Below are 54752 nucleotides of genomic sequence, written 5' to 3' on the forward strand. Positions count from 1 at the left end.
GGGCTGAGGCGGCGGGGCGGCACGAACCGGTACCGCTCCCCGTCGAACACGGTCTCGCCGGACCCGACGTCCTCGACCCGGGCGAGCCGGAACCGCGCGGCCCCGAGCCTTAGCCTCCGCTCGGCGAGGGGGAGCACGAGCTCCGCGTCCGCCTCCGCCGCGTCCTCGAACAGGTGGAGGTGAAAGTGGAGCCGGTCCCCCTCGCGCGCGAACTCGCTCCGGTCCAGCGGCGGGGTCAGGGTGACCCCGGAGGGGAACGTGGTGCCGTCCGGGCCGCCGTAGAGGTACCGCTCGATCGCCTCCGGGTTCGCCTCCCGGAGCCGGCTCAGGAGCATCCCTCGCACGGAGAAGCCCTTGAACTCGGGCAGGGGGCCCGGTTCCACGCACTCGAGGGTGACCCGGAGGCACTTGTAGCGGAGGTTCATCCTCACCCGCGTCCCCAGGGCACCGGGGCCTCGTCCACCCGGTACCGCTGCCTCACCGTGGCCCGTTTCGGGATCTCCTCGGGCGGGATGGAGTGGCCGTGCCGGTGCAGCAGGAGGCCCGTCCAGGCGATCATGGCCCCGTTGTCGCCGGCGAGGTCCGGGGGCACCGTGTGGGCCTCGGCGCCGCGCTCCTCGGCCATGGTGTGGATCATCTCGGAGAGGCGCCGGTTGGCGGCCACGCCCCCCGTAAGCAGGATCTCGTCGGCGCCGAGCTGGGCGGCGGCGCGCTCGGTCACCTCGACGAGCATGGAGAACGCCGTCTCCTGGAGCCCGGCGCAGACGTCCTCGAGCCGGGCGCCCTCCTCGTGCGCGCGCAGGGCGGCGGTTAGGAGGCCGGAGAAGGAGACGTCGGTCCCGCGCACGGTGTACGGGAGCTCGATTGGGTCGCCCTTTCTCGCGAGCCGCTCGATCTCGGGGCCCCCGGGGTGGGGAAGTCCGACCTCGCGGGCGAAGGTGTCGAGCATGTTGCCCACGGGCAGGTCCAGGGTCTCGCCGAAAACGCGGTACCGTCCGGCCTTGAGGGCGAGGACCTGCGTGTTACCGCCGGAGACGTAGAGGGTGACGGGGTTGTCGAACTCGAGCCCCTCCCTCCGGGCGGTGAGGCGCCCGATCTCGACGTGGGCGACGCAGTGGTTCACGGGGGCCAGCGGCACCTCCAGGGCCAGGGCGAGGGTGCGGGCCGCGGTGGCCCCGACCCGGAGGCAGGGGCCCAGTCCCGGGCCCTTGGAGTAGGCGACCAGGTCGATCTCCTCGGGATCGATCCCGGCCCGGTCCAGGGCCCGCTCCAGCAGCCCGGGGAGCTCCCGGGAGTGGTGCTCCGCGGCCTCCCGGGGCAGGATGCCGGACCCGGGGGGCGGGGTGTACTGGGCCCGCTCGTTCGCGAGGATCTCGCCCTCGGAGGTCGCGACGCCCACGCCGAGCTTCTCAGCCGTAGATTCTATACCGATACAGATCTCCACCATGCCCGGAGCCGGCCCCCGGCGGGGAGTGCGCATGGGCGGTTTTAAGGCGTCCCTGTTCCGGCGCGACTGCGCGCGGGTTTTTGAGGAGCTGGGCTATCACGTCGAGCCGGTCGGGGAGGAGCACCGGCTCGACTTCATCGCGTACGACGAGGAGGGCGCGCTCGCGGTCCTGTGCGTCGGAGGGCGGGAGGACCTGGCTCGGTTCTCGCCGCTGGGTGAGTGGGAGGAGGGGCTGGCGGAGGTGGCCAGGGACGCGGAGGCGCTCGGGGTGCCGGCCCTGATCGTGCTGCCGGGCGAGCCGGATGGGGAGCTGCTCTCCGTCGTGTCGTTCTGCGAGCACTACGGGCTCGGGGTGACCGTCTCGGAGTGGGAGGCGCTGCCCCTGGAGCTCGTGGAGGATCCGACGCGGGTGCGGTGGCGGTCCGCCACCGAGCTGCTCTTCGAGGTCGAGCTGGGGACCGTGCCGGAGTGGCCGGAGGTGGAGCCGGCGGAGCGGCTGCTGACGGGTAAGCGGGAGGTGAGCGTGGGGGACGTGGTGCGGATCGTGAAGCGCGAGGTCAGCCTGGACTGGAGGGACCTGGTGCTGCGCCTGCGGTGGGAGGGGTACTCGGGTGAGGGTCTGTCCGAGGTCCTCCTCGCGGTGACCGCGAGCGAGGAGGTGGAGGTGACGGACGACGGGGAGTTCCTGCACGTGCCGGAGCGGCTGTCGGAGGTGCTGGGGGCCCTGCTGGTCTGGCTGCAGAACCGGGAGAAGGTGCCGGAGGACGAGGTGTACGAGTTCCTGTTCGCGCAGTTCGGGGTGCCGTACGACGTGACCTACATCGCGCTCAAGAAGCTGGAGGAGGAGGGGGAGATCGAGGTCCGGGAGGGGGTGGTCAAGGCCCGGGGTCAGACGTAGCGGACGCGGCCCTTCACGTCCTCCAGCCGCTCCAGTACCGTGTCGGTGGCCCCCTCACCGCGCTCCTCCCGGTACCCGCGGAGGAACGCCTCCCACGCCTCCTCCCTCACGTCCGGGTGCGTGCTTTCCAGGCAGCGCTCGAACACGCGCAGGTCGATCGCGTGGTCCTCGGGGTCGGTGGTGTCCTCGCTGAGGCCCAGGTCGATGACGTGCGGTTGTCCGTCGACGATCAGGACGTTGGACGTGGTGAGGTCGTAGTGCACGAACCCACGCTCGTGCATGCGGCCGACCAGTCGGCCCAGCTCCTCGAACAGGCGCGGGCGGAAGTCCCGTTCGGTCAGTTCGCGGAGGGTCTCGCCGGGCAGGTGTTCCATCACGATCAGGCAGCGCTCCAGGTCGACCTCGTACAGGGCGGGGGTGGGGACGCCCCATTCGGGCAGGCGCGTTAGGGCGCGGGCCTCGCGGCGCGTGCGCGCGCGTCGGAGCCGCTCGTCCAGCCGCGGGTGGCGGTAGGATTTGGGGAGGCGGATCTTGTAGACGGCGGGGAGGCCCAGCCAGTCGTGCTTAATCAGCAGGGACTCGGCGCCCAGCGCGAGGATCTCGCCCCGGTCCAGCAGGGGGCGTAGCTCGCTCGGGATGAGGTCCCGTGGGGGTTTCAACGGGCCCTCCCTGGGTGGCGTCGTTCACTTCTTTTTCTTGGACTCCGGCTGCTTCTTAAACTCGGTGTAGCCGCACTTGCCGCACGCGTACCGGTTGCCGTGGTCCGCCATGAAGACGCCGGGTCCGCACCGGGGGCAGAAGGGGTTCTTCCGCTCGACCTTCCCGTCCTTGACCTCGTACAGCCGGGCTCGGCGCGGGATGCCCACGCTCCGATCCACCCCCTAACCCTACTCCTCCTGTTCCTCCTCCTTCTCCTCGGACCCTTCCTCCTCGCCCTCCTCCTCGGACTCCTCCAGCTCCTCCAGGGTCCTTTTATGCCTCTCGATGAGGTGGTCGGGCTCGATGTCCTCCAGGTCCTCGTAGCTGCGGTAGACCTTCGCGTACCCTCGGGTCTCCCGCTTGCCGAACTCCGACTCCATCCGGTGGATCAGGACGACCTCCTTGTCCACGTCCAGCATCGCCGCGAGCTTCCTGAGGACCTCGGAGCGCCGCGGGGTGCCGCCGTCCTCGTGGCGGACCACGAAGTGGACCTCCTTCCGGAACAGGAGGGGGTTGTCTCGCTCCTCTACAATCTCGATCTCCACGCCTCGGACCCCCGGAACCTTCTGAGCAGGCGGAGCGCCCGGGATCGCGCTCGCGGGGTCACGGGGACGGCGACCATGCCCTCGCCCGGCAGCCCGTAGCAGACTATCGAGTTTTCGGGAGCGAGGGCCAGCGCCGGGAGGGCGAGCAGGTCCTCCTCGCCGACGATCCGGAGCAGGGCGGGGTCCCCGTGCAGGGCGTGGTCCAGGGCCCGTTCGAGGGCGTCCCAGGCTTGAGGGGTGATGGTGCCGGGTGGGTTGCGGGCCTCCAGGGTGATGGGGAACCGGTCGGCGCTGCGGGCGGGCACGGTCCTCATGACCTTGCCGTCCACGACCGCGACGTTGGGTCGGGCGCCCGCCCGGAGGAAGGAGCGGGTGGTCACGTCGCCCACGGTGATCAGGAGCTCGGCGCGGGATTTGAGTTTCCGGTACGTTGATTCGGAGGGGGAGGGGTAGACGGGCCCCCAGGGCCTGCGGAGCTCGGGTCGCAGCTCCCGGGGGAGAACGAGGGGTCTCACGGGCGTCACTCCTCGAGGCGTAGGGCGTACTTGCCCGGGATCTTGGCGTCCAGCTTCTTCGCGGTCTTGGAGTCGGTGTCGAGGACGATGGCGAGCCCCTTCCAGTCCTCGGTGAACTCGTCTCCGTGGCACGCGGGACAGATCTCGGTGTCCTCGTCGACCAGGTAGCCGCACCGGAGGCAGGCCTTGAGCTTGCTCATCGTCCTACTCCCACCACTCGGGCTTGCCAAGCCCGGGCTTCTTCACGGTCAGCGCGATCTTGGAGTCGCGCGGGCGCTCCTCGTTCAGGCTGACGCCGATGATCATGACCTTGATGACGTCGCCCTTCTTGAGCTCGCGCCCCGTCTCCTCGCCCACGAGCGCCTCTCGGGCGCCGTCGTAGTACATGTACTCGTCCAGGATCTGGGACACGTGGAGGAGCCCGTCCAGGGGCCCGAGCCGGACGAAGGCCCCGTACTCTTTCACCCGGGTGACCTCGCCGACGGTCACCTCGCGCTCCTCGGGGCGGAAGACGAGGGCGCGGAAGCGGACGCGGTGGTAGGCGGCGCCGTCGCCGGGGAACACGCCCTCGTCCTCGATGTCCAGGACCTCGTCCACGAGCACGACGAACCCGATGGGCTCGCCGGAGTCGTCCTCCTTGAACAGCCGGCCCTCCACGTCGTTCTCCAGGGCCTTGAGCACGGCCTCCTCCACGTCGGAGGTGAAGTGGGAGGGCGGGATGCGGACCGTGGTCTCGAGCTCGACGTACTCGTACAAGGGCGGTTCACCCGTGCTCCTCCTCGTACAGCTCCATCGCGTGGACGATGGCCTCCTTCGCCGCGTCGGCACCCTCCCAGCCCTGGACCTCGGTCTCCTTGCCCTCCAGGGTCTTGTACTCGGAGAACATGTGGGCGATCTCGTCCAGCAGGTGCTTGGGCACGTCGTCGAGGTCCTTCACGTCCCGGAAGCGCGGGTCCTCGGTCGGAACGGCGAGGACCTTGTCGTCCTGCTCGCCCTTGTCGAGCATCCGCATGAGACCGATGGGCCGGGCCTCGATCACGCATCCGGGGAAGGTGGGGTCCTGCATGATCACGAGGATGTCGAGCGGGTCGCCGTCGTCGTACAGGGTCCGCGGGATGAAGCCGTAGTCGAGCGGGTAGTGGAACGGGGAGTACAGGACGCGGTCGAGCTTGAAGTAGCCCTCCTCCTCAACGTACTCGTACTTGTTCCGGGACCCGCGCGGGATCTCGATCACCGCGTACACGACGTCCGGCGGGTTGGGGCCCGGTTCCAGGTCCTTCCACAGGTTGATCAATCATCCCTCCCCCAGGCGCTTTGACAGGATCTCGCGCCAGGAGCGTCCCAGGGCGAGGTCGGTGCGGATTCGGTCCTCCAGCTCGAGCACCTCGCGGGCGGTCTCCAGAACGTCGTCCCAGGCCTCCTCCGGAACCACCACGGCCCCGCTCTCGTCCGCAATTATAACGTCACCGGGGTTGACCTCGACCCCGCCGATGTACACCGGAACGTTGATTTCCCCGGAGCGGCGGGGCGTGCCGGCTCGGGGGACGACGCCTCGACCGAAGACGGTGTAGCCCAGCTCGCGGATGTCGTCCAGGTCCCGCACCATCCCGTCCACGATCGTGCCGGCGAGGCCCTTGCGCTTGGCGGAGAGGGAGGAGAGGCCGCCCCAGTAAGCCCGGCGCCGGTCCCGGGTGGAGACGACGAGCACGTCGCCCTCCTCGGCCTCGTCGATGGCCTCGACGACGATCCCCCAGTCCGTGCCCTCCACGCGGACGGTGACCGCGCGGCCGCAGATGGGGACGGGTCCGGCCAGGTGGCGGATGCCCGGGAGCGCGTAGCGCTTGCCCAGCGCGTCGCTCACGGCCGGGGAGGGGGGCACCCGGGTCAACCGATCAGCCCCGCTCCACCACCAGGTGGGTGCGTTGCCGCAGGGTGATCACGGGCACCCCGAGCCTCAGCACCCGCTTCTTCAGCTCCTTGTCCCGGGTGGCCACGTACACGCGCTCGTCGCCCCGGAGTCGGCGGGCCAGGTTGAGGATGGCCTCGTCCCCGTCGCGCCCCTCCACCTCGACGATCCTCGCGTCCAGGCGGGGGTGTTCCAGGAGCTGCAGGGCCACGTTGGCGGCGATCCGGTCCCGCCCGGTGGCCCGTCGGCGGATCCGCTTCACCTCCTCGACGACCTGCCGGGGCACCAGGAGGACGTAGGAGCCGAGGAGCCGGTCGAGCTCCGAGAGGAGGTTCACGCCCTCTTGATGCGGGATCATGAGGAAGTTGGCGTCGGCGATGACCCGGGGCCGCACGCCCCCTCACCCTTTGATCACGCCGTGCCCGATGAGCCGCCAGCGCTGGATCCTCCGGCTGATCGCGACCCGGTCCCCCTCCTCCGCGCAGACCGGTTGCTTGAGCTTGATCTCCACCTCGTCGTCCCGGGCGCTCGTGACCACGCCCACCGTCGTGGCGGTGCCCACGGTGAGCATCAGGACCTCGTTGGTGCGGATGGGCTCGACCTTGCGCTGCTCCTCGGTGCCCACCACACGCTCCAGGAGCTCCACGTCCAGGAGCAGCTCGTCGCGGACCGGGGGCAGCGTGTCCGGCTCCCCGGCGACCTGGCCCGACAGCCGGTCGGCCTTGGTCATCGCGGGGTCCAGCTTGGTCCCGATGCCCACCAGGCCGCCCGGCCGGGCCCGCTCCACCGGGGTCACGTTGGCGTGCAGGCTGACGACCTCGGTGTGGATGGGCTCCCACTCCTCGCGCCCGTACCGCTCCACCCGCCGGCCGGGGCGGATCTCGATCTCGTCCCCGATCTCCACCTCACCCTGCACGATGGCGCCGCCGATGACGCCGCCCTTCAGGTCCTCCGGGCGCGTGCCGGGCTTGTTCACGTCGAAGGAGCGGGCGATGTACATGCGGAAGGGTGACTTGGTGTCGTGCTCGGGCGGCTCGAAGTGCTCGTACATGGCCTCGACGAGGACGTCCAGGTTGGCCCCGTGCTGGGCGGAGATGGGGATGATCGGGGTCTCGTCGGGGTCCAGGTGCGTCTCCTCCTCCAGGAACTCCACGATCTGCTCGTAGTGCTCCCGAGCCTCCTCGGGCGTCACGAGGTCGATCTTGTTCTGGACGACGATAACGTCCCGCGTGCCGATGATCTCGAGGGCCATCAGGTGCTCGCGGGTCTGCGGCTGGGGGCAGGGCTCGTTCGCCGCGATGACCAGGATGGCCGCGTCCATGATCGCGGCGCCGGAGAGCATCGTCGCCATCAGCGTCTCGTGGCCCGGGGAGTCGACGAAGGAGACTCGCCGAAGCCACTCCGTCTCGGCGCCGCACTCGGGACACTTCTCCTCCACGGAGTACGTCCCGCACTCCGGGCACCGGGTGAGCACGGTGTCCGCGTAGCCCAGCCGGATGGAGATGCCCCGCCGCGTCTCCTCGCTGTGCGTGTCCGTCCAGACGCCGGACAGGGCCTTGGTGAGCGTCGTCTTACCGTGGTCCACGTGACCCACCATGCCGATGTTCATCTCCGCCTGCTGGAACCGCTCGTCCTCCACGTGACGGAGGTCGATGGGCACGGTGACCACCCGCGGTTACTCCTCCTCGCCACCCTCGCCCAGCAGCTCCTCGACGGGCTTCTCCCCGTACTCGACGATGACCGTGTTCACCTGCACGATGTCCTCGCTGATGGTGTTACCGCGCACGGTCTTGCGCCGCCGCTCGCCCTTGCGGCGCGGCCGGAACCCCGGGGGCCCGTCGAGCAGCACCCGGTGCCGACCCGCCCCGTGGATGTCCGGGCGCATCGGAAACCCATCCTTATCCGTGCCGCCGGTGATCCTGAGCTTGTACCCGGGCAGCCCCACGATCTCGCCGTTGATGACGTCCCCGATCCGCTTCCCGATCAGCCGCTCCGCGTCCTCACCCTCCAGCGTGACCTGGTAGGAACGACCCTTCTCCGGGTCGGCGACGACCACCTTGAACTCGGGCATCGGCCCGCACCCCCGACGCGCGACCCCGGCCGCACTTTAAGTCTTGTACCGGAGTCCCGACGAAACTTCATAACCCGGGACCGGTCGGTGCGGCCGGGGGGTTCGACCCGATGGTGGAGTGCGACTACGATCCCACCGAGGACGCCACGCCGGCGGAGGTCGTGGAGATCCTGGGACGCACGGGCATGACCGGCGAGGTCACCCAGGTGAAGGTGAGGATCCTGGAGGGACCGGACAAGGGCCGGATCATCACCCGGAACGTGAAGGGGCCGGTGCGCGAGGGAGACATCCTACTGCTCCGCGAGACCGAGCGCGAGGCCCGACCCATCGAGTAACGGGGGCCTCCCACCGTGCCGGAGCTGCGGAGGTGCGACTTCTGCGGCCGCGTCATCGAGCCCGGCACCGGCAAGATGTTCGTGAAGAACGACGGCACCATCCTGTGGTTCTGCTCCAGCAAGTGCGAGCGAAACATGCTGAAGCTGGAGCGGGACCCGAAGAAGGTGCGGTGGACCGAGCGGTACCGGGAGTTCAGGGCCGAGCAGCGGGGAGAGCTCTAACCCCACCAGTGCCGCTCCAGCACCCCGGCGGACCTTAGGGCCTCCTCCAGGTCCTCCTCCACGCCCTCCAGGAACTCCAGCACTTCTTCCATGCTCACGCTCACCGCCACCTCCGCCGCCTCCCGGGCCGCCTCGAACGTCTCGCCCAGCTCCTTCTCCCAGCGCTCCTGATACTCCTTCAGCCGCGCCGCGGACGGGTCCCCCTCGCTCGCCGCCTCCGCCGCCACCTCCCCCGCGATCCGACCGCAGATCAGGGCCGCGTTCAGACCGCCCCCGGTGAGCGGGTTCACCTGCCGGGCCGCGTCCCCCACCACGAGGATCCCATCATCGTACGTCCGCTCCAACGGCCCGCACACCGGCACCCCACCCACGTTCAACTCCACCGGCCGCGCGTCCTCCACGAGCCTCGAGAGCGGGCCGCGAAGCAGTTCGTCCAGCAGCCTCCTGGGCCTCCGTCCCCGGCAGCCCACGCCCACGTTGGCCCGACCCGCGCCCTTCGGGAACGTCCAGGCGTACCCGCCGGGGATGCGGTCCGGGTCGAACAGGATGGTGAAGGCGTCCTCGTACCGGACCCTGCCCACCACCTCGTACTGGGCGCAGGTGCAGAGCTCGTCCGGCTTCAGCGGGGGAACGAGCCCCGCGCTCCGTCCGACCCGCGACTCGATCCCGTCCGCCGCGATCACCACCTCGGCACGCACGTGCCCCTCAGAGGTTTTGACGCCCGCCACGCGCCCGTCCTCTCGGAGCACCCCTCGGGCCTCCGTCAGCAGCCGGAGCTCGGCCCCCTCCTCCACCGCGCGCGCCGCGAGCCATCGGTCGAACAGCTTCCGCTCCAGGACGTACCCGTGAACGCTCTCGACTTCGAACGTGCGCAGCCCGTCGGGCGAGGGCACGGCCAGGATCCCGCGACGAATCTCCTGGGCGATCCAGGGCCCGTCCGTGGGCACCTCGGCCTCCCGGAGGACCCGGGCGCTGATGCCCTCGGCGCACTGTTTGGGCACGCCGATCTCGGCGCGGCGTTCGAGGATCAGGACGTCGCAGCCCGCCCGCGCGGCCGCCCACGCGGCCATCGACCCGGCCGGACCCGCCCCCACCACGACCACGTCGTGCACGGTCGGTCACCGCCGGGAATCAGGTGGGACCGGGAGCTCGTCATCGGTCCCGTTCTCGGCTATTGGGCCTCTCATCACTCGGTCTGGAGGTCTCGGATGCCCTCCTTGGTGATTCGGAAGGGGGCCTCCCTCTGGGGCAGGTAGGGGGAGTCGATCACTCGGGCGATGCGGACCTCGCCCTTGGCGCGCCGCAGCATGATCCGGTGGGTGGCTTGGTGGGCGACGATCGTGCCGCCCACGGGCTCGTACTTGCGGCCCCTTCCCTTCGTGGCGGCCTCCACGTCGACGTGGACCTGGTTCGTGAACACGACCGCCACGTCGTGATCGGTCGCGATCTTCCAGAGGTCCTTCACGTGGTTGGCGAGCATGGTCTGACGCTCCTTCACGTCCTTTAGCCGGGGGAACTCGGCCCGGAAGTGGGCGGTGAGGGAGTCCACGGCGACCAGGCCCACGTCCTCGCGCTCGCAGAGCTCGTAGGCCCGTTTGGCCGCCTGGAGCTGCTCCTCCACGGACCCGACCTGCGTGACGTAGATGTTCCGGAGGGCCTCGCCCGGGTCCAGTCCGGCGGCCTGCGCCATCTGCTTGATGCGCTGGGGGGAGATCGTGCCCTCGGTGTCGATGAAAACGGCCTTGGCCTCCAGACCGCCCTCGGACTCTGGTAGCTGCACGTTAACGCAGAGCTGGAAGGCGATCTGGGTCTTGCCGGAGCCGAAGGGGCCGGCGAACTCGGTCAGCTCCCCGCAGCCGACGCCCCCGCCGAGGATCTCGTCGAGTGCGGAGGATCCGGTCGTGATCCGGTCCCGCTCGCGCTCGACCCGGTCCAGGGTGCGGAACTCCACCTCGTCCGCCTCGGCCACCGCGTCCCGCAGCTCATCCTGCAGGCTTTCCACCTCCTTCTCGGTCATGCCGGTCACCTCCGCCAGGTACTTCGGGTCCGCGTACACGAAGTCCTCGACGGTGAGGATGTCCTTCTCCTCAAGTCGCCGGATCACGTCTTCCGGCAGCAGGTCGAGCTCGTCCAGCCGGACCTCCCTACGCACGCTCCTCCCCCTCCAGCTCTCGGAGGAGTAGGGACGCCTCTCGCTTCAAATCTTCATCGTCAAGCGTCTGCCCCCGAAGCGCCACCGCATCGTAATCCTCCACCACGCCCTCGCCCCTCACCCGGACGACGACGGACACGTTGGCCCCCAGCAGCCGCTCCCGGAGCGTCTCCTCCTCGGCCTCCAGGAACTCCCTCGGGCTCTCGCAGCCCGCGAGGTCCACGGCCAGGTCGCCGAAGAAGGCCACCCGGACCGTCCCGGTCCCGTCGTCCACGACGAGGTTGAGCACGGGCCGGCGCTCGGGCTCGACGGGGCCGTGCTCCGGGCACTCTCCGTCCCGGACCGCCCGACCGCACCGGGGGCAGGCCTCGTAGTACCGGCGCCGGGCGTACACCGCGACCACGACGCCGGAGATCTCCGCCACGTCCCCTTCCTTCAGCTCCCGCACCCGGCGCTTGATCGCCGGTCGGACGGAGACCTCCGCCGGCTTCACGAGCCCGTGGGTGCGGAGCACGTTGATCACCGGGGTGCCGCCCCGGGTCGAGACCCAGCCCTCCACGACGGCGCCCTGGCCGTACTCCAGCTCCAGCGCGCGCTCCGCCGCGTCCCCCCACGCGTTCACCCGGGCCGAGCCCTCCTCGTCCGAGAGCCAGAAGTGCACGCGCTCCCCGGTGTCGGTGGGCTCGCTGACGACGATCCCGCGGACGCGCACGTACTCCCCGTGCCGGAGCTCGGACGTGGTCCGCTCGATCAGCCCCTCCGGGTCCTCGTGCTCGTCGATCACGCGCAGGCTCGTGTCCCGCTCCACCACGACCTGCGGGCTGCCGCGGAAGGCGGTCAGCCGCAGGTTCTCCCCGCGGACGACGTCCCCCTCCTCCAGCTCCCGCAGCCGCTCGACCGCCTCGTCGAAGGCCACGAGCGCGGCCGAGCGGGTCTCGTCGGCGATCACGGCCGTCGCCATCCGACCGCCGCTCTGGGTCTCGATGACCTCTGGGGCCCGAACCACCACGAACTCCGCGTCGAAGGACTTGAGCCCCTCCGAGATGGCCCGGTCCAGGGTGACGGGCTTCCGCTCCTCCTCGTTCGCCTCCATGAGATCCACACCCAGCTCGGCGGCTAGCGCGAGCGCGGCTCCCTCCTCCGAGATTCCCCACCGGTCCCGCAGCTCGCGCACCCGCTCGATCAGCTCCTCGCGAGGGCGGCCCGTGCGCCTCGCCAGCTTTTCAATCAGCTCGTCCACGTCGTACATGTCCCCACCCCCAGCTTTTTCAACGCCCGGCCGGGGCGGGCCGGGGGGTCGCGCCGTGGGCCGGGGCAGGACGATGGCGGAGAAGATCCTCTCCCGGGCGTCGGGGGAGGACGCGGAGGCCGGGGACCTGGTGATCGCCGAGGTGGACGTGGCCATGGTGCACGACATCACGGGCCCGATCACGGTGCAGCGGCTGGAGGAGATGGGGGTGGACCGGGTCTGGGACCCGTCCCGGATCGTCGTGCTGTTCGATCACCAGGTGCCGGCGGACTCGGTCGAGGCGGCGGAGAATCATAAGATGATGCGGGAGTTCGTGCGGGAGCAGGGGATCGAGCACTTCTACGACGTGCGCGAGGGCATCTGCCACCAGGTCCTGCCGGAGAAGGGTCACGTGCGCCCGGGCGACGTGATCGTGGGGGCGGACTCGCACACCTGCACGCACGGGGCGCTGGGCGCCTTCGCCACGGGGATCGGGTCCACGGACATGGCGGCCGTCTTCGCCACGGGCCGGCTCTGGTTCCGGGTGCCGGAGACGTACCGGGTGGAGCTCGTGGGGGAGCCGCCGGAGGGCGTGTACGCCAAGGACGTGGTGCTGAAGGTGACGGGCGAGGTCGGCGCGGACGGAGCGACCTACATGGCCATCGAGTACCACGGTGAGGTCGTGGAGAACATGAGCGTTTCCGATCGGATGTGCCTGTGCAACATGGCCATCGAGATGGGCGCCAAGACGGGTCTCGTGCCGCCGGACGAGCGGACGCTGCGGTACGTCCGGGAGCGCGCCGGGGACGAGGGCCGCCCGGTGCGACCGGACCCGGACGCGCGGTACGAGGCGGAGCTGCGGCTCGACGTCTCGGACCTGGACCCGCAGGTGGCCCGACCCTCGAGCCCGGACAACGTGGTCCCCGTGCACGAGGTGGAGGGGACCGCCATCGACCAGGTGTTCATCGGCTCGTGCACGAACGGCCGGCTCAACGACCTGCGCGTGGCGGCGGAGATCCTGAAGGGAGAGGAGGTGCACGACGACGTCCGGCTGATCGTGATCCCTGCGTCCCGGGAGGTGTACTCCCGGGCGCTGAAGGAGGGAATCCTCGAGGTGCTGCACGACGCGGGCGCCCTCATCTGTCCGCCCACGTGCGGCCCGTGCCTCGGCGGTCACATGGGAGTGCTGGCCGAGGGCGAGCGGTGCCTGGCCACGTCCAACCGGAACTTCCCGGGCCGGATGGGGCACCGGGAGTCGGAGGTGTACCTGGCCAGCCCGGCCACGGCCGCCGCGAGTGCCATCGAGGGGGAGATCACGGACCCGCGGCGCTACCTGTGACGGGGCCTCCCCCTTGCCCCGGATCGTACCCGTCTCCCTCCCCTACCTCGAGGAGCACCTGCGGATGCGTCCCTCCCGGGTCGTCATCCCCAGCACGCGGTACATCATGGAGGTGGTGAGGGACCTCCGGGCCCCTTGGCGCGGGGAGATCCTGGACGCGGGCGCGGGCTGCGGCTCGTTCGCGATCGCGGCGGCGGCCCTGGGCCCGTACACCGTGTACGCCGTCGAGCCGGACCCCGATCACGTGGCCGCCCTCGCGGAGAACGTCGCGGAGAACGCGGGGCTGCTGGAGGGCGACGTGCTGCCGATGGAGTGCGGGATCGAGGACTTCCGGGGCCGCGTGGACGAGGTCCTCACCGACCCGCCGTGGGGGATCAGGAGCGGGGTCTCCCGGCGGCCGAGCCTCGAGGCGGTCCGGGGGTTCCTCGAACGCTGCCTGGATTCCATTAAGGAAAGCACGGGAAGGATCGTCACCCGCTGCCCCCCGGAGTTCATCGAGGATCTCGAGGGGTTCATGCGGGAGCACGGGATGCTGCTGGACCGGGTGAAGCGGAGGCACAAGGCCGCGGTCCTCGTCTTCCGGTCCGAGGCGCACCGTGACTACCACCCGGACCGGGAGAGCGCGCTCGACGCCGCCCGGGGCGAGCCGGTGATCGTGGGTGAGGGGGGCCGGCTGGACCCGGACGCGAGGCGCTACAGCCTGATCACGGGGTACGAGAGTGGGTGGCACGTCTGGGAGGTCCCCAACACGGATCGGGTGAGGGCGTTCCTGAGGGGGTTCCTCCGCCGTGGGTAGTCTGGAGGAGATCCTGGCCGGGTTCCCGCTGAAGGAGCGATGGGTGTACCTCGACAACGCGGCCACCTCGCTGAAGCACGAGCGCGTGATCCGGGCCGTGGAGCGGGCGCTGCGCGAGTTCGGCGTGAACGTGGGCAGGAGCGCGCACCCGCCCGGTGAGGAGGCGACGCGGGCGTTCGAGCGGGCCCGGGAGACGGTGGCCTCGTTCCTGGGGGTGGATCCGAGGTGCCTGGCGTTCACGTTCAACGCGACGGCCTCGATCCACGCGGTGCTGTGCTCCCTGGACCTGGGTAAGGGGGACAAGGTCGTTACGACGGCCCTGGAGCATCACTCGAACCTCTCGCCCTGGCTGAGGTTCTCGGAGGTGCTCGGGTTCGACGTGGAGATCGTGGGTTTCGACCCGGAGACGGGGACCGTGGATCTGTCGGAGCTGGAGTCCGCGGTCGATGACCGGACGCGGGTGGTGGCGATCACGCACGAGAGCAACGCCCTGGGGTCGCTGCAGCCGGTGGAGGAGGTGCTGAGGCTGGCGGAGGAGGCGGGCGCGTACGTGCTCCTGGACGCCGCGCAGTCGATGGGCGCCCTGGACCACGACTTCTCGAGGTACCACTTCGTGGTGGCCCCGGGGCACAAGGCCCTGCTCGGACCGCACGGCACGGGCCTGCTGTACGTTCGGGAGGACGTGCTGGAGGAGCTGGAGCCCCGGCTGCTGGGTGGCGGGTCGACGGAGCGGGTGGAGGGCTCCTCGGTGGTGCCGAGCGAGCCCCCGCACGCGTTCGAGTCGGGGACGCCGAACCTCCCGGGCGTGATCGGGCTGGCGGAGGGCGTGAGGATATTGGAGGAGGTGGGGTTGAGGCGGGTGGAGCGGCGCGTGCGCCGGTTAACGGATCTGGTGCTCGAGGGGCTGCTGGATCTGGACGGCGTGGAAGTCCTGTGCCCGGAGGCGCGTCGGGCCACGATCGTGTCGTTCGTGGTGGACGGGAAGGGTCCGGACGAGGTGAGTCGGGAGCTGGGGGAGCGGGGAATCTGCGTACGATCGGGCACGCACTGCGCCACCCTGGTGTTCGAGAGGCTGGGGCTCGGGGGGTGCGTCCGGGCCTCGCTGGCGTTCTACAACGAGGGTGGGGAGGTGGAGGAGTTCCTGCGGGCGATGGAGGGGATCACTCGCCGCGGAGCCTCCTCCTGACCCGTTCCCGCCTTGAGCGCCGCTCCTCGCGGTACCTGCGCCCCGCCTCGCGGATCCGCTCGGCCAGTTTGGGGCCGACTCCCTCGACCTTCATCAGGTCCTCCTTCCTCGCCGTCAGGACCCGGTACGGGCTGCCGAACTCCTCCACGAGTCGGTCCGCGAGCTCGGGGCTGACCCCCTTGACCTCGAGGAGGTAGCGCCAGGCCGGGTTCTCCAGCGACTTGATCTCCTTGGCCAGCTCCGGTCCCACCCCGGGCACCTTGATCAGCTCGGACACCGGGGCCTCCTTGACCCGGGTCCACGTTCCGAACCGCTCCAGGAGTCGCTCGGCCTTCTCCAGGCTCATCCCGCGCACCTGCAGCATGGTCTCCGGGAAACCCTTAATCCGGGCGATCTTGCGGTCGGAGAGGCCCAGCTTTCGGAGCTCCTCCACCGGCGCCTTCCGGACCTCGGTGACGGAGCCGAACCGCCGCTTCAGCCTGTAGGCCGTATCCACGTCCAGCCCCTTGTTCACGAGGGTTCGGAGGCCCAGCAGCCGGGCGATCTTGGCGTCCCCGAGGCCGAGCCGGCGAAGCTCGTCCGGGGTGGCCTCCTCCTGGATTTTGGAAACGGATCCGTATTCTTTCAGCACCCGCTCGATCTCCTCGGGGGTCAGCCCGGCCTCGCGGAGGGTCCTGTACCCCGGGACCAGCTCGGCCACGGCGGCGTCGCCGATCCCCTCCACCTCGAGGAGCTCCGTCACCCGCCTCTCCTCGATCGCCCGGCCCACCTCCCTGGCCGAGCCGAAGTGCTCGATGAGGCGTCGGGCCCGGGCGCGGCCCACCCGCTCCTCCAGCCACTCCTTCCACTCCTCCTCCGACCGCTCCCGGCGCCGGGCCTCCCGGCGCCGCTCGACGCGCTCCCGGGCCGCGTACACGATCCGCTCCGCCAGCTTCTCCCCCAGCCCCTCCACCTTCTCGGCCAGCTCCTCCGGGTTGAGCTCGGCGAGCCGCTCCAGGTCGTAGTCGACGGCCTCCAGCACGCGCTCGGCCAGCTTGGGTCCGACCCCGTCCACGCTCAGGAGGAGCTTGAACTCGGGCCCCTTGATCTCGGCGGCGGCCTTGGGCGTGGCGCCGAGCTCGCGCAGCCTCTCGTACGGGACGTTCCGGGCGATCTCCCTCAGCGAGCCGTACTTCTCGTACAGCTCCACGGCGGTCTCCAGGTCGAAGGCCTCCAGGAGCTTCTTCGGCACGTTCTTGATCTCCGCGATCTCCTCGTCGGAGAAGCCGAGCTCGCGCAGCTCCTTCACGGGCCGTCGGCGGATCTCCGCCGCGGAACCGTACCGGCGCTTCAGCTCGTCCGCGCGCTCCAGCGAGCCGACGATCCGCTCGAGCGTTTTGAGCCCCTTCAGGTCGCGGATCTGGGCGTCGGTCAGCCCGTCCTCGCGCAGCTCCTCGACCGAGGCCTCCCGGATCTTGGAGTACCCGCCGTACTTCTTCAGGAGGTACTCGGCGCGCTCCCGGTCGATGCCCCGGATGGAGGTGAGGGAGGAGTACCCGGGGACGAGGCTCCGCAGGGCCTTCTCGCCCACGCCCTCCACCGAGGCGAGCTTCTCGATCTCGAACTCCCGGGCCAGCTGCTTGACCCGCTCCGGGCTGCCGAAGGCCCGGATGAGCCGCTCCGCGGTCTTGCGCCCGATCCCCTCCCGCTTCGCCAGCTCCGAGACCTGGATCTCCAGGACCGCCCGGTACGCCTCCTCGGAGATCACTCCCTCCTCCCGCATCCGCTCGACGTCCCGGAGGTCCGCGCCGAGGATGCCCGCGATGGACTCGAAGTGCTCGATCAGCTCGTCGGCGACCTCCGGGTCCAGCCCGTACTCGTCCAGGAGTCGGGCGAGCGTGCGGTTGACGGACTTGGCCTCCTCGAGGGTGAGGTCCGGGCAGGCGTCCTTCAGGGTGCGGTACGGGGCGGTGGCGATCGTGGAGATGGAGCCGTCGAAGGCCTTGGCGAGGCAGAGGGCGACGTCCTCCCGGAGCCCGTACTGGTCCTGGAGCTTGATCGCGCACTCCACGATCCGCTGCTCCAGGTAGCGCTCCATGAGCTCCCGCTTGTGCTCGATGATCCACCGTCGGTCGAGTCGGCGGCCCAGGTAGCGCTCGGAGAGCTCCTCCAGCCGCTCGTACATCTCCTCCAGGAGGGCGTCCCGGCGGCGGACGTGCCGCTTGGCCGCCCGCTCGTCGTAGTCGATGTTGACGACCACGCGCGCCCAGAGGCTGTAGATCCCGCTGCTCTCCGGGTCCTTCTCGCCCTCCACCTCCGCGACGGAGAGGCCCAGCCGCCGGGCGATCTCGTCGTGCGGGGTCCAGGGGTCCTCCCGCAGGATCTCGAGGATGCGCTCCTCCTTCTCGTCGATCGGGACGTCGTACCGCTCGATGAGCCGCTCGAACTCGCCGGCCATCTCGGGCGGCACCTCGTCCACGGTGAGGGGCATGAGGTCCACGCGGCCGTAGCGGACGAGGATCCGGTACAGGGCGGGCTGCAACGGGTTCCTCTTCACCGCCCGCACCTCGATCGCCGGCACCCGCTCCTCCTCCACCTCGAGCGCCTTGGCGATGGCCTTCCAGCCCCTCCGGTACACGATCGCGTACCGGGCCGGGGAGCCCCCGGTGGACAACCGCTCGACGCGCTCGTCGAAGTTCACCCCGCGGACGATCACGTTCCGGTACCGGTCCTCGGTCGGGTCGATCGAGCAGGCGTAGGAGCCGGTGAGCAGGATGAAGTTCTGGTGCACCTCGAGCAGCTCCTCGTCCCGCTTGGCCTCCGAGGATCGGTCCATCAGGTACCGGGTGGCGAGGACGCCGTCGTAGGCCTTCACGCCCTTCAGGAAGGTCTCGAGCTCCTCCTCGTACTCCCGCTCGGATCCCACGAACTCCGCGTCGTACACCAGGGCCACGCGACTCACCCTCTCTCCCAGCGTTTGGACAGTCGGTCGGCCAGCCGGAGCGGCTCGGGCCACTTACCGCCTCGGACCAACCGGAGGACCCACTCGACCGCGTCGCGGTGCGAGCAGCGGTGGCCGGGACTCACGACGAGCGGGCGGCAGCCCGACCGGGTGAGAACCAAGTGCCCGACCTTCTCGCCCCGGTGGAACAGCGGGACCGCGTCGCCCACCCGCTCGGGCTCTCCCCGCGGCCTCCCCACGAGGGGGCGGCGCGCGACGCCGACGGTGGGCCGGTCCAGGGCGACGCCGAGGTGCGAGGCCAACCCGGCCCGTCGGGGGTGGGCGATGCCGTGGCCGTTGACGAGCAGGAGGTCGTAGTCCAGCCCCTTTAGGACCTTTAGGGCCGGGGGACCCTCGCGGAACGCGAGGAACCCGGGCTCGTACGGGCGCCGCACCCGGCCCTCCGCGGTCCGGGTCTCGAGCGGCTTCAGGGTGTCCGCGTCCACCACGACCGCCGCGGCCCGGTACCGGTCACCGCGGTACGAGACGTCCACCCCGGCCACGCGCTCCGGCGGTTCCTCGAGCGGCTTCAATCGAACCAGCTCGGCGACCCGGCGCTGGATCTCGAGCATCTCCTCCCGCGTGTCGGCCTCGAACCACTCCTCTACCTTCTACCACCCCCGAGCCGTGCCCTCGGGCTCCGGATCACCCGGGTGATGCAGTCGGGGGGCACGGTTCCCTCGACCACGTACACGTGCTTTCCCGCCCGCCGGGGGACCAGACCGCGCCTGCGCAGCCGATCCGCGTCCACCACGAGGATGACCGGGTCGTCCGTGTGGCGGAGGGCGACGTGCAGGGCCTCGCGCTCGTCGTCGGTCAGGTGGACGGCCCGGCGCCCCATGGGCTTGATGCCCTCGCGGCGGATGGAGGGCAGGTTCTCCCGGGCCGTGCCGTGGTACAGGGTCTTCACCTCGTGATCCTTGGGCAGGGTGGGGCGGACGTTGAGCCGGCGGGAGTGGCCGTACCGGGCGCGGATCCGGCCCCGCTCGTCGATCTCGAACCGGCCCTTGGGGCAGGTCTCGGCCACGGCGATGATGTGCTCGCCGGTCAGCCATCGGTAGTACTCCCGGTTCTTCCAGTACCGCTTGATCCGCTCCGCGAGCTCGTGCACGTCGCAGTCGGTGAACCCCTCCTCGTCCAGCCGGACGTTCACCTCCTCTGGGAAGTGCCGCAGGATGCCGGAGAGCAGCTTGCTCAGGGCCAGGCGCCGGCGGCCGTCGAGGAACTCCTTCGTGCGGGCCCCGCAGCGATCGCACACGTCCTCCTCGGTGTACCGGCCGCAGCGGGGACACACTTTAATCGGCTTCATCGCGATCACCCCGGAGGGTTCGGTCGGCCTAACCCTCGGGGCCGTCCCCTGGGGGCCGTGCGCGTGTCCTGGATCATACGGGTGGAGGATCTGGTCAAAGAGTTCGAAGGGTTCAGGCTGGAGATCCCGGAGCTGGAGGTTCGCGACGGGGACGTGCTGGGAATCCTGGGGGAGAGCGGCGCCGGTAAGTCGGTCTTCATCCACACGCTGAAGGGGTTGGACGACTACCGGCCGGACGAGGGTCGGGTGCTGTACCGGGTGGCCCGCTGTCCGGAGTGCGGGTGGGCGGAGCGGCCCGCGATGGTCGGGGAGGAGTGCCCGAAGTGCGGCGACGGTGAGCTGGAGGAGGACGTGGTGGATCTTTGGGGGGTCCCGGACCGCGAGCGGCGGCGGTTCCGGAAGCGGATCGCGATCATGTTCCAGCGAACGTTCGCCCTGTACGAGGAGCAGACGGTGCTGGAGAACGTGATGGAGGCGCTGCTGGACGCGGGGTACTCCGAGAGTGAGGCTGCGGAGCGCGCGGTGGAGCTCATCGAGATGGTGGAGCTGGAGCACCGGGTCACGCACCTGGCGCGGGACCTGAGCGGCGGTGAGAAGCAGCGGGTCGTGCTGATCCGGCAGCTGGCCAAGCGGCCGATCGTGTTCCTGGCGGACGAGCCGACGGGCACGCTGGACCCGGAGACGGCGGAGATCGTGCACCGGGCCCTGCGGGAGGGGGTGAAGGAGGCGGGTATCACGATGGTGATCACCTCGCACTGGCCGGAGGTCATCGAGGACATCTCGGACCGGGTGCTGTGGCTGGAGAACGGTGAGGTCGTGGAGGTCGGGGAGCCGGAGGAGGTGGTGCGGAAGTACCTGGAGCGGGTGGAGGAGGTGGAGAAGGAGGAGGTGGAGGTCGGCGAGGACATCGTGCGGGCCAAGGACGTGAAGAAGTATTACTACTCGATCGAGCGGGGCGTGGTGAAGGCGGTGGACGGCGTCTCGCTCACGGTGCGGGAGGGCGAGATCTACGGGATCGTGGGCAAGAGCGGGGCGGGTAAGACCACGCTGGCGAAGATCCTGGCGGGCGTGCTGGAGCCCACGGAGGGCGAGGTGTACGTGCGGATCGGGGACGACTGGGTGGACATGACGGACAAGCGGGAGCGGGGCCGGGCGAAGCGGTACATCGGGATGCTGCACCAGCAGTACACGCTGTACCCACACCGGACCGTGCTGGAGAACCTCACGAAGGCGATCGGGATCGAGCTGCCGGACGAGCTCGCGAAGATGAAGGCCGTGCACGTGCTCAAGGCGGTGGGGTTCGACGAGGAGCGGGCGGTGGAGATCCTCGACCGGTACCCGGACCAGCTGTCCGAGGGCGAGCGGCACCGGGTGGCGCTGGCCCAGGTGCTGATCCGAGAGCCGCGGATCCTGATCCTGGACGAGCCGACGGGCACGATGGACCCGGTGACCATGCGCCGAGTGGCCAAGTCCATCCTGAACGCCCGCAAGGAGATGAACCAGACCTTCATCATCGTGTCCCACGACATGGACTTCGTGGAGATGGTGTGCGACCGGGCTTCGCTGATGAGGGACGGGAAGTTCGTGAAGACGGGGGACCCGAAGGAAATCGTGACCGAGCTGACGCCGGAGGAGCGCGAGGAGATGGTCCGAGAGGGGGAGTCTTAGGTGGGGCCCGAGGAGGGCTGGCCGGACGCGCCCCCTCACGTGTGTCGAGGGGGCCCGCCGGAGGCGCTCGCCTTCTGCTGCCCTCCCGTCAAACCCTGCCCGATCTTCCAGGCGCTACGGAAGGCGGGGCTGGACCCGGAGGAGTACGTGGAGCGCAAGAAGAAGTTCGCGGAGAAGACCCCGCTGAAGGCGGGGGAGGAGACCTGCTTCGGCAGCCTGGTCTGGTGCTGTAAGGTGACCAAGCCGTGCCCGCTTCGGGACGCGGCGATGAACCGGGCCGGGCTGACCCCGAACGAGTACATGTGGTGGAAGAAGCAGCTCGCCGAGTACCTGCTGGGGAGGAAGGATCTGGACGAAATCCTGGAGGAGGCTCGATCGGTGGACGAGGACACCGTCCAGGCCGTCGCCGAGGCGGCGGACGTTTCCGAGGAGGAGGCGCGGAGGGCGCTCGAGGAGGCGGACGGTGACCCGGTGAAGGCGGTGAAGCTGCTCAAGTCGAGGCGGGAGCGTGAGTAGATGGCCGACCGGGAGTTCCTGATCGCCCACATCTCCGACCTGCACGTGTCCCCGCTGAGGAGGAGCTGGGATCCCAGGACGTTCAGGGACGGGATCGAGCTGCTGGAGGACGTGAACCCGGACGTGATCGTCGTCACCGGAGACATCACGGACAACGGGCTGGCCCGGGAGTACGAGGAGGCCCAGTCGCTGCTGGACGAGCTGGAGCGGGTGGCGAGCCGCGTCGTCCCGGTGCCCGGGAACCACGACGCCAGAAACCTCGGTTGGATGGTCTTCGAGGACACCTTCGGGGACCGGTACCGGGTCGAGAAGGTGGCCCCGAGGCTGTACATCATCGGGGCGGACTCCTCGGAGCCGGACGTGAACTACGGGCAGCTGGGCCGGGAGCGGCAGGAGTGGCTGGAGGGCGTGCTCGACCGGATACCCAAAAGCGCCTGCATCTGCCTGGCCATGCACCACCATCTGATCCCGGTTCCCGGCTCGGGCCGGGAGCGGAACGTGCTCGTGGACGCCGGAGAGGTGCTGAACCTGTGCCTAAGGTTCGGGGTCGACGTCGTGCTCTGCGGGCACCGACACGTCCCGTTCGTGGCCAAGGTGGAGGACACGGTGGTGGCGAACGCCGGCACGTTCTCCTCCACGAAACTGCGCGGGTACAGCCGCAACAGCTTCAACGTCATCGAGTTCTCGGATGAGGCCGTCACGGTGTGGCTGCAGGAGATCGTGACCGAGCGCCGGATCGAGATGGCCAGGTACCGGCCCGTGGTGCGGGAGGGCGAGTACCGGCTGGTGAGGGAGAAGGGCCTGAAGGACCTACTCAGAGAATCGGTTTGAGCCCCCGCTTCCTTACCTCCTCCACCGCCCGCTCGTACTCGCGGAGGAGCCGGCGACCGAACCTCGTCAGCCTCGCACCCCCACCCTCGGCACCACCCCGCCTCGTCTCGACGATTTTCCGACCGAAGGCCCGTTCCAGGGACTGGAGGCTCCTTCTGGCGTACTCGTACGACCACCCCAGCCGCTCCGCCGCCCTCTTCACGGCCCCCTCCCGCTCGATGGCGAGCAGAAGGGCGTAGCGGCCCGGGCCCATCACGGGGCGCCCGTCGGTGCACAGGAACACCTTCACGCGCGCCTCCAAGCTCACCCGGACCCCAGGATCGAGCGCACCAGCTCCTCGTTCCCGCAGTGCTTGAGGAGCGCCTTGGTCAGCTTCCGGCGCCCGTACCACGACAGGACCTTGATCGCCAGCTTGATCATCGGGCTGTGCCCTACGGACCGGGCGTACTCGCTGTACAGCGTCGGCAGCCACCTGAGGTCATGGTCCGCGCACTTGACGATCACCTCCCAGTGGGCGTCCGTCAGCCGCTCCGGTGTGAAGAAGTCGTGCTCGCGCAGCCGGGAGTCCCCGATCGGGACGAAAAACAGCGGGACGATGAAGCTCTTGTAGTCGCGCAATCGATCGAGCAGCTCGGCGGTCTTCGTCACGTCGTCCTCCGTCTCGCCCGGGAGCCCCAGGATCAGCGTGCCGCACGGAACCCAGCCGTGGTCGTTCATGATGCCGAACGCCTGCTCGACCACGTCCGGCCACTCCTCCACCTTGAACGGGGCAACCTTACCGGGCATGTGCTCGGCCATCAGGCGCGGACTGCCCGTCTCGACCCCCACCTGCGCGCCCATCCACGGGACCTTCGTGCCCACGCCCAGGATGTCCGAGACCTCGCCCAGGCGCTCGTCGAACAGGCAGACCGTGGAGAGGGCCACGTGACTTACGCTGACTTTTTCCACCCCGGGGTGCTCGGCCACGGCCGAAAACAGCTCGATCACGGCCTCCACGTTGGGGTACACGCCGTCCGCCTTGTACCGCAGCACGTCCTCCGCGTGCAGCAGGATCTTCCCCTTCCCGCTCCGGACGATCGCCTCCACGTCCTTGAGGATCTTGCCCAGGGGGAAGCTCCGGAGCTTCCTCATGTCCGGGCTGCAGAACTTGCAGCCCCGACCGCAGCCGCGCGCGATCTCCACGATCCCGTTGGTGGTGGGGTTGACGAGGGTGGGAATGTCCTCCGGGTCAACGGGACGTCCCTTCACGACCTCCGGCCCGCGGTCACCCTCCTCGATCCGGCGCACGACGTCCCCGACGACGTACTCCCCCTCGCCTTTGATCAGGAAGTCGATGCCGAACTCCGGGAACCGGTCCTCCACCTGCCAGGCCCCGGGGCCTCCCATGAACACGCCGAACCCGTGCTCCCGCTTGAGCCTCCGGATGCGCCCCATCAGCTCCTCGAAGCAGATCTTCATGTAGGCGGGCTTCCCGGAGAAGGACGTGAACGTGGTCGTGGCCGGACCCATCCCCTGCGGGTCGATCTCCGAGACGCCCACCGCGATCGTGTCCTCGTCCACCGCCCGCTCGATCGCGTCCGGGTGCGCCACGAGCACGTCGTACCCTTCCCGACGCAGCTGCGCCTCGATCCGCCGCACGCCGAGCGGGGCCTCCTCCACCTCGCCCGTCTCCCTATCGTAGTCAACGCTGGGACAGAAGACCTTGAAGTACACCCAGTCCGGAATCATACCCTTGGGCACGCAGGCGCTGAAACCCATGAACATTCCACCGTGATAATTGCTGGCCAACGTGCGGTCCATCGTTAACACAACTTCAGGCAACCGGGTGAACCCCCGCGGACTCGTCTCATGCCCCGTTCCGAATACTAACTCTTACGCCTCAGCACCGCCACGGTGAAAGGGGAGAGCTCCCGGAGCCCGTCCAGGTCGCGCACCAATCGCTCGTCCCCGTACCAGAGGCGCTCCCCCGCCAGCACGTCCACCCGCACGCCCGAGCGCTTCAGCTCGTCCACGAGCTCCGAGGGTCGCACCTTCCCGAACAGGACGGCAGTGGTGTACCCCTCGCGAACGAGGTCGATCACCTTCTTAACCTCTTGGCGACTGTGCAGGTTCACGTGCCGCTCCACCTCGTGGAATCCCCGGCCGAACCGGGCCATCAGGGCCTGGAGCGAGGAGACCCCGGGCACCACCTCCACGTCCTCGAACAGGGCGGTCGCCAGCCGGCCCACGCCCATGTACATCGGGTCGCCCCGGGCCAGGACGACCGGGCCCCGCGGGGCCACCTCCTCCAGCACGTCCCGAACGGAGCCGTTCCACGTGACCAGCTCCTTCTCGGATAGGTCCAGCTCCACCTCCACCCTCAGCCCGTCCAGCTCCCGGAACATCGACTCGCTGCCCACGAGCAGGTCCGCCCGCTCGATCCGCTTCAGGGCCTCTAGGGTCAAGAACCGGCGCGGGTTGGGACCCACTCCGACGACCTCCAACCGCAACCCCGGGCGTGGGTGGGTATGCTCGGGTTAAAGGCTTCCCAACACTGCGAGGGCTGCCCCGGCGCCCGCGCCGAGGGCGAGCACCACCCCACCCTGGAGCTGACCACCGAGTGCCCGCACCGGTGCCCGCACTGCTACTGCCGGTACGCGCTGCGGAGGGGGGTCAGGATCCGGCCCGGCCTGTACGGGGAGATGGGCGGCTGCCTGACCGTGTCCCAGTACGGCGAGCCCACGGTGCTGGGGACGCGCCTGGTGGAGATCCTGCGGCGGGTCCGGGAGGCCGGGACGTTCGACCGCATCGACCTGCAGACGCGCGGGTGCCGGCCCGATCTGGCCGGGGAGCTCTCGGACCTGTGCGACCTGATCATGGTCAGCGTGGACACGCTGGACCCCGACACGTACGAGCGCCTGCACGGGGGAGAGGCGGAGCGCGCTCGGGCCTTCCTGAGCGGGGTCGAGGAGGGGCTGATCGTGCGCTCCCTGTTCCTGCCGGGGATCAACGATGACCTCCCGGAGGAGCTGGCGGGGATTGACTGCGACCCGGAGGAGGTGTTCGTGCAGCCGCTGATCCCGTTCGGGGACGCCGTGGAGCGGCTCGGCCGGCTGGGGCTCGATCCGGATCGGTTCGACCTGGTCGGGGAGCTGTTGGACTGGGTGGAGGGGTTCCGGGAGCTGGGGTTTCGGGTGACGGCCCCGGCCTGCTGGCTGGACAGCCTCGAGAGGGCGCTCCGGGAGCTGGGGGAGGAGGTGGATCCGCGGTGGCTGCGGTACGCGCCGGAGCCCGGGGTGCCCCGGCCGCGCCGGAGGTTCGTCCCGCTGGACGAGTTCCTAGCCCGACTGGAGTGACTCCAGCGCCTCGCGGGCGGCCTCCACGAACCGGTCGTTCTCCTCGGGCAGCCCCACCGAGACCCGGACGTACCGCGGCTCGTCGAGGCCCTCGAAGGTGCTGCAGTCGCGGATGATCACGCCCCGTCGGAGCAGCTCCTCCGTGAACGTGGGGGCGTCCGTTCCCGCCGGGCCCACGTCCACGAACAGGTAGTTGGCCTCGGACGGGTACGCCCTTGTCCCCGGGAGCCCGTTGATGCGCCGCCGCAGTCGCTCCCGCTCCCTCCGCACCAGGTCCACGGTTCGCCGCACGTGCTCGCGGTCCCGGAGCGCCGCGGTCGCGGCCGCTGCGCTGGGTCGGGTGAGGCTGAACACCGGCTTGACGCGTCGGAGGTGCTCGATGAGCTCCGGGTCGGCGACGGCGTACCCGACCCGGGCCCCGGCGAGCCCCAGCGCCTTCGAGCACGTGCGTAGGACGAGGACGTTGTCGTACTCGAGGGCCAGCGGCGTGTAGTCGTGGTCGGCGAACTCCACGTACGCGTGGTCGATCAGCACGACGCCGGGGCACTCCTCGATCGCGTCGCGCACGAGCCGCTCCGGGAGGGCGTTCCCGGTCGGGTTGTTGGGCGTGCACAGGAACGCGATCCTCACGTCCTCCAGGGCCTCGAACAGTCGATCCTCGTCGGGTTGGAACCCCCGCTCGGGGTCGAGGGGGACGTGTCGGACGCTACCCCCGGCCGCCCGGGTGGAGACGCCGTACTGGGAGAAGGTTGGCGCGAGGGTCAGGACGGTGTCGCCCGGGTCGACCGTGATCCGGACGAGGAGATCGATGATCTCGTCCGCGCCGTCCCCTCCCACGATCAGTCGGTCCTCGGTGACGTCGACGGGTTCCCCGGCGGGGTACGGGGGGTCCGCCAGGTACTCTCGGATGGCGTCGAAGAGCTCGGGCGGGGCGAGGGGCTCCGGGTACTCGTGCAGGCGGCGGAGCTCCCGCTCGGCCGCCTCGACGGCCCGGGGCGGGGGGCCCAGGGGGTTCTCGTTCGATCCGAGCTTGACGATCTCGTCCGGCTCGACCCCGTACTCGCGCGCCAGCTCCTCCTTGGACTTGCCCGGGGTGTAGGGTTCGAGCCTCAGCACGTGCCGTCGGATGCGCACGGGGGCTATCCCCCGGTGGGGGCAAGAGCGTAGGCGATCCAGACGGCGGTGAGCCCGGTGACGAAGATGGCGTCGAACGTGCCGGCGCCCCCGATGCTCAGCACCGGGGCGTTCCCCAGGCGGATGGCGCGTCGGAGGTGGAGCAGGTCGGCCCCGATGAGGGTGCCCAGGGTGCCGGCCACGTAGGCGACGCTGGCCGCCTGTCGGAGGTCCAGCGCCAGGGCGATGACGCCGGCGACGGTGGCGGGGACGAAGAAGGGGACGGCAATCCCCACTCCCGGGATCACGCGGGCGGTGGCGTAGGAGACGGCGGTCGTCGCGGCGGTGTCGAGGAGGTACCAGAGCCACAGGTGCGGTCGGGTGGCGATCAGGTAGCAGGAGACGGCCAGCGGGACCGCGCAGCCACCGAGGTTGATCGCGATGGTGATCTCCTCGGTCGATTTCAGCGGGACCGGGTAGGCGATACCCCAAAAGGAGTAGGTCTCGTGCTGGACCGTGACCGACCGTCGGATGCGTCGAATCGGGATGTTAACGGTGCTTCCGAGGATGGAGAGCAGTGAGAGCAGGAGGGCCGTTCGGGGCTCGAGGCCCAGGGCCCGGAAGAACCCGGGGATGCTGATGAAGTACATGAACGTCATCAGGAACGAGAGCAGCAGCCAGAGGGCCAGTAAAACCATGAATACCCGGGAGGAGGGCCGGTGGACCACCCGCCCGTTCAAGCCGCTCACCCCGTCCGGGAGGACGTGCGCGGGCCCGGGGATATTTAAGCTGAGGGTGACGGTGGCGGCGGGGGGAGCGGGTTGGAGGATTACGACCCGTCCCGGATCGAGCCGAAGTGGCAGAAGCGGTGGCTGGAGAACCGGGAGTACCGGTTCCGGGGCGGGAAGGAGCGACCGCCGTACGTGATCGACACGCCGCCCCCGTACCCCACGGGCGAGCTGCACATGGGGCACGTGCTCAACTGGACCTACATGGACGTGGTGGCCCGGTACAAGCGGATGCGCGGGTACGACGTGTTCTTCCCGCAGGGGTGGGACTGCCACGGGCTCCCGACCGAGGTCAAGGTGGAGGAGATGCACGGGATCACGAAGCGGGACGTGCCGCGGGAGGAGTTTCGTAAGCTGTGCGAGGAGCTCACGCTCGAGAACATCAAGAGGATGCGGGAGCAGCTGATTCAGCTCGGGTGCTCGATCGACTGGTGGACGGACTGCATCGACTTCGAGAACGAGGAGCTGCGCGAGCTCGGCTCCTACGTGACCATGGACCCGGACTACATCCGGCGGAGCCAGTACGGGTTCCTTGAACTGCTGGAGAAGGGCTACGCGTACCGGGAGGAACACCCGGTCAACTGGTGCCCGCGGTGCGAGACGGCCATCGCCTTCGCCGAGGTCGAGTACGTCACGCGCGAGACCTACCTCAATTACATCGAGTTCCCGGTCGCGGACGGGGATGGATCCGTCACGATCGCGACGACGCGGCCGGAGCTGCTCCCCGCCTGCGTGGCCGTGGCCGTGCACCCGGACGACGAGCGGTACCGGGACCTCGTCGGCAAGAGACTGGTCGTGCCGCTGCACGAGCGCTTCGGCGAGCGGGACGTGCCCTGGGAGGTGCCGGTCATCGCCGACGAGGAGGTGGACCCGGAGTTCGGTACGGGGATCGTGATGATCTGTACGTTCGGCGACAAGCAGGACGTGACGTGGGTCAAGCGGCACGACCTGCCGGTCGTGAAGGCCATCGACGAGCGGGGTCGGATGACGGAGGTGGCGGGCGAGTTCGCCGGGATGGAGGTGGAGCGGGCGCGCGCCGCCATCGTGGAGGCGCTGAAGGAGGAGGGGTACCTGAGGGACCGGGAGAAGATCACGCAAAACGTGGGCGTGTGCTGGCGGTGTAAGACGCCGATCGAGATTCTGGTCAAGGAGCAGTGGTTCGTGCGCGTGCGAGACCTGGCGGAGGAGGTGAAGCGAGCCGCAAGGAGGATGGCGTGGATCCCGGAGCACATGCGCAAGCGGCTCGAGGACTGGGCGGACTCGATGGACTGGGACTGGTGCATCTCCCGACAGCGGATCTTCGCGACCCCCATCCCGGTGTGGTACTGCAAGGAGTGCGGGCGGGTGATCCCGGCGGACAAGGACCAGCTGCCGGTGGACCCGACCCGGGATGACCCGCCCGTGGACGAGTGCCCGGAGTGCGGGTGCACGGAGTTCGAGCCGGAGACGGACGTGATGGACACGTGGATGGACAGCTCCATCACCCCGCTGGTGGTGCAGGGCTGGCCCGACAGGGAGCCCGAGCTGCCCGTGGACCTGCGCCCGCAGGGCCACGATATCATTCGGACGTGGTTGTACTACACGACCGTTCGCGCGCTGATCCACGCGGGCAGCGAGCCGTTCCGGGAGATCCTGATCAACGGGATGGTGTTCGGCGAGGACGGGCACAAGATGAGCAAGTCGCGGGGCAACGTGGTGGAGCCGACCGAGGTGATCGAGGAGTACGGCGCGGACGCCCTGCGGTACTGGGCCGTGTCCTCGGGCGCCCCGGGCTCGGACGTGCAGTACATGACCAAGACGATCCGCCGCGGCTACCGGTTCGCGAAGAAGGTGTGGAATATCTGCCGGCTGGTCAAGGACTACGTCGACCCGTCACTCTCCCCGGAGGACGTCGAGGACGAGCTGACGACCGCGGACCGGTGGATCCTGTCCCGGTACCACCGACTCGTGCGGAAGGTGACCGAGTGCCTGGAGGAGAGTTACCGGTTCAACGACGCGATCAAGGCGATCGAGGAGTTCGCATGGGAGGAGCTGGCGGACGACTACCTGGAGATGGCCAAGCTGCGGCTGTACCGGCCGGAGGAGCTGGGCGAGGGGTCGAAGCGGGCCGCCCAGGCCGTGCTCACGGTGATCGTGGACGGGCTGCTGCGGTTACTGGCCCCGTTCATGCCGTTCGTGACGGAGGAGCTGTACCACCGGCTGTTCGACGAGAGCGTTCACCGGCAGTCGTGGCCGGAGGCGGACGAGTCCTGGATCGACGAGCGGGCGGAGGAGTGCGGCGAGGTACTCCGGGCCATCGTGTCGGAGGTGCGGAAGGCGAAGACGGACGCCGGGCTGCGAATGGGCGCCGAGTTCGAGGGGCTCACGATCTACGTCGAGGACGGGGAGCTGGCGGACGCGCTGGAGGACTCGTTGCCGGACCTGTACAGCGCCACCCGGGCCGAGGAGATCCGGGTGGAGGTGGGCGAGCCGGAGCTGGAGAAGGTGCCGGTCAAGGTGGAGCCGCGGATGGACGTGATCGGTCCGCGCTACCGGGAGCTGACGGGCAGGATTATGGAGTACGTGGAGGAGCACGGGGAGGAGATCGCGCTGGAGCTCCGGGAGCGTGGGAGGGCGGTGATCGAGGTGGACGGGGAGAAGGTGGAGCTGGACGAGGAATGTGTGGACGTGGAGTGGGAGCTGCGGGTGAAGGGCGGGGAGGGGCGCGCCGTCGAGGTGCGGCCGGGAGTGATCCTGGAGATCAGGGGGCTTTAGAGCCCCGGAACAGGACGTCGCGCATGCTGTACACGCCGGGGGGCGCCTCAACCACGAACTTCGCCGCCACCAGCGCGCCCTTGGCGAACGCGTCCCGGGACAGGGCCCGGTGCGTGAGCTCGAGTCGCTCGTACTCCCCCAGCGCCATGACCGTGTGATCCCCGACGACCTCCCCGCCTCGGACCGCTAGGATGCCCACCTCGTCGTCTCCCCGGGGACCGACCTCTCCCTCCCGGCCGAACACTCTCCTTACCTCGCCCAGCTCCTCCTCCAGGATGTCGGCCAGCTTCAGCGCGGTCCCGCTCGGCGCGTCCACCTTGTGCCGGTGATGCACTTCGACGATCTCGAAGTCGAACCCGTTCTCCCCGAGCACCCGGGCCACCTGCCGGGTGAGTTCGAACAGCAGGTTCACGCCCAGCGACATGTTCGGCGAGATCACGGCCGAGACGCCGGCCTCCCGGACGGTCCGCTTGAGCCGCTCCAGCTCCTCCCTACTGAACCCCGTCGTGCCCACGACAAGGTCCAACCCGGCCTTCGCGGCCCGCGGAACGTTCTCCAGCGCCGCCTCCCGGGTCGTGAAGTCGATGGCCACGTCCGCCCCCTCCGCCAGGCTCGGGATGGCGGAGGGCGGCGACACCTCCACCCCGACGCTCTCGTTCCCGACGATCAGCCCGATGTCCCGTCCCAGGTGGGGAGATGAGGGTGAGGCCACCGCCCCCACCAACTCCAGCTCATCGTCCTCCAGCACCATCCGGCAGATCCGCCGGCCCATCCTACCCGTAGCGCCGATCACGATGACCCGGATCACCTGGATTCACCCTCTACGACCAGTTTGTGCCTCTTGTACTCCGGGGACAGTGTCCACTCGGCGGCCTTGTACCCCTCGGGCTTCGGTTCACGGTACCTAAAGCTTCCCTCATTCCACCTCCTTTCCATCTCCGACGTGTGCACGGCACCCACCACCACGGCCAGCCGGTCGAACTCCCGGGCGAGCTGGGCGATCCGACTCAGCATGTACTCCTCCCGGTACGAGAGGTGGAACCTCACGAACTCCTCCGAGGCCAGCAGCGGTACGTTCGCTCGCACCCGCTCCCCCAGGTGCCGGAGCTCGGGCTCCACGCGCTCGTACTCGAGGAAGAAGAGCTCCCCGGTGGGACCCATCGTTCTGTCCACCTCGCGCTCGAAATGGTGGACGCTGGGATCCTCCAGCGAGGTTGGGTTCCTCCGCCACCGCTCCGCCCGCAGCGACGCCGGCACGTCCACGGGGACGGGTACGGCCCCGGATCTCAGGCAGTACACCAGGGCCCCGTAGAGGTCCCGGTACACGCCCAGCAGCATCTTCACCGGGACGCGGACCAGCACCTCGATCCCCGCGTGGGGGAGCGGGGAGAGGGTGTAGTGCAGGGCCGTCTCCAGTCCCGCCGGGCTCGTCTCCAGGCAGACCGCCTCCGGCTCGAACCGCTCCAGGGTCCGATAGACGTAGTCCGAGACTCCGCGCTTGTGATGGTGCACCGAGATGAAAAGCACCTCCGCGTCCCGCCCGGTCTCCCCCTCCAGCCCGCCCTCGTACAGGTCCTTCAGCCCGTCCCAGAACACCCCCGGGGCCAGCCACGGGTGCAGATCGAACTCGGCGGACTCACCCATCGGGAATCCTATACGTTTCGAGGCTTCGAGCGCCGCCTCCCGCACGCGGTCCCGGAGGCCTGGGTGGGGGTCGAGCCGCTCGACGCACTCGTCCACCAGCCGGGGTAGGTCGAGCTCTCCCCGCTCGTTCACCGCGTCCCGCGCGTCCTCGGGCACCTTGCCCTCGATCAGCAGCGTGGGAAGGTGCTTGGAGCGCAGTATCAACGTCGACACGCCCCCTAAATCGGGAAGAGGTACCGGAGCGGGACGGTCACGAGCAGCGTCGCTCTACCGTCCAGCAGGTCCCGGGCGGAGCGTCCCTCCCTCATTAAAGCGCCAGGAGGCACCCAGTCCCTTAACTTGAGCACGCGCCGGTTTCCCCACTTCAACCACCCGTGAATGAGTGCGAGGCGCACCGGCACCTCGTGGAAATCCAGCCTCCTGCACAGCTCGGAGATCGTGCGGGCCCCGGTGAGCTCCCGCGCCAGGGTGTTGTACAGGGCGTCGTAGTCCGGGGGCATCGGGAACCGTCCCACCCTCCGAATACCCAGGAGGTACGTAAAGCCCCGGTAGGAGAACCGCACGCTCGTCACCCGACCACGACGCTCGACGGGCACGTGGACGCGGGAGGCGTCGACGCCCACCAGCCCGCACCTGCTCGACGCCTCCCCCGGGTCGTCGGTGACGATCACCACGGAGCGCGCGCGTGAGAGGGCCCGCCGCGCGTCGTCGGCCTCCCTCTCCTCCGCCACCACGACGGTCCTCCCGTCGAGCCTCTCGGGCTCGACCGCCCTTCCCGATTCCAGGCAGAGCTCGCGCACCTCAGGGCCCCAGCACGCCAGCCGTATGGTGGGTGGGAGGAGCTCCAGGAGCTCCGCGACGATGTCCCACGTGATTGCGAGGGGGCAGCAGTGCGAGGCCAGCAGGGACCCAATCAACCGGTCCCTCCCCTGAAGGGCTTCGGTGGGCGTCGGGAAAGGATGTTCGCCAGGCCGAGCGCGAACAGGGTGGAGCCCGCGAGAAGGAGTCCCACGAACGACCACCTAAGCAGCCCAAGCCGGTGGTGAGGCAGGATCCGGTACAGGTGCATCAGCGTGTTCAGGGGGCCGAGCAGCCCGGTGGCGGCGAGCAGCAGCATCGTCCCGACGCACACAAGGAAGCAGTCGGTGTCCCCCACCCTCAACGACATGCGGGCGTGCTTGATCAGGAAGAGTATGAGCGTTAGGGTCACGGCCATGCACGCGTATTGCTGAGCCACCCACAGGCTGACCCCATACCGGCACCCGAATTCCAGAGTCACCGTGACCTCGCTCACGGGCTCGATTCCCCTACGGGAGGAAGGGATCCTCAGGTTCCGGAACGTCCGGACTCGGTGGAATGCGGCGCTTGAAGGACGAGGAAAGCAGTCGCCGGCGCGCCTCCTTCACCTCCCGCGCGCTCACCTCCACCCCCCGCTCCCTGAGCCACGACACCGCCTCCTCCGGCGACAGTCCCTCGTCCACGAGCGCGTACAGGATCGCGTCGAGCCGGGGGTAGTCGATCCCCAACTCCTTCACGTCCGTCTGGCCGGGCCACAGCCGGGCGGACGGCTCTTTCTCCTCGACGATCCTCCTCGGAACCCCCAGGTGGTCCGCCACCAGGTACACCTGCGTCTTGTAGAGGTGCCGGATCGGGGCCAGGTCGCAGGCCCCGTCCCCGTGCAGCGTGAAGTACCCGGTGAGCCACTCCGTCCGGTTCCCAGTCCCGACGACCAGACCGCCCAGCTCGTTGGCGAAGTAGTAAAGCACGCACATCCTCACCCGGGCCTTGAGGTTGGCGTCGGCGGCCCGGTTGAACGGTCGACACGGCACGTAGGAGCCCGCACCGAACGCCTCCAGCACCCGGGTGATGTCGTGCACGTGGTACTCCACGCCGAACCGCTCCGCCGTTCGGACCGCGTCCTCCACGTCCGATTCCGGCGTGTCGCGCTCGGGGAGAATCAGCGCGACGACGCGGTCCTCGCCCAGCGCCTCCACGGTCAGCCCCAGGGCGGTCGCGGAGTCCACCCCACCGCTCAGCCCGATCACGGCGGTGTCCCGTCCCGCCTCCTCGAACACCCGTCGGATGAACCCGGTCACCCGCTCCACCTCGCGCCCCGGGTCCAGCCGGAGCTCCGGGATCGGGGGCTCGTACCGGGGCACGCCGCTTCCCCCTCAGAGCCAGTACTCTAGGATCCGCTTGAGCAGCCACCAACGGGAGTAGCCGGCCCCCTCCCGGGCCAGCCGGGCGGCCCGGGCCGCGTTGACCGCGGTATCCGGCGGTAACCTCACCCCGTAGGCCCGCTCCACCCGGTGCTGCACCTCGGCCGCCCGGTTCGGGTCGTCCTCGCCCCAGAGCACGCACACGGCCACCACGGTCGCGGCGGCCGCCCGCCTGCGGGCGTCGTTCCCGGCGGACTTCACGGCCTCCAGCACGGCCTGGGAGAACCGGGCGTCCCGGTCGGAGACCTGCACGCCCGCCCGGCGGAGCGCCTTGTGCACGCCGGCCAGCGCGGCCTCGCCCGTGGCCCGCACGGGGCTTCTCACGGTGATCGAGCACGGGGGCGCCCCGATCGAGGCCAGCGCCTCCGCGTAGGTCTCGGGGCGGCACACCGTGATCTCGGGTCCGACGTAGATCCGGTAACCTTGAACCTCCCGGTACGTCCTGGGGGGTCGGTCGTAAGGGGTCACGGCCGCGCAGCTGTAGATCTCCCCCGGGGTGTACCGGCGACCCGTGATCTCGGCGGCGATCCGGTTGGTCTCCTCCGCCGTCACCACCTCGCGCCGGGCGCCGGACACGTCCACGCCCACCGATCGGAACAGCCGGACGGCCCGGTCGGTCGCGTGCCGCCAGGTCGTCTCACCGAAGGTCACCACGGGGCGTTCCACGTATCCCCTACCGTAGTTGACCTCGTAGTACGAGCCGCCGGTCGCCGTCGCGATAACCGCGACGATCACGATCGCGAGCGTCCGTCGCAACCCGGACACCCTGGTCCGGGGTCGATGCGCGTTGAAAAAGCTGGCCGTCTACGGCAAGGGTGGGATCGGAAAGTCCACCATCGCGGCGAACGTGGCCGCGGCGCTGGCGGAGGAGGGTCTGGACGTGATGCTCGTCGGGTGCGACCCCAAGGCCGACTCCACGCTCCTGCTCACGGGTCGGTTGATCCCCACGGTGATGGGCGAGTACCGGAGGAAGGGGGAGGACCTGTCCGCGGAGGACGTGATCTTCGAGGGCGACTTCGGGGTGCGCTGCGTGGAGTCCGGGGGACCGAAGCCGGGCGTCGGGTGCGCGGGCCGGGGCGTGCTGAAGGCGCTGGAGCTGCTGGACCGGTGGGGAGCCTTCGAGGGGGTGGACGTGGTCATCTTCGACGTGCTGGGTGACGTCGTGTGCGGGGGGTTCGCGCTGCCGATCCGCCGGGGGTTCGCGGACCGCGTGTTCGTCGTCACGTCCAGCGAGCCGATGGCCCTGTACGCGGCGAACAACATCTGCGTGGGGGTGGCGGAGTACGCGCGCCGGGGCGGGGCGAGGCTGGGCGGGGTCGTGCACAACCGGCGCGTGGAGGAGTCCGATCCCGACCGCGTGCGGGAGTTCTGCGAGCGGGTTCGCGCCGAGCTGGTCTACGATCTGCCCTTCCTGCGGGAGGTGCGGGAGGCGGAGGCGCGGCGGAGGACCGTGATCCGGGCGTTCCCGGACTCCGAGGCGGCGGACCGGTTCCGGGAGCTGGCGGACCGGATGTTGCGGGCCCGGGGCACCGTGCCGGAGCCGATGGGCGAGCGCGAGGTGCTGGAGTTCCTTGGACTCTCCTAGGCGCGACCGAACACCAGGAAGCCCGTGTGGCCGCGGGCCCGACCCGGCCGGGTGCCCCTCGGCTCCACCCGCACCTCCCGCTCGATCAGCTCCACGGCCTCCAGCCACGAGCACCGGTCCTCCAGCGCCTCCCACACCCTCCTCACCTGCTCGTAGAACGGGCAGAACACGGCCACCTTCCCCCCGGGGCCGAGCCGGTCGAGGCCCACCCGAAGCACTTCCTCGGGCCGGGGTAGGTCGAGGACCAGCGCGTCGAACTCGTCCTCCTCGCTCTCCAGGAACTCCCGGGCGTCCCCGCGCCGCAGCTTGACGCTTTCCTCGTAGACGCGGCCCAGTCGTCGGAGGTTCCGGCGCGCCCGCTCCAGCCGGTCCCCGTCGATCTCCACCCCCACCACCTCGCCCTCCGGGTACACGATCCGGGCCAGGGAGGCCGTGAGGAACCCGGAGCCGACGCCCGCCTCGAACACGCGGTGCCCGGGGAGCAGGCCGAGGCGCTCCGCGATCAGCCCCGCGTCCTTGGGCTCGATCGGCCGGGTCACGCGCTCGAAGACGGTGGCCTTCAGCCGGTCCAGGTCCAAGCGTCACACCCCGAGGAGCTCCGGGATGGAGGTGGACTCCAGGATCTCCTCGGCCCGGTCCAGGTTCCTAAGGAAGGCCCGCCGCACCGCGTCGTACCCCGGGGGGCGCCACTCCCCGCCCGAGATCCACCGCAGGAAGGCGTGCCGGAACCGCCGGTTGAAGAAGATCCCGTGGAGGTACGTACCGAGCACCGGGGGGTTCGTGCGGTACGCGCCGTCGACGCCCGAGCCGTCGTTCCCGTACCCGTCGCGGACCCGGAGGAAGGCCGGATCCCGGGTTCGGGTGCGGCCCTCGTGTATCTCGAACCCCTCCACCTCGATGCCCCGCAGCCGGGGGTGCAGGACGCGCCCGCGGGCCCGCACGGTGACCTTGGTTGCGTCGGCGGGGAAGACCGTGGTCGCGTTGAGCAGGCCCAGCCCGGGCACGGACTCGCCCTCGTCCAGCTCGGCCCCCGCCTCGTCGATCAGCTTCCGGCCTAGCATCTGGTAACCGCCGCATACGCCGAGGACGACGGTGCCCTCCCGGGCGGCTCGGACGATTTCCTCGTCCATGCCGTGCCGGCGGAGCTCCTCCAGGTCGGAGACCGTGGTGCGGGTGCCGGGGAGGATGACGGCGTCCGCTCCCTCGGGTATGGAGTCGCGGGGATCCACGAACTCGACGCGGACGTCGGGTTCCATGGCCAGGGGTTCGAAGTCGGTGAAGTTGGCGATGCGAGGGAGTCGGACGACGGCCACGTGCACGGTGCCGCGGCCGGGGGAGTGGGCGTCCAGGGCCTCGGAGTCCTCCCAGGGCATCCAGAAGTCCTCGACGAATCCGAGGGTGCCCAGGTACCGGACGTTGAGCCGGCGTTCGAGCTCGCGGATCCCGGGCTTCAAGAGGGACTCGTCGCCCCGGAACTTGTTGAACAGGAAGCCCTTGATGAGCCGGCGCCAGCGCTCGGGGATGAGTTTGATCGTCCCGTAAACGGCGGCGAACGCCCCGCCCCGGCTGATGTCGGCGACGAGCACCACGTCCGCGTCCAGGAGCTCCGCCACGCGCAGGTTCGCGATGTCGGTGTCGAGGACGTTGATCTCGGCCGGCGAGCCGGCGCCCTCCGCCACGATGACCTCGTGCTCCTCGGTGAGTCGCTCCGCCGACTCCTGCACGGCCTCCCAGGGCTCGTCAAGGGCGATCCGGCGGTACTCGTCGTACGTCATGGTGCCCAGGGGGCGGCCGTGCACGATGACCTCGGAGCGGCGCTCGCCGCGGGGCTTGAGCAGCACCGGGTTGTGGTGGATCGAGGGGTCCAGCCCGGCCATGCGGGCCTGGAAGGCCTGGGCGACGGCGATCTCCCCGCCCTCTCGGGCGACGTAGGAGTTCAGTGACATGTTCTGGGACTTGAACGGGGCCGCGTCCACCCCGCGCCGGCGCAGGTAGGCGCACAGGGCGGCGGTGAGGAAGGACTTGCCGGAGTTGGAGCAGGTCCCCACGAACATGATCGCGGTCAAGGTCAGCCCCGGTTTAGCCGACCGTAACTCGGGCTAATTTCTGCCGTCGGGTCGGACGCGGAGGGGGCGGTCCCCGGTACCTATTTCTCGGCCGGGGACGGCGCCCGCCGGGGTGGTTCAGGGTTGACGGGGTTGAGGCGCGCGATCCGGTGGTTTCGGTCGCTGAGCGGGTGGAGGGCCGCGGTCGTGTACGTGGTCCTCGGCGTGGCGCTGGGGTACGGGCTCCGGTACGGGCTGGGGTTCGTCCTGGGCACGCCGGACCCGGTGGTGACGGTGATCTCGGAGAGCATGTACCCGTACTACAACGTGGGTGACGTGCTGGTGGTCGTGGGCGTGCCGTACGGCGAGATCCGCCGGGGGGACGTGGTGGTGTACCGGTTGCCGGGCCGGTCGGTGCCGATCGTGCACCGGGTGATCGCGAAGACGCCTCGGGGCGTGGTCACGAAGGGGGACAACAACCCGCTGCCGGACCCGTGGTCGCCGGTGCCGCCGAAGTACATCAGCGGGAAGGTGGTGCTGCGGATCCCGTACGTGGGGTACCCGAAGGCGCTGCTGGATCGGTACCTGTACGGGGCGGGGTAGGCTACTCCTCGACCCGCGGGGCCAGGTAGAACTTCAGCCGGCCCTCGCCGGCGGGACCGATCCGGAACTCGAGCTCCAGCGGCATGTCCTCGCCGAGCCGGATGATGACGCTCTCGGCGCCCTGGGCGGCCTGGATCATGTCCTTCAGGTAGTCCAGCGGGTAGGCCGTCTCCACGTTCTCCTCGGCGTCGAAGCTCAGCAGGGCCTCGGCGCCCTCCCTCACCTTCGGCTGCACCACGCCCCGCTCGCCCTCCGCCTTGAAGTAGAACGTCCCGTCCTCCACGCCGACCTTCACGGTGTCGCTGACCAGGTCCGCGTCCCGCACGGCGTCCTGCACGAAGTCCGGAACCACCGTGACCTCCACCGTGTAGTCCAGCTCGGGCTCGTCCGGGATGTCCTCGACCTCGATGCTCCGCAGCCGGAACTCGCGCTCGTAGCCGCCCGAGGCCAGCTTAACGATCACCTCCTCCTCGTTCTCCGCCTCCAGGGTGAACTCGTCCGTGACCCGCGCCCGCCGGACGATGCGGGTCACCTCCTCCATGTCCAGCCCGTAGATCAGCTCGTCCTCCTCCGTCGGGGCCTCGTACTCGTCGAACATCTCCCAGGGCATCTCGAGCACGGCCATGGCGATGTGCGAGGCGTCCATCGCCCGGGACAGGATCCCCTTGTCCGGAGAGACGATCAGCGGGGCCTCCTCCACGACCTTGCCGGCCGCGTTGAACGCGTACTTGAAGTACCTGGCCTCCTCCTGGTACGCCCGGAACAGGGTCATGCGCTCGCCCCCGGCCGGGTTCGGCGGGGAGGCTGTTTATTCTTGATGGGTCACCCGGCGCACGTCCCGCCAGAGCTCGGGCTCCAGGTTCAGCCGCTGTACGGCGTGCGGCTCGAGCGTGATCCGGTCCTCGCCCGCGTCGATCACGACGCCGAAGACGCGGACCACCTCACCCCGCTTCGGTGTCCCCTCGGTCCGCTCCCCGCGCTCGTCCCTCACCTCCATCGTCTCCGTCGGGGGGCACCTCACGATCCTCCTCCCGTCGTCGATCGTCAGCGGATCCTCGCTCACCACGATCCCCGTCACCACCACCCGATCCCCGGGCTCCGGACTCCCGCTCGGAGGCTCGTACATCCTCACCACCCCGGTCGGACTCGGACTTCCCCTCAGCCTCCCGTTCCACCTCCTCGAGCAGGTCCGCCGCGCGCTTCACGCACCGCAGTGCCCTCAGGGCGTAGGTGAGCGCGTTGTACTTGGCCGGGATGCGCTCGGACCCCTCCTCCAGGTACTTCTCCGCCTTCCTCAGCAGCCCCAGCGCGGCCCGCACCTTCTCATTCTCCCGGAACTTCAGGGCCCCCATCCCCGCCATCACCGTCCCCGACAGGAACCCGGAGACGATCGCGAAAAAGCGGTCGCACAGGGCCGGGTTGTCCGTCTCCGGGAGCCGAGGTGGCTCCGAGAAACCGTTCAAGGCGTAGGAGGAGATCGTGAGCACGGCCGCCCCCAGGGCCAGCAGCGCGGCCCCCTCTACCTCCCTCCTCAATCCACAATCCCCGCGTCCCGGAGCATCCTGTAGTGGTCGAAGGCCAGGTTCTCGGGGGACAGCTCACCCGGATCCACCACCTCCACGTCGGCCGCGTCGGAGCCAGCCCGCAGCTCGCCCCCCTCCACCCTGCAGAGGAAGCACACGGAGACGACGTGCCCGCGGGGGTCCCGGTCGGGGTCCGAGTACACGCCCACGAGCCGCTCGGGCCTGACCCTCAGCCCGGTCTCCTCGCGGACCTCGCGGGCCACGGCCTCCTCCACGGTCTCGCCGCACTCCACGAACCCGCCGGGCAGGGCCAGCCGGCCCTTGAACGGCTCGCGTCCCCGCCGGATCAGCACGATCCCACCCTCGTAGGGGACGATCCCGTCGACGGCGAGGGCGGGGGCCGGGTACCGGCCCTTGCACACGCAGAAGCATTTGGTTTTCCCGGTCATCCGATCACCCCGGGAGTGCCACGTGCTCGTTTCCGATCCGCACCCTCCTTAGCCCCGCCACCTCCCGGGCGAGCCGCTCGGCCGTCTCCAGCTCCGACCTCAGCGGCGGGCGGGCGGACAGCTTGTACTCCGGGAAGTACGCGAGAATCGTGAACGGGATGTCCCGGTCGACCTGGGCAACGTGGTGCGCGATGCGCAGGATCTGGTCCGCCTCCACGTGCCCGGGGATGTAAAGCGTGCACACCTCCACCACGATGTCGTGCTCCCGAAGCAGTTCAACGCTCTCGAGCGTGTAGCGGTTGGTGGCCCCCGTGAGCCTTCGGTGCGTCTCCTCATCCCAGGCCTTGATGTCCAGCCACACGGAGTCGAGGCCGGCCGCGGCCAGCTCCTCCACGTGCTCCCTCACGAGCCCGAACCCGTTGCTCTCGAGCAGCACCCACAGGTCGTCGGTCTCGCGCTTGAGCGCCCGGATCGCCTCGACGTAGAAATCGGGCCGGCAGGTGAGGTCGCCGCCCGTGAACGCGACGATGTTGCGGGCCGGTCCCCATCCCTGCGGGCTGAGGACGAGGTCGTCCGGATCGACCCGACCCGGGCACCAGTCGGGCCGCTCCCCCAGCACGCACCGACCGCATCCGAGGCAGAGGTCGTGGGCGTGGAACGCCGTGGCCCGCTCCCTGGGTTCCCACACGGTCACCCGCTCCCGGTACTCGAGCGCGCGCTCGACGAAGTCCTCGGGACCCCACCAGGTACCCACCGGGCGCTGCGTGAACCGCCAGGAGTGGCAGAACTTGCACTCCCAGTTGCAGCAGCTCTGGTACACGGAGTAATAGTGCTCCGGCCGGGACAGGTGGGCGTCGTGGATCAGGCGCCTGCCGTCCTTAAGCCCGGCCCGGCAGGCGGGCTTCCCCTGCACCTCGCACCGCTCGGCCCGCTCGTACCCCAGCTCAACCATCCTGCAGGTCAACCTCGACCGGGATCCCCAGCCGACGTGCCTCCTTCACGATCTCCGACGGGGGGAGGTTCACCACCTCGCGGACGCTTTCAAGGGCTTCGCGATCCAGCCGGTCGAGCCCTTTTAACTCGAGCCGGAGCCGGCGCCGGGCGAACCGGGGCGATTGCACGCTGAGGACGGCCTCCCGAAGGCTCTCACCCTCCACCAGCACCCGGCACAGCGCCTCGACCAGCGCGTTGATGCGGTCGGGGACCCCCTCGACGCGGCCGCGGAGCGTGATCTTGCGCCGGATCACGTCGGCCGGGATCCCGGGGGCCAGCTTCTCGGTCCAGCCCTGCATGTTATCGTCCACGATGCCGCCCAGCGCGAAGACGTCGTAGCGCCGCAGGTCCCGCTCCGTCAGCTCCTCCTCCGCGTTCGGGTCGAGCAGCACGACGCGGTCCTCACCCAGCCTCGAGAGCAGCGTCTCCCAGTCCGAGAAGCCCCCCTCGAACGTCGGGAACGCCCGGGCGAACCGCTCGCGGGCCTCCGGCGGGGCGTTGACGAGGGTGAGGTGCCGGTCGGAGAGGTACCGTCGGAGGGTGGACGCGGTGACCGCGGTCTGCCGGATCAGGTTCGTCCGGCCGAACCGGGAGTGCTCCCCCCAGAACCGGAGGTCCACGACGAAGTGCGGGCGGGCCGGGTACCCGGGGAGCCGGGCCTGCAGCTCTTCGGCCGGGATCTCGGCGTCCCGGGAGGCGGTCGTCCGGTAGTCGGACCTCTCCCCATCCCCGGGCACGGTGAGCCTCAGCCCTCTCCAGCCGGTGATCGATCGGACGGGCACCTCCTCCGGGTCGAACCCCAGCCCCTTCCGGGCCGCGTACAGCGCGAACCGGTTCACCGCGGCGCGCCCGGTCGCCCGGCCCGTCTTGTACCCTCGCGGCAGGAGGAGGCGACCCCGGCCCAGCAGCCCGAGCAGCGCCTCGGCCGGGGTCGCGATCCGGGCCGTCATCTAGCCTCCTTCACCCCGCGAGCGCTCGATCCTCAGCTCTCGGAGTCCCTTGAGCCCGCGCAGCTCGCGCAGGACCTCCTCGTGAACCACGTTCTCCGCCTCGAAGCGCATCACGGCGATTCCGTCGACGACCTGCAGCTCGGTCTCCAGGATGTTCACCCCGGCCCGGGCGAACCGCTCGGACACGTCCGCCAGCAGGCCCGGCCGGTCCTCCGCCTTCACGGTGATCCTCGCGCGGGAGCCGCCGCGGCGGACCAGCCGCACCCGACCCTCGGAGCGGACCAGGACGACGGAGTCGCAGGTGGGGTACACGCCGCCCCCGCGGCCGGGCTTGGTGCGGACGAGCCCCAGGTCCTTGAGGATCTTGATGTACCGGTCCATCGTGCTACGGTGCAGCCCGAGCCGCTGCGCGAGCTCGGAGACGGTGGTGCCCGGATTGTCCACAACGAGTTCCAGGATATCCCGGGCCCGCCCCCGCAGGTGCACGGCCCGTAACCCCCGTCGGTATTTTCACAAAAGCACGTCGGTGGATAAAGGCGCGTCGGGGTCTCGATGCCCGCGGACTGGATCCCGGATTCCCCCGACGAGCTCTTCCGGCGGATCCGCTCCGGCGAGGTGATCGAGCTCGGTCAGAACACCAACCGGCTCGGGCCGCCGGAGGAGGTTCGGAGGGCCGTGGTGCGGGCCGCCCTGGAGGCCCCGTACAACGTGTACACGAACCCGCGCGGGGACGTGCGACTGCGCCGGAGCGTCCTGGAGTACTTCGGGCTGGAGGATGACGAGTTCGAGGCGGTGATCACGAACGGGGCGATCGAGGGCGTGCACGCCACCATCAGGGCTCTGGCGAGCAACGGGGTGGCCGTGACTCCGGACCCCGGGTACAAGACGATCGACGGGATGATGATGGCCGAGGGGGTGGAGGTGCAGGAGGTGGACGTGTACTCCCCGGAGGTCGGGTACAAGATGACCGCGGAAGCGGTCCAGGAGGCGCTCGACGGGCGGCTGAAGGACCTCGACCTGATCTTCGTGATCAACCCGCTGAACCCGCTGGGCAGCAGCCTCAGCGAGCGCGAGCTCCGGGCCCTGGTCGAGCTGGCCCAGGACGCCGACGCGTTCCTCGTGCACGACTGCACGTACCGGGACTTCGCTCCGCACCGGCCCGTGGCCTGCGAGATGGATCCGGAGCGCTGCGTGGACCTGTACAGCTTCTCCAAGACCTACGGGATGGCGGGGCTCCGGGTGGGTGCCATCGTCGGGGAGAAGCGGCTGCTGGAGCAGATCTGCCGGTACAAGGTGAGCAAGCTCGGGATCAACGCCATCGCGCAGGAGGCGGCCATCACCGCCCTGCGCGTGCGGGATCGGTGGGTGCCGAGGCTCGTGCGCGAGACGCGCCGGAACCAGCGGCTGATCAAGCGCGAGTGCGAGGGGGACGGCGTGAAGATCCCGGTGTACCCTTCCCACGCTAACTGCCTGGTCCTGGACTTCTCAGAGTACGAGCATCTGGACTCTCGCACCGTGGTGGGCAAGCTTTACACGGAGCACCGCATCTTCGTTCGCACCGGGTACTACACGAGCACGCGGCACGGGCGCGGGTTCATCCGCGTGGCCTTCTCCGCGCCCCGGGAGGACATCGAGCGGTTCTGCGAGGCCTTCAACGAGGTGATCGGGGAGCTGGTCCGGTCTTGACCGTGATCCTGGAGGACGAGGTCCTGAGGGCGCTGCGGAGGAGGGGCATCGAGGTCCCGGAGTACGCCGTGCTGGAGTCGCCGGAGGAGGCGCGCGACCTGGACCTCGACCCGCCGTACGTGGTGAAGCTGCTGCACCCGAAGGTCACGCACCGGGCCCGGGAGGGGGCCATCCGGACCGCCGTGCCGTCCCGGCGCGACGTCGAGGAGTTCTCGCGGACGCTCTTGGATCGGTGGCCGGACGGCCGGATCATGGTGCAGCGGCACGTGGACACGGTCGGCGGGGTCGAGGCCTTCCTGGGGATCAAGCGGGATCCCACCTTCGGCCCGGTGATCCTCCTCGGGCTGGGGGGCGGGCTCGTGGAGGAGCTGGGCGCGTACATCGTCCGGCGGCCGCCCCTAGAGCCCGAGGAGCTGGAGCGGGCCCTGCGCCGGGTGCCCGGGGGCCGATCGCTGCTCTCCGAGCTGAGCGCCGAGGACCTGTGCGACGTGGCGCACCGGGCGTTGAGGGCCTACCGGGAGGAGGGGTGGACGGAGCTGGACGTTAACCCGATGCTGCTACGGGACGGGGAGGCGGTGGCGCTGGACGGCCTGGCCCGGGGGTGATCAGCCGAGGAGCCGTCGGACCAGCGCGACCCCGCGGCGCGCTCCCTCCACGCTCTTCACCTCGATCACGGGCAGCTCGCCGGCCTCCAGCACCTCGCCCAGCTCGCGCTCCCGGAGGATCCCCTCGCCCGGGGGCCGGTGCTCGTCCCGGTCCCCCGAGTTATCGTGCACGTGAATCACGCAGGGCTCGAGCTCCTCCAGGTAGGGGAGCGGCGAGCCCTCGCACGTGAGCGCGTGGCCGACGTCCAGCGCGAAGCGGCAGCCGCTGGCCCGGACGATCTCCGCAATCTCCTCCGGGCTCGAGCCCAGCAGGAGCTCGTGGTCGGGCATGTTCTCCACGGCGGGCACGAGACCCTCCTTCCTCACGACCCGCCTCACCTCGCGCAGCGCCTCGATGCAAAGGTCCATGGCGAGGTCCCGGTCGCCCACGGTGACCGGGGTGAGGTGGCCCGGGTGCACGACGACGTACCGGGCTCCCAGGTCCCTCGCGAGCTCGGCCGACCGGCGCAGGACGTCGAGCGCGTACTCGCGGTGATGATCGCTGGGCGTGGCGAGGTTCACGTCCGCGAAGGGGGCGTGCACGGACTCCACGTCGACGGTCAATCGTCCGGGGTCGAGCCGGGAGGGTTGGTGCGACCCCTCCAGAATCAGCTCCACCCCGTCGGCCCCGGTGAGGTCGGGAAGCTCGTTGATCCGCCCCGTGTCCGCCCACCAATCGCCAACGCTTAAGGAGGAGACGGCCACCCTCATGCCGGGCCCCGGTTCGATCGGGGCCGGGGCCCGGGTTAAGGTGTCGGGGGATGTTCCGGTTGATCGTGGAGATCGCCGTGTACCCGCTGGGCACCGGGTCCACGAGCTTCAGTCGGGAGGTGGCCTCGGTCGTTCGGGCCCTGGAGGAGGGTGGCTTCGAGCCCGAGGTGGGGCCCATGGGTACCGTGGTGGAGGCGGAGGACCTCGAGGAGGCGTTGGAGGCGATTCGGGTCGCCCACGAGGAGGCCGTGAAGCACGCGGATCGGGTCGTGCTCATGGTCCGGATCGACGATCGGCGCGATCGGGAGGTGACGGCCAGGGGGAAGGTGGAGGCGGTGAAGCGCCGGCTTCAGGAGGAGTAGTACAGCTCGACGGCCCTCGCCAGCAGCTCGGTTAGGACCCTCTCCGAGGTCTCCGTGACCGTGCGGGCGGTCTCGGTGTCCGTACCTCGGGCGGCGATGTAGACCTCCTCGCCCAGCTCGAAGCGCCCGGCGAACACCTCCTCCCCCTCGCAGGATCCGTACACCTCCACGGCCTCGCCTCGGGGCAGGTCCTCCCGCTTCTCCGCCCGGATGATGCGGGGGCGGCGGTTCATCACGTCCCGGAGCTCGCGCTCCAGCCGCTCCTTCGCCTGGAGGACGGAGTCGTCGTCCACGCTTCGGGAGATCTCGGATTCCTCGGTGGAGAACCGGAACCGGCCGTCCCGGTAGCTGAGGTAGGCCCGCTCCGGAAGGAGCTCGTCGTCCAGGGCGGTGAAGAGGACCCGGTCGGGCAGGGCGGTGAGGTACAGGTGGCGCATGCCGACCGGGCCCCGGGTTTCGGTGCGGTGCCGAGGCTTTTGTGGGGTTCCCCGAAACCCCTTTGTTCGAATCGTTACGGGGATCGTAACGTATCGGAGCGGCGGTCAGGGGCCGGATCTCACGTCCAGGTACCGGTGCACGATGACGATGCACTGGTCGGCGTGGTAGGGGATCGGACCCAGGGAGATCACGGCGTCGGCCCGGCGGCGGAGGAGCTCGTCCTGCTCCGGGGTGGTGCCCTCGTGGTCCCCGAGCACGAACACCGCGTCCTCCTCGGGGTCCACCTCCTCCAGCGGCTTTCCGTCCTCGCAGAGGTAGTAGAGGGTGGCGCCGCTCAGCTCGTCCAGGAGCTCCTCGAGGTCCAGCCTTCGGACGTAGAAGCCGGGGTGGGGTTCCGTCCCGGGCTCGGCGGCCAGGGCGCGTCGGAGGTGGATGGCGGTGGTCCGCTCGTCCGGATACAGGCGCCGCACCCGGCGTCCGGTGACCGTGATCAGCTTGGGAGGGTCGTCCGGGCCGCGGAGGAGCAGGTGGACGACGGAGTCCGTGCGCACGCCGTGAGAGTAAAGCAGGGCCTGGGTGGTCACGCGGCAGACGAGGTCGAAGCGGCCGGAGCCGGGAAGGTCCTTCAGGCGGACGCGCTCCGGGGTGGTGGGGGCCTCGTTGAAGATCACGAGGAACTCCCTCACGTTACGACCCCCGTAACGATTGGCCGGGGGCGTGGGGAGGGGGTTAGGAGGCCTCATGCCTTCTCGATGAGCTCGTTGAACTCCTCCTCCATCCGCTCTCGGATCTTGCGGATCTCGTCCACCGCCTCCTCGTTCGGGATCTCCTTCATCCGGGCGATGTCGTCGATCACCTTCATCTCCAGGATGTCGTCGATGGACACGCCCTTGTCCAGGGCCTCCTCCGCTAGGTCCCGGAAGTGGAGGATGGTCTTCAGCATCTCGTACTGCTTCTCCGGCGGGCAGTACGTGTCCACCTCGTGGAACGCGTTCTGCTGCAGGAAGTCCTCCCGGATCATGCGGGCGACCTCGAGGATCAGGCGCTCGCTCTCCGGCAGCGCGTCCGGGCCGACCAGCTGGACGATCTCCTCCAGCTCCGACTCGCGCTGTAGGATCTCCATCGCCTCGTCGCGCAGCTTCCGCCAGTCCTTGCCCACGTTCTCGTGCCACCAGTCCTCCACGTCGTCCAGGTACAGCGAGTAGGACTGCAGCCAGTTGATCGCCGGGAAGTGCCGCCGGTCCGCCAGCTTGGAGTCCAGCGCCCAGAACACCTTCACGATCCTGAGCGTGTTCTGCGTCACCGGCTCCGAGAAGTCGCCGCCCGGCGGGGAGACCGCGCCCACGACCGTGACGGAGCCGATCCGGTCGTCGGAGCCGAGGCACACGACGCGACCGGCCCGCTCGTAGAACTCGGCCAGCCGGGACGCCAGGTACGCCGGGTAGCCCTCCTCGCCCGGCATCTCCTCCAGCCGGCCGGAGATCTCTCGCAGGGCCTCGGCCCACCGGGACGTGGAGTCCGCCATCAGCGCCACGTCGTAGCCCATGTCCCGGTAGTACTCGGCCATGGTGATGCCCGTGTAGATGCACGCCTCCCGCGCGGCCACGGGCATGTTCGAGGTGTTCGCGACCAGGATGGTGCGCTCCATCAGGGGCTTGCCCGTGCGCGGGTCCTCCAGCTCCGGGAAGTCCTCCAGCACCTCCGTCATCTCGTTGCCGCGCTCGCCGCACCCGATGTACACGACGACCTGCGCGTCCGCCCACTTCGCCAGCTGCTGCTGGGTGACCGTCTTACCGCTCCCGAACGGGCCGGGGATGGCCGCGGTACCGCCCTTGGCGACCGGGAAGAACGTGTCGATCACGCGCTGACCCGTGATCAGGGGCTCCTCCGGGTCGAGCTTGCGCTTGTACGGTCGGGGCCGGCGCACCGGCCACTCCTGGTACATCTTAACCTCGTGCTCCTCGCCCTCCTCGTCCTCGATGACCGCGATCGTCTCCTCGACCGTGTACTCGCCCTCGTCCGCGATCTCGATCACCTCGCCCGAGATCCCGGGCGGGACCATGATCCTGTGCTCGATGAGCTCGGTCTCGGGCACGGTGCCCAGGATGTCGCCCTCCTCCACCTTGTCGCCTTCCTTCACCTTCGGCGTGAACTCCCACTTCTTCTTCCGGTCCAGGGCCGGCAGCATGACGCCGCGCTCGACGAAGTCGCCGACCTCCTTCCGGACCTCGGGCAGCGGGCGCTGGATGCCGTCGAAGATCTGGGTCAGCAGGCCAGGACCCAGCTCCACGGACAGCAGCTCGCCCGTGCCCCGGACCGGCTCGCCCGGCTGCAGGCCGGCCGTCTCCTCGTACACCTGGATCGTGACCCGGTCGCCCTCGACGTTGATGACCTCACCGATCAGCCCCTCGTCCCCGACCCGGAAAACCTCGTACATCCGCGCGCCCTCGCATCCCACCGCCTCGACCACCGGTCCCGCCACCTTCACGATCTCGCCCTTCACCTGGGCCATGCTAGGACCGCCCCTGCCCCTCGATCTTCTCGACGTCGATCTCGACGCCCACCGCTCTCTTAACGATTTCCTCGATCTCGACCTCCTCCTTCGGACCCTCCGGACCGGGCACGGTCACGAAGATGGGGGTCGCCTCCCCGCGCGAGAGCTTCTCCTCCTGGATCTCCTCGATGACCTCCTTCGCCTCCTCCGCGACGTCCTCGGTGAGTATGATCACGCCCACCTCCGGGTCCGAGGCCAGTTCGCGGACGGCCTCCTTCGGGTCCACCTCACCGGCCTCGATCGTGCGCACGCCGGCGAGCCGGAAGCCCGGGGCGACCCGGTCGTCGACGATCGCGGCCACGACGTACGACATGAGGTCGGCCCCCTACACCGGGGCGAACTCCACGTCGGCCACCTTCGCGTTGATCAGCGCGATCAGGTTGTCGACCTCCCGCTGCTTGGCGTACACGGACTGGACGATCGCGGGAGCGCCCACGATGTCCGACTGGACGAAGTCCAGGACCGTCTCGTACCGGGCGCGCCGGACGGCCCGGTCCAGGACGTCCGCGCTCCCGGACTCCGAGTACTCCTCCAGCGCGTCCCGCAGGTACCGGCCGAAGGAGGTGCCGGACACCTGCTCCACCACCTCGCTCGGATCCTCCGCCTCCGCCAACTCCCTCCTACGCCATTCCGCGAGCTCCCAGCCCCCGTCGGCCATGGCCCGGAGCACCGTGTCGGGGTCCAGCCCCATCAGGGCGCCGCGGAGCGCCACCTCCACGTTGTACAGGTCGATCTCCAGCCCGAGCAGCCGGGCGAGCTCCTCTCCCACCTCCTCACCGGTCGCCAGGTCCCACAGATACTCGTAGTAGGCCCGGTCCAGCGCGAGCTCGACGGGCAGCAGGGAGCCCGTCTCCTCGTACTCCCGCAGCGCGTCCTCCAGGCCCCGGTCGTACGGGGTGCCTCGCAGCCGCTCGAGGACCTCCTGCACCGACTTCGCGTCCCGAACCTCCCGCCACGTGTCCTCCTCCAGCAGGACGGGCCGGTCCACGAGCTCACTGGGCTCCTCGCCCGCGTGCAGGGCGCGGATCACGGCCTTCAGATCCTCCAGCTCGTACCGGGCCATCAGGGCCTTGACCATCGCCTCCACGTCCTCCGGACCGGACTCGGCCAGCCGGTCCATCACGGCCTCCACGGCGCGCCGCTTGATGGCCACCTCAACCGGCTCCGTGTTCCCCCGCATCATTGGCCTGACCCGATCCGGCTCGATCCCCAGCTCCTCCAGCCGGGTCGCCAGGTCGCGCAGCGAGGCCTCACTCAGCTCCTCGAACTCCTCCACCTCCAGCGTCTCGGCCTCCAGGGCCTTGGCCTTGGGCAGCGGGTAGGCGTACGGGGCGTACCTCCAGACCACGTCGGTGATCGGGATGGAGAGCACGATGGCGAGCACCGTGACGAGCGCGAGCACGCCAACCGCGATCAGCACGTAACTCTGAGTGGAGAGATGAAGCAGGTCCACGGGGCCCTAGCCCCCGAAGAGCGCGTCCGAGACCCTCCGCACCAGCTCAGACCTCATCCTCCGCATCCGGGCCTCCACGGAGTTGTCGAACACCTCGGACCCGTCCTCGCTCTCCGCGATCACCCCGCCCAGGATGTCCACCGGGTCCCCCAACTCAACCTCCTTGTCCACCTCCACGCGCACGTCCGGGAGTAGCTCCTCCATCGCCTCCCGATCGCGCTCGTTGACCCGGAGGATCACCTTGTCCGCCGAGATCGCCCGGGCGGCTTCCACCGCCGCCCGCTCCAGGAACTCCAGGTAGCGGCGGCTCCCCTCCTCACTCAGCTCCCGGATCCGCCTCCGGGCCCGCTCCAGCGCCTCCTCGATGCACTCCTCCTTCGCCTGAAGCTTCAGCTGCCGGGCTTCCAGCCGCGCCTGCGCGATCTCCCGACGCTTCCGGGTCTCCGCCTCCCGGCGAGCCCGGTCCAGGATCTCCCGACGCCGCTCCTCGGCCTCCCTCCTCGCTTTCTCCAGGATCTTCTCCGCCTCCTCCTCAGCCTCCTTCACGATCTCCTCCGCCTCGCGCTCGGCCTCCTCCAGTATCCTCTCCTCCAACTCCTTCAGACCCATCCGGCGCGCCCCCGAGGGGGATTAAGTGGCGGCGAGCGCGGCGAAGACGATCAGGATCGCGATGAGGAGTCCGTAGATCGCCTGCGTCTCCGGGAGCACCGAGAAGATCAGCGAGCGACCGAACGCCTCCTCCCGCTTGGTCATCGAGGCGGAACCCCGGGCCGAGGTCACGCCCTGTCCCACGCCGGACAGCCCGGCGAACCCCACGGAAACCCCGGCCCCGAGCGCCGCGAGACCGGCGGCCAGGTTCGCCTTCGGCGAGCTGCTGAGCAGCCCCGCCGTCGACATGCTGATGATGGCGATGAGCATCCCGTAGATGGATCGCGTCTCCGGGAGGATCGAGAGGATCAGGGACCGGGCGAACAGCTCGGCCCGCTCGGACAGGGCGCCCGTACCGCCCGCCGCCGCGATCCCCTGACCGATGCCGGACGTGCCGGCGACGCCGACCGCTAGGCCCGCGCCCAGCGCCACCAGGCCGGCCCCGACGCTGACCCCGCTCGCGCTGGTCATGACCGGCAGCAGCGCCAGGATACCGATCAGAAGCCCGTAGATGGACTGGGTCTCCGGTAGGATGGAGAACACGATCGACCGACCGAACAGCTCGGAGCGCTCCCGCACGGCGGTCGCGCCGGCGGCGGCGGAGAGTCCCTGACCGATACCGGAGCTACCCGCGATGCCGACCGCGAGGCCGGCCCCCAGGGCCGCCAGCCCGGCGCCCAGCGACGGTGACTTCGTGCCTCCTAGGATGCCCAGGAACATCATCACCAGGATCGCGATGAGGAGTCCGTAGATCGCCTGCGTCTCCGGGAGCACCGAGAAGATCAGCGAGCGACCGAACAGCCCCGGGTCTCGCACGACGTTGCCGATGCCGGCGGCCGCGGTGACGCCCTGTCCCACGCCGGACAGGCCCGCCATTCCGATCCCCACGCCCGCGCCGAGCGCCGCGAGACCGACCGCCGCGTTGCCGCTGAACGACCCGCTCATCACGCCCAGACCGACCATCACCAGGATCGCGACGAGCAGGCCGTAGATGGATCGCGTCTCCGGGAGGATGGAGAAGATCAGCGATCTACCGAAGGAGCCCGGGTCCCGCTCGAGGGCCCCGATGCCGCTGGCGGCGGCGATCCCCTGACCGATACCGGAGAAGCCGGCGATTCCAACCGCGAGGCCCGCTCCGAGCGCGGCCAGCCCCGCGGCCACCGGGGCGCTGGCCTTCAGGGCGAACGTGGTCAGCAGGATCGCGATGAGGAGCCCGTAGATGGACTGGGTCTCCGGTAGGATGGAGAACACGATCGACCGACCGAACAGCTCGGGGCGCTCGGACGAGGCGCTCGCGCCACCCGCCGCCGCGATCCCCTGACCGATCGCGGAGCTTCCCGCCAGTCCGACGGCGAGGCCGGCGCCGAGCGCGATCAGGCCGGCCCCGGCGCTCACTCCACCCGCTCCTCCGCCCAGAACGCCGCAGGTCATCATCACCAGGATCGCGGTGAGCAGGCCGTAGATCGCCTGCGTCTCCGGGAGCGCCGAGAAGATGATCGCCCGGCTGAAGAAGCCCTCGTCCTTCACCAGGGTGGCGGAGCCGCTGGCGGCGGCGAAGCCCTGACCGATCCCCGAGACTCCCACGAGCCCCACGGCGAGGCCGGCCCCGACCATCGCCAGTCCGGCTCCGAACGCGCCGGACTTGAACGCTGAGATCGCCAGGATCGCGACGAGCAGGCCGTAGATGGCCCGCGTCTCCGGGAGGATCGACAGGACCAGGGATCGGGCGAACAGCTCGTTCCTCTCCACCGTGGCCTTGACGCCGCCGGCCGCCGCGATCCCCTGACCGATGCCGGACGTGCCCGCGAACCCGACCGCCAGCCCGGCCCCGAGCACGGCCAGCGCGGTCGCCAGGTTCGCCTTGGTACCCACCAGGAACGCGGCAATGATGGCAGTCAGCAGGCCGTAGATGGCCTGAGTCTCGGGGAGCACCGAGAGCACGAGCGCCCGACCGAACAGCTCCTCCCTCCTGAGGATGCCGGAGATCCCGCTCGCGGCGGCGATCCCCTGGCCGATCCCGGACGTTCCGGCGATGCCGACCGCGAGGCCCGCGCCCAAGGCCAGGATTCCGGCCGCCAGGGACATCGACGGGCTCATCAGCGAGAACATTACCAGGATCGCGACGAGTAGGCCGTAGATCGCCTGCGTCTCCGGAAGCACCGAGAATACCAGCGCCCGACCGAAAATACCCTCATCCTCGGCCATGGCCTTGATGCCGCTCGCGGCGGCGATGCCCTGACCGATCCCGGAGGTGCCGGCCAGTCCGACGGCGAGACCTGCTCCCAGGGCCGCCAACCCGGCGCCCAGGGAGGCGGGGCCGCCGCCCAGGATGCCCAGGATCTGGGCGATCAGTACCGCCACCAGCAGGCCGTAGATGGCCTGGGTCTCGGGGAGCACCGAGAACACGAGCAGCCGGCCGAACAGCTCCTCCTTTCGCATGATCGCGGAGATGCCGCTGGCGGCGGCGATCCCCTGGCCGATCCCGGACGTGCCCGCTAGACCGACGGCCAGTCCGGCCCCCACCGCTGCGAGCCCGGTGCCCAGGGAGACCTTGACCGAACCGCCGCCCAGCATCCCGGCCCCAACCAGGATGATGATGCCGACGAGTAGGCCGTAAATGGCCTGGGTCTCCGGGAGGACGGAGTACACGATGGCGCGGCCGAAGAGGGCCTCGTCCTTGAGCATCGCCCCGATCCCGCTCGCGGCGGCGATCCCCTGACCGATCCCCGAGATACCGGCCAGTCCGACGGCGAGACCTGCTCCCAGCGCGGCCAGGGCGGCGCCCATGGTGATCGTCTTGGCGGCGCCCAGGAAGCCGATGCCCACGAGGATGAGGATCGCGATGAGGAGCCCGTAGATCGCCTGGGTCTCCGGGAGGACGGAGAAGACGATGGCCTTGCCGAAGGCCCGCTCGTCCTCCGCCACCGCGCCGGCGCCGGCCGCGGCGGCGATCCCCTGGCCGATACCGGAGCCTACCCCCGCCACGCCCGCCGCGATGCCCGCGCCTATGGCGGCGATCGCGAGCTCGGTGCTGACCATTCGGCTCACCCCGTTACGCGCGGATCTTCAGGTGCTTGCCCTTGATCCTGAGGGGGTCGAACGGCTTTCCTCCACCCTCGTAGAACTTGCTGAAGAACTCCACGTAGTGGAGTCGGAGGCTGTGCACGAAGCCGCCGAGCCCGTTCATCGCCATGTTGAAAACGTGCCCGATGACCAGGATGATTGCGGCCAGGATGACGCCGAGGGCTCCTCCGGCGCCTTTCGCCATCTTGGCCAGGAGGTTCACGACGAGGGCGATGCCGGCCGTGGACAGGCAGCCGGCGAGGAGTCGCGAGTAGGAGAGCACGTCACCCATGAGTCCGATCACGTCGAGCACGCTCATCAGCGCCTCCATCACCTCGCCCTGGGTTAGGGAGGCGAGGATCACGAGCAGGACGCCGATACCGAGCAGTCCACCGCCCGCGTAGGTCACCGGGCTGTGGAGGCCGAGCTTCGTCGCGCCCGCCACCAGCATCACGCCGCCGATCAGGACGAGGAACCAGGACAGGTGGTCGCCTAGGAAGGCCCGGACGTCGCGCTTCTTTCGCAGTGAGATGTACATGCCCAGGATGA

The 54752-nt window shown here is 69.7% G+C and carries 64 protein-coding genes (2 of these 64 only partly in view); 16 read left to right on the top strand and 48 right to left on the bottom strand.

Annotated elements, in window-relative coordinates; all coding sequences use genetic code 11:
• Both cas6 and kae1 read right to left on the bottom strand, forming a co-directional pair.
• Positions 1–425, bottom strand: the 5' end (the start) of a protein-coding gene (gene cas6 / locus ACXJJV_RS03300) for a CRISPR system precrRNA processing endoribonuclease RAMP protein Cas6 (RefSeq protein ID WP_456466856.1). Its footprint begins 430 nt before the window's first position; the window shows 425 of its 855 coding nt (coding positions 1–425); its start codon is at positions 423–425; its stop codon lies beyond the left edge, outside the window.
• 2 nt (positions 426–427) lie between these two features.
• Complete coding sequence (kae1, locus tag ACXJJV_RS03305; protein WP_456466751.1) at positions 428–1447, bottom strand: KEOPS complex N(6)-L-threonylcarbamoyladenine synthase Kae1; 1020 nt, start codon at positions 1445–1447, stop codon at positions 428–430.
• A 31-nt stretch (positions 1448–1478) separates the two neighbouring features.
• Here kae1 and ACXJJV_RS03310 point away from each other — a divergent pair, with 31 nt between their 5' ends.
• On the top strand, positions 1479–2345 hold the full coding sequence (locus tag ACXJJV_RS03310; protein WP_456466752.1) for a hypothetical protein: 867 nt from the start codon (positions 1479–1481) through the stop codon (positions 2343–2345).
• On the opposite strand, the gene ACXJJV_RS03315 is transcribed toward ACXJJV_RS03310, so the two are convergent.
• The 11 genes from ACXJJV_RS03315 to ACXJJV_RS03365 are packed head-to-tail and all read right to left on the bottom strand — an operon-like array spanning position 2336 to position 8081.
• The gene (locus ACXJJV_RS03315) at positions 2336–3004 is read right to left on the bottom strand and encodes a Kae1-associated kinase Bud32 (protein WP_456466753.1); all 669 of its coding nucleotides are present in this window, start codon (positions 3002–3004) and stop codon (positions 2336–2338) included. The two genes, ACXJJV_RS03310 and ACXJJV_RS03315, sit on opposite strands and share 10 nt — an antisense overlap.
• Positions 3005–3028: 24 nt before the next feature.
• Complete coding sequence (locus tag ACXJJV_RS03320) at positions 3029–3211, bottom strand: 30S ribosomal protein S27ae (protein ID WP_456466857.1); 183 nt, start codon at positions 3209–3211, stop codon at positions 3029–3031.
• Between the two features lie 21 nt (positions 3212–3232).
• Positions 3233–3589: a 30S ribosomal protein S24e gene (locus ACXJJV_RS03325; protein WP_456466754.1), complete on the bottom strand. Its 357-nt coding sequence runs from the start codon at positions 3587–3589 to the stop codon at positions 3233–3235.
• Positions 3571–4104 carry a GTP-dependent dephospho-CoA kinase family protein gene (locus tag ACXJJV_RS03330; RefSeq protein ID WP_456466755.1) on the bottom strand — a complete coding sequence of 178 codons (534 nt, stop codon included), beginning with the start codon at positions 4102–4104 and terminating at the stop codon, positions 3571–3573. Before ACXJJV_RS03330 ends, ACXJJV_RS03325 begins: the two co-directional genes overlap by 19 nt.
• Positions 4105–4109: 5 nt before the next feature.
• Positions 4110–4304, bottom strand: a complete 195-nt coding sequence (spt4, locus tag ACXJJV_RS03335) for a transcription elongation factor subunit Spt4 (protein WP_456466756.1) — start codon at positions 4302–4304, stop codon at positions 4110–4112.
• A 4-nt stretch (positions 4305–4308) separates the two neighbouring features.
• The gene (locus ACXJJV_RS03340) at positions 4309–4860 is read right to left on the bottom strand and encodes a DNA-directed RNA polymerase (protein ID WP_456466757.1); all 552 of its coding nucleotides are present in this window, start codon (positions 4858–4860) and stop codon (positions 4309–4311) included.
• Positions 4861–4867: 7 nt separating this feature from the next.
• Positions 4868–5395: an inorganic diphosphatase gene (locus ACXJJV_RS03345; protein ID WP_456466858.1), complete on the bottom strand. Its 528-nt coding sequence runs from the start codon at positions 5393–5395 to the stop codon at positions 4868–4870.
• A gap of 3 nt (positions 5396–5398) precedes the next feature.
• Positions 5399–5983 (bottom strand): RraA family protein, encoded by a 585-nt coding sequence (locus ACXJJV_RS03350; protein ID WP_456466859.1) that lies wholly within the window; start codon positions 5981–5983, stop codon positions 5399–5401.
• Between the two features lie 13 nt (positions 5984–5996).
• A complete protein-coding gene (locus ACXJJV_RS03355; RefSeq protein WP_456466758.1) occupies positions 5997–6404 on the bottom strand; it encodes a type II toxin-antitoxin system VapC family toxin in 408 nt (135 codons plus the stop codon).
• Between the two features lie 6 nt (positions 6405–6410).
• A complete protein-coding gene (gene eif2g / locus ACXJJV_RS03360) occupies positions 6411–7649 on the bottom strand; it encodes a translation initiation factor IF-2 subunit gamma (RefSeq protein ID WP_456466860.1) in 1239 nt (412 codons plus the stop codon).
• Positions 7650–7685: 36 nt separating this feature from the next.
• A complete protein-coding gene (locus ACXJJV_RS03365) occupies positions 7686–8081 on the bottom strand; it encodes a 30S ribosomal protein S6e (RefSeq protein WP_456466759.1) in 396 nt (131 codons plus the stop codon).
• 110 nt (positions 8082–8191) lie between these two features.
• On the opposite strand from ACXJJV_RS03365, the gene ACXJJV_RS03370 reads away from it, so the two are divergent.
• Both ACXJJV_RS03370 and ACXJJV_RS03375 read left to right on the top strand, forming a co-directional pair.
• Positions 8192–8416, top strand: a complete 225-nt coding sequence (locus tag ACXJJV_RS03370; protein ID WP_456466760.1) for a 30S ribosomal protein S28e — start codon at positions 8192–8194, stop codon at positions 8414–8416.
• Between the two features lie 15 nt (positions 8417–8431).
• Positions 8432–8638: a 50S ribosomal protein L24e gene (locus tag ACXJJV_RS03375; protein WP_456466761.1), complete on the top strand. Its 207-nt coding sequence runs from the start codon at positions 8432–8434 to the stop codon at positions 8636–8638.
• On the opposite strand, the gene ACXJJV_RS03380 is transcribed toward ACXJJV_RS03375, so the two are convergent.
• The 3 genes from ACXJJV_RS03380 to ACXJJV_RS03390 all read right to left on the bottom strand — a co-directional run bounded on the left by ACXJJV_RS03380 (position 8635) and on the right by ACXJJV_RS03390 (position 12039).
• Positions 8635–9750, bottom strand: coding sequence for an NAD(P)/FAD-dependent oxidoreductase (locus ACXJJV_RS03380; protein ID WP_456466762.1), 1116 nt, complete (start codon positions 9748–9750; stop codon positions 8635–8637). The genes ACXJJV_RS03375 and ACXJJV_RS03380 overlap by 4 nt on opposite strands.
• Before the next feature lie 74 nt (positions 9751–9824).
• Positions 9825–10790 carry a DNA repair and recombination protein RadA gene (radA, locus tag ACXJJV_RS03385; RefSeq protein ID WP_456466763.1) on the bottom strand — a complete coding sequence of 322 codons (966 nt, stop codon included), beginning with the start codon at positions 10788–10790 and terminating at the stop codon, positions 9825–9827.
• A complete protein-coding gene (locus ACXJJV_RS03390) occupies positions 10783–12039 on the bottom strand; it encodes a hypothetical protein (RefSeq protein WP_456466764.1) in 1257 nt (418 codons plus the stop codon). Before ACXJJV_RS03390 ends, radA begins: the two co-directional genes overlap by 8 nt.
• 73 nt (positions 12040–12112) lie before the next feature.
• On the opposite strand from ACXJJV_RS03390, the gene hacA reads away from it, so the two are divergent.
• Genes hacA through ACXJJV_RS03405 form a run of 3 tightly spaced genes read left to right on the top strand, consistent with a single transcriptional unit; the run spans position 12113 to position 15339 of the window.
• On the top strand, positions 12113–13357 hold the full coding sequence (hacA, locus tag ACXJJV_RS03395; protein WP_456466765.1) for a homoaconitase large subunit: 1245 nt from the start codon (positions 12113–12115) through the stop codon (positions 13355–13357).
• Between the two features lie 13 nt (positions 13358–13370).
• A complete protein-coding gene (locus ACXJJV_RS03400) occupies positions 13371–14153 on the top strand; it encodes a 50S ribosomal protein L11 methyltransferase (RefSeq protein ID WP_456466766.1) in 783 nt (260 codons plus the stop codon).
• A complete protein-coding gene (locus tag ACXJJV_RS03405) occupies positions 14146–15339 on the top strand; it encodes an aminotransferase class V-fold PLP-dependent enzyme (protein ID WP_456466767.1) in 1194 nt (397 codons plus the stop codon). Before ACXJJV_RS03400 ends, ACXJJV_RS03405 begins: the two co-directional genes overlap by 8 nt.
• Here the strand turns inward: ACXJJV_RS03405 and ACXJJV_RS03410 are convergent.
• From ACXJJV_RS03410 to ACXJJV_RS03420, 3 genes are read right to left on the bottom strand one after another with little or no spacing between them, the layout of a single operon-like run.
• On the bottom strand, positions 15314–18271 hold the full coding sequence (locus ACXJJV_RS03410) for a helix-hairpin-helix domain-containing protein (protein ID WP_456466768.1): 2958 nt from the start codon (positions 18269–18271) through the stop codon (positions 15314–15316). The two genes, ACXJJV_RS03405 and ACXJJV_RS03410, sit on opposite strands and share 26 nt — an antisense overlap.
• A 5-nt stretch (positions 18272–18276) precedes the next feature.
• Complete coding sequence (locus ACXJJV_RS03415; RefSeq protein WP_456466769.1) at positions 18277–18891, bottom strand: endonuclease V; 615 nt, start codon at positions 18889–18891, stop codon at positions 18277–18279.
• A 32-nt stretch (positions 18892–18923) separates the two neighbouring features.
• Positions 18924–19628, bottom strand: a complete 705-nt coding sequence (locus tag ACXJJV_RS03420) for an RNA 2'-phosphotransferase (protein WP_456466770.1) — start codon at positions 19626–19628, stop codon at positions 18924–18926.
• 63 nt (positions 19629–19691) lie between these two features.
• Between ACXJJV_RS03420 and atwA the strand changes: the two genes are divergently transcribed.
• The 3 genes from atwA to ACXJJV_RS03435 are packed head-to-tail and all read left to right on the top strand — an operon-like array spanning position 19692 to position 22643.
• Positions 19692–21296: a methyl coenzyme M reductase system, component A2 gene (gene atwA, locus ACXJJV_RS03425; RefSeq protein WP_456466771.1), complete on the top strand. Its 1605-nt coding sequence runs from the start codon at positions 19692–19694 to the stop codon at positions 21294–21296.
• Positions 21297–21812 (top strand): methanogenesis marker 9 domain-containing protein, encoded by a 516-nt coding sequence (locus tag ACXJJV_RS03430; protein WP_456466772.1) that lies wholly within the window; start codon positions 21297–21299, stop codon positions 21810–21812.
• Positions 21813–22643, top strand: coding sequence for a metallophosphoesterase family protein (locus ACXJJV_RS03435; protein ID WP_456466773.1), 831 nt, complete (start codon positions 21813–21815; stop codon positions 22641–22643).
• Here the strand turns inward: ACXJJV_RS03435 and ACXJJV_RS03440 are convergent.
• The 3 genes from ACXJJV_RS03440 to ACXJJV_RS03450 all read right to left on the bottom strand — a co-directional run bounded on the left by ACXJJV_RS03440 (position 22627) and on the right by ACXJJV_RS03450 (position 25126).
• Positions 22627–22950 (bottom strand): winged helix-turn-helix domain-containing protein, encoded by a 324-nt coding sequence (locus ACXJJV_RS03440; RefSeq protein ID WP_456466774.1) that lies wholly within the window; start codon positions 22948–22950, stop codon positions 22627–22629. The two genes, ACXJJV_RS03435 and ACXJJV_RS03440, sit on opposite strands and share 17 nt — an antisense overlap.
• Positions 22947–24401: a radical SAM protein gene (locus ACXJJV_RS03445; RefSeq protein ID WP_456466775.1), complete on the bottom strand. Its 1455-nt coding sequence runs from the start codon at positions 24399–24401 to the stop codon at positions 22947–22949. The genes ACXJJV_RS03440 and ACXJJV_RS03445 overlap by 4 nt, the downstream gene beginning before the upstream one ends.
• Positions 24402–24508: 107 nt before the next feature.
• Complete coding sequence (locus ACXJJV_RS03450; RefSeq protein WP_456466776.1) at positions 24509–25126, bottom strand: SAM-dependent methyltransferase; 618 nt, start codon at positions 25124–25126, stop codon at positions 24509–24511.
• A 24-nt stretch (positions 25127–25150) separates the two neighbouring features.
• Here ACXJJV_RS03450 and ACXJJV_RS03455 point away from each other — a divergent pair, with 24 nt between their 5' ends.
• Positions 25151–25978 carry a radical SAM protein gene (locus ACXJJV_RS03455; RefSeq protein ID WP_456466777.1) on the top strand — a complete coding sequence of 276 codons (828 nt, stop codon included), beginning with the start codon at positions 25151–25153 and terminating at the stop codon, positions 25976–25978.
• Here ACXJJV_RS03455 and hisC read toward each other — a convergent pair.
• Complete coding sequence (gene hisC, locus ACXJJV_RS03460) at positions 25961–27112, bottom strand: histidinol-phosphate transaminase (RefSeq protein WP_456466778.1); 1152 nt, start codon at positions 27110–27112, stop codon at positions 25961–25963. The genes ACXJJV_RS03455 and hisC overlap by 18 nt on opposite strands.
• A 5-nt stretch (positions 27113–27117) precedes the next feature.
• Complete coding sequence (locus ACXJJV_RS03465; RefSeq protein WP_456466779.1) at positions 27118–27831, bottom strand: DUF1614 domain-containing protein; 714 nt, start codon at positions 27829–27831, stop codon at positions 27118–27120.
• Between the two features lie 81 nt (positions 27832–27912).
• Between ACXJJV_RS03465 and ACXJJV_RS03470 the strand changes: the two genes are divergently transcribed.
• On the top strand, positions 27913–30633 hold the full coding sequence (locus ACXJJV_RS03470; RefSeq protein ID WP_456466780.1) for a valine--tRNA ligase: 2721 nt from the start codon (positions 27913–27915) through the stop codon (positions 30631–30633).
• Here the strand turns inward: ACXJJV_RS03470 and dapB are convergent.
• Genes dapB through ACXJJV_RS03500 form a run of 6 tightly spaced genes read right to left on the bottom strand, consistent with a single transcriptional unit; the run spans position 30620 to position 35252 of the window.
• A complete protein-coding gene (gene dapB, locus ACXJJV_RS03475; RefSeq protein ID WP_456466781.1) occupies positions 30620–31441 on the bottom strand; it encodes a 4-hydroxy-tetrahydrodipicolinate reductase in 822 nt (273 codons plus the stop codon). The genes ACXJJV_RS03470 and dapB overlap by 14 nt on opposite strands.
• Positions 31438–32481 carry a hypothetical protein gene (locus ACXJJV_RS03480; RefSeq protein ID WP_456466782.1) on the bottom strand — a complete coding sequence of 348 codons (1044 nt, stop codon included), beginning with the start codon at positions 32479–32481 and terminating at the stop codon, positions 31438–31440. Before ACXJJV_RS03480 ends, dapB begins: the two co-directional genes overlap by 4 nt.
• A 14-nt stretch (positions 32482–32495) precedes the next feature.
• Complete coding sequence (locus ACXJJV_RS03485; RefSeq protein WP_456466783.1) at positions 32496–33194, bottom strand: hypothetical protein; 699 nt, start codon at positions 33192–33194, stop codon at positions 32496–32498.
• The gene (locus tag ACXJJV_RS03490) at positions 33191–33571 is read right to left on the bottom strand and encodes a hypothetical protein (protein WP_456466784.1); all 381 of its coding nucleotides are present in this window, start codon (positions 33569–33571) and stop codon (positions 33191–33193) included. The genes ACXJJV_RS03485 and ACXJJV_RS03490 overlap by 4 nt, the downstream gene beginning before the upstream one ends.
• Positions 33572–33584: 13 nt before the next feature.
• Positions 33585–34436: an NAD+ synthase gene (locus ACXJJV_RS03495; RefSeq protein ID WP_456466785.1), complete on the bottom strand. Its 852-nt coding sequence runs from the start codon at positions 34434–34436 to the stop codon at positions 33585–33587.
• Between the two features lie 12 nt (positions 34437–34448).
• Positions 34449–35252 (bottom strand): DUF1002 domain-containing protein, encoded by an 804-nt coding sequence (locus ACXJJV_RS03500; protein WP_456466786.1) that lies wholly within the window; start codon positions 35250–35252, stop codon positions 34449–34451.
• Between the two features lie 31 nt (positions 35253–35283).
• Between ACXJJV_RS03500 and ACXJJV_RS03505 the strand changes: the two genes are divergently transcribed.
• Positions 35284–36081: a nucleotide-binding protein gene (locus tag ACXJJV_RS03505; protein ID WP_456466787.1), complete on the top strand. Its 798-nt coding sequence runs from the start codon at positions 35284–35286 to the stop codon at positions 36079–36081.
• On the opposite strand, the gene ACXJJV_RS03510 is transcribed toward ACXJJV_RS03505, so the two are convergent.
• Together ACXJJV_RS03510 and ACXJJV_RS03515 are read right to left on the bottom strand one after the other, a co-directional pair.
• Positions 36078–36659 carry a methyltransferase domain-containing protein gene (locus ACXJJV_RS03510; RefSeq protein ID WP_456466788.1) on the bottom strand — a complete coding sequence of 194 codons (582 nt, stop codon included), beginning with the start codon at positions 36657–36659 and terminating at the stop codon, positions 36078–36080. The two genes, ACXJJV_RS03505 and ACXJJV_RS03510, sit on opposite strands and share 4 nt — an antisense overlap.
• 3 nt (positions 36660–36662) lie before the next feature.
• Positions 36663–38147: a cobyric acid synthase gene (locus tag ACXJJV_RS03515; protein ID WP_456466789.1), complete on the bottom strand. Its 1485-nt coding sequence runs from the start codon at positions 38145–38147 to the stop codon at positions 36663–36665.
• 132 nt (positions 38148–38279) lie between these two features.
• Here ACXJJV_RS03515 and ACXJJV_RS03520 point away from each other — a divergent pair, with 132 nt between their 5' ends.
• Positions 38280–38729, top strand: coding sequence for a signal peptidase I (locus ACXJJV_RS03520; protein ID WP_456466790.1), 450 nt, complete (start codon positions 38280–38282; stop codon positions 38727–38729).
• Position 38730: 1 nt separating this feature from the next.
• On the opposite strand, the gene pcn is transcribed toward ACXJJV_RS03520, so the two are convergent.
• The 7 genes from pcn to ACXJJV_RS03555 are packed head-to-tail and all read right to left on the bottom strand — an operon-like array spanning position 38731 to position 43130.
• Positions 38731–39501, bottom strand: a complete 771-nt coding sequence (gene pcn, locus ACXJJV_RS03525) for a proliferating cell nuclear antigen (pcna) (RefSeq protein WP_456466791.1) — start codon at positions 39499–39501, stop codon at positions 38731–38733.
• A 36-nt stretch (positions 39502–39537) separates the two neighbouring features.
• Positions 39538–39669: a hypothetical protein gene (locus tag ACXJJV_RS03530; protein ID WP_456466792.1), complete on the bottom strand. Its 132-nt coding sequence runs from the start codon at positions 39667–39669 to the stop codon at positions 39538–39540.
• A 1-nt stretch (position 39670) separates the two neighbouring features.
• On the bottom strand, positions 39671–40264 hold the full coding sequence (locus tag ACXJJV_RS03535) for a hypothetical protein (RefSeq protein WP_456466793.1): 594 nt from the start codon (positions 40262–40264) through the stop codon (positions 39671–39673).
• Positions 40261–40701 carry an NUDIX domain-containing protein gene (locus ACXJJV_RS03540; RefSeq protein ID WP_456466794.1) on the bottom strand — a complete coding sequence of 147 codons (441 nt, stop codon included), beginning with the start codon at positions 40699–40701 and terminating at the stop codon, positions 40261–40263. The genes ACXJJV_RS03535 and ACXJJV_RS03540 overlap by 4 nt, the downstream gene beginning before the upstream one ends.
• 4 nt (positions 40702–40705) lie before the next feature.
• Complete coding sequence (locus ACXJJV_RS03545) at positions 40706–41653, bottom strand: radical SAM protein (protein WP_456466795.1); 948 nt, start codon at positions 41651–41653, stop codon at positions 40706–40708.
• A complete protein-coding gene (locus ACXJJV_RS03550) occupies positions 41646–42644 on the bottom strand; it encodes a hypothetical protein (RefSeq protein WP_456466796.1) in 999 nt (332 codons plus the stop codon). The genes ACXJJV_RS03545 and ACXJJV_RS03550 overlap by 8 nt, the downstream gene beginning before the upstream one ends.
• Positions 42645–43130: an HTH domain-containing protein gene (locus ACXJJV_RS03555; RefSeq protein WP_456466797.1), complete on the bottom strand. Its 486-nt coding sequence runs from the start codon at positions 43128–43130 to the stop codon at positions 42645–42647.
• A 66-nt stretch (positions 43131–43196) separates the two neighbouring features.
• Between ACXJJV_RS03555 and ACXJJV_RS03560 the strand changes: the two genes are divergently transcribed.
• The gene (locus ACXJJV_RS03560) at positions 43197–44330 is read left to right on the top strand and encodes a pyridoxal phosphate-dependent aminotransferase (protein ID WP_456466798.1); all 1134 of its coding nucleotides are present in this window, start codon (positions 43197–43199) and stop codon (positions 44328–44330) included.
• A 2-nt stretch (positions 44331–44332) separates the two neighbouring features.
• Entirely contained in the window at positions 44333–44935 is a 603-nt protein-coding gene (locus ACXJJV_RS03565) for an acetate--CoA ligase family protein (protein WP_456466861.1), read from the top strand.
• Here ACXJJV_RS03565 and ACXJJV_RS03570 read toward each other — a convergent pair whose 3' ends face one another.
• Positions 44936–45685 (bottom strand): sugar phosphate isomerase/epimerase family protein, encoded by a 750-nt coding sequence (locus ACXJJV_RS03570; protein ID WP_456466799.1) that lies wholly within the window; start codon positions 45683–45685, stop codon positions 44936–44938.
• A gap of 65 nt (positions 45686–45750) precedes the next feature.
• Here ACXJJV_RS03570 and ACXJJV_RS03575 point away from each other — a divergent pair, with 65 nt between their 5' ends.
• Positions 45751–46047 (top strand): MTH1187 family thiamine-binding protein, encoded by a 297-nt coding sequence (locus ACXJJV_RS03575; protein ID WP_456466862.1) that lies wholly within the window; start codon positions 45751–45753, stop codon positions 46045–46047.
• Here the strand turns inward: ACXJJV_RS03575 and ACXJJV_RS03580 are convergent.
• The 8 genes from ACXJJV_RS03580 to ACXJJV_RS03615 all read right to left on the bottom strand — a co-directional run.
• Complete coding sequence (locus tag ACXJJV_RS03580; protein ID WP_456466800.1) at positions 46035–46484, bottom strand: hypothetical protein; 450 nt, start codon at positions 46482–46484, stop codon at positions 46035–46037. The genes ACXJJV_RS03575 and ACXJJV_RS03580 overlap by 13 nt on opposite strands.
• A gap of 105 nt (positions 46485–46589) precedes the next feature.
• Complete coding sequence (gene trmY, locus ACXJJV_RS03585; protein ID WP_456466801.1) at positions 46590–47171, bottom strand: tRNA (pseudouridine(54)-N(1))-methyltransferase TrmY; 582 nt, start codon at positions 47169–47171, stop codon at positions 46590–46592.
• 53 nt (positions 47172–47224) lie between these two features.
• Positions 47225–48997 carry an ATP synthase subunit A gene (locus tag ACXJJV_RS03590; RefSeq protein WP_456466802.1) on the bottom strand — a complete coding sequence of 591 codons (1773 nt, stop codon included), beginning with the start codon at positions 48995–48997 and terminating at the stop codon, positions 47225–47227.
• Position 48998: 1 nt separating this feature from the next.
• Positions 48999–49352 carry a V-type ATP synthase subunit F gene (locus tag ACXJJV_RS03595; protein ID WP_456466803.1) on the bottom strand — a complete coding sequence of 118 codons (354 nt, stop codon included), beginning with the start codon at positions 49350–49352 and terminating at the stop codon, positions 48999–49001.
• Between the two features lie 12 nt (positions 49353–49364).
• A complete protein-coding gene (locus ACXJJV_RS03600) occupies positions 49365–50492 on the bottom strand; it encodes a V-type ATPase subunit (RefSeq protein WP_456466804.1) in 1128 nt (375 codons plus the stop codon).
• A 6-nt stretch (positions 50493–50498) separates the two neighbouring features.
• On the bottom strand, positions 50499–51101 hold the full coding sequence (locus tag ACXJJV_RS03605; protein ID WP_456466805.1) for a V-type ATP synthase subunit E family protein: 603 nt from the start codon (positions 51099–51101) through the stop codon (positions 50499–50501).
• Between the two features lie 21 nt (positions 51102–51122).
• A complete protein-coding gene (locus tag ACXJJV_RS03610) occupies positions 51123–54179 on the bottom strand; it encodes an ATP synthase subunit C-like protein (protein WP_456466806.1) in 3057 nt (1018 codons plus the stop codon).
• A 13-nt stretch (positions 54180–54192) separates the two neighbouring features.
• Positions 54193–54752, bottom strand: partial view of a V-type ATP synthase subunit I gene (locus tag ACXJJV_RS03615; RefSeq protein ID WP_456466807.1) — the 3' portion only. The gene runs 1441 nt beyond the window's last position; the window shows 560 of its 2001 coding nt (coding positions 1442–2001); the start codon falls outside the window, past its right edge; the stop codon is at positions 54193–54195.

It is taken from the genome of Methanopyrus sp. (assembly GCF_053997775.1).

What these genes read in the sequence shown, in the direction of transcription:
- kae1 (WP_456466751.1), bottom strand. Translation starts at nt 1,447, where the DNA reads ATGGTGGAGATCTGTATCGGTATAGAATCTACGGCTGAGAAGCTCGGC.
- ACXJJV_RS03310 (WP_456466752.1), top strand. Translation starts at nt 1,479, where the DNA reads ATGGGCGGTTTTAAGGCGTCCCTGTTCCGGCGCGACTGCGCGCGGGTT.
- spt4 (WP_456466756.1), bottom strand. Translation starts at nt 4,304, where the DNA reads ATGAGCAAGCTCAAGGCCTGCCTCCGGTGCGGCTACCTGGTCGACGAG.
- ACXJJV_RS03365 (WP_456466759.1), bottom strand. Translation starts at nt 8,081, where the DNA reads ATGCCCGAGTTCAAGGTGGTCGTCGCCGACCCGGAGAAGGGTCGTTCC.
- ACXJJV_RS03370 (WP_456466760.1), top strand. Translation starts at nt 8,192, where the DNA reads ATGGTGGAGTGCGACTACGATCCCACCGAGGACGCCACGCCGGCGGAG.
- ACXJJV_RS03390 (WP_456466764.1), bottom strand. Translation starts at nt 12,039, where the DNA reads ATGTACGACGTGGACGAGCTGATTGAAAAGCTGGCGAGGCGCACGGGC.
- hacA (WP_456466765.1), top strand. Translation starts at nt 12,113, where the DNA reads ATGGCGGAGAAGATCCTCTCCCGGGCGTCGGGGGAGGACGCGGAGGCC.
- ACXJJV_RS03415 (WP_456466769.1), bottom strand. Translation starts at nt 18,891, where the DNA reads ATGCTCGAGATCCAGCGCCGGGTCGCCGAGCTGGTTCGATTGAAGCCG.
- ACXJJV_RS03420 (WP_456466770.1), bottom strand. Translation starts at nt 19,628, where the DNA reads ATGAAGCCGATTAAAGTGTGTCCCCGCTGCGGCCGGTACACCGAGGAG.
- ACXJJV_RS03435 (WP_456466773.1), top strand. Translation starts at nt 21,813, where the DNA reads ATGGCCGACCGGGAGTTCCTGATCGCCCACATCTCCGACCTGCACGTG.
- ACXJJV_RS03445 (WP_456466775.1), bottom strand. Translation starts at nt 24,401, where the DNA reads ATGGGTTTCAGCGCCTGCGTGCCCAAGGGTATGATTCCGGACTGGGTG.
- ACXJJV_RS03455 (WP_456466777.1), top strand. Translation starts at nt 25,151, where the DNA reads ATGCTCGGGTTAAAGGCTTCCCAACACTGCGAGGGCTGCCCCGGCGCC.
- pcn (WP_456466791.1), bottom strand. Translation starts at nt 39,501, where the DNA reads ATGACCCTGTTCCGGGCGTACCAGGAGGAGGCCAGGTACTTCAAGTAC.
- ACXJJV_RS03540 (WP_456466794.1), bottom strand. Translation starts at nt 40,701, where the DNA reads ATGACCGGGAAAACCAAATGCTTCTGCGTGTGCAAGGGCCGGTACCCG.
- ACXJJV_RS03545 (WP_456466795.1), bottom strand. Translation starts at nt 41,653, where the DNA reads ATGGTTGAGCTGGGGTACGAGCGGGCCGAGCGGTGCGAGGTGCAGGGG.
- ACXJJV_RS03550 (WP_456466796.1), bottom strand. Translation starts at nt 42,644, where the DNA reads ATGACGGCCCGGATCGCGACCCCGGCCGAGGCGCTGCTCGGGCTGCTG.
- ACXJJV_RS03560 (WP_456466798.1), top strand. Translation starts at nt 43,197, where the DNA reads ATGCCCGCGGACTGGATCCCGGATTCCCCCGACGAGCTCTTCCGGCGG.
- ACXJJV_RS03570 (WP_456466799.1), bottom strand. Translation starts at nt 45,685, where the DNA reads ATGAGGGTGGCCGTCTCCTCCTTAAGCGTTGGCGATTGGTGGGCGGAC.
- ACXJJV_RS03580 (WP_456466800.1), bottom strand. Translation starts at nt 46,484, where the DNA reads ATGCGCCACCTGTACCTCACCGCCCTGCCCGACCGGGTCCTCTTCACC.
- ACXJJV_RS03590 (WP_456466802.1), bottom strand. Translation starts at nt 48,997, where the DNA reads ATGGCCCAGGTGAAGGGCGAGATCGTGAAGGTGGCGGGACCGGTGGTC.
- ACXJJV_RS03595 (WP_456466803.1), bottom strand. Translation starts at nt 49,352, where the DNA reads ATGTCGTACGTCGTGGCCGCGATCGTCGACGACCGGGTCGCCCCGGGC.
- ACXJJV_RS03605 (WP_456466805.1), bottom strand. Translation starts at nt 51,101, where the DNA reads ATGGGTCTGAAGGAGTTGGAGGAGAGGATACTGGAGGAGGCCGAGCGC.
- ACXJJV_RS03610 (WP_456466806.1), bottom strand. Translation starts at nt 54,179, where the DNA reads ATGGTCAGCACCGAGCTCGCGATCGCCGCCATAGGCGCGGGCATCGCG.